Below are 57,671 nucleotides of genomic sequence, written 5' to 3' on the forward strand. Positions count from 1 at the left end.
GACGCCGTTGCTAGCAGAGGGTTTGGGGACGAACCGCCAAATCGCAGGCATAAAAAAACCGCAGTGGGCGAAACCCATGCAGTTCGGCGTTGATTCGTTCGATGTTCGTTAAGGTGGTAACCCTACCAGCCACACCCCGGCACACAATGTTCCCGCTGTGGCTGCTGCCTTCCGGCTCTGACCAGGTTCACGGGTAATCGTTGCGGGGGGACCGATAGGGTCACCATAACGACACTCGCCTGTCGGCGAGCCGCGCCATTGTACCTATCTGAGACGAAGTTACAACCGCTGGTTGCAGATAAAAAATATGAAGGGCTTCAAGCACTTGCTATTGCGCCTGAAGCACCTCGTCCGCGCGGCCGCCCTCTTGCTGGATCACCAGATGAATGAAGTGCAGCTTGGCGATCGCCGCAGGCGGCAGCACGAACGGATAGAAATCCGGCTGGCCCATGCTGCGTGACAGTTCGTTGAGCATGCCGGCCAGTTCGATCCACGCGTTGACGAACGACAGGAACGCCGCGCCGCCGGGATGTTCGGGGTCGTACAGCGTGCTCGACGGAAACGGCTGGTAATCCAGATCCATCTCCCGGGCACTCATGCCGAAACCCAGCGCGGTGTCCACCGCGTCCATCATGTGCAGGTAATGGGCCCAGGTTTCCGCCCAGTCTTCCCAGGGGTGCATGGTGGCGTAGGCGCTGACGTAATGCTGCGACCAGTCCGCCGGCGCGCCCTGTTGATAATGCCGCTCCAGCGCCTCGGCATAACTGGCACGTTCGTCGCCGAACAGGTTGCGAAATGAACCCAGCCAAGGGCCGTTGGCGATCAACCGATCCCAGTAGTAATGCCCGACCTCATGGCGAAAATGCCCGAGCAATGTGCGATAGGGTTCGTGCATCTGCGCCCGGACCTGTTCACGGTGGGCGTCGTCGGCTTCTGCGATGTCGAGAGTGATCAAGCCGTTGGCATGACCGGTCATGGGAGCATTGCCCTCCAGATCGACGCCGATGAAATCGAACGCCAGGCCGGTGTCTTCGTCGACGGTTTTCGGGATGACCGGCAGACCGAGGCTGATCAGTTGCGCCACCAGTCGCCGCTTGGCGATTTCCACCTTGCGCCAGCGCTCGGGGTTCTCCGGGACGGACAGATCGGGGATGGTGCGATTCAGATCGCAGGCTGCGCACAGGGTGTCGTGATCGTTGGCAGGCAGCAGCCAGTTGCAGGCGGCCGGTGTGTCGAGGTTGGCGCAGCGCCGGAACAGCCTGGCCTCGGGATCGACATCCAGCGTCCAGGTGCCTTCCTGCGGCCCCGGTTGCAGCGAGGTCAGCCGACTGTGTTCCGGCTGATAACCCAGCGCAGCGTTGCAGGCCAGGCACTGGCTGTTGCGAAAGAACAGCGACTGGCCGCAGCGGCACGGCCAGACTTTGCTGTTGCGCGAGGATTCGCCCATGAACGGCGCGACGATGCGGGAACTGAGCTGCTCGAAAAAGCGGTACATGGCGATCTCTCCCTGGGGCTTGCCAAGACTAGATCATTCCCGCGAGTCGATCGTTCCCGCGCGCTGCGTCAGGCGGAAATACCGTGTCCTTTCAGGAACGCGATAAACGTCTCTTCATCCATGACCTTTACGCCCAGCTCGTTGGCCTTGGTCAGCTTCGACCCGGCGCCCGGCCCCGCGACCACGCAATGGGTCTTGGCCGACACGGAACCGGCAACCTTGGCGCCGAGGCTTTCCAGGTGTTCCTTGGCGACGTCGCGGCTCATCAGCTCGACCTTGCCGGTCAGTACCCAGGTCTCCCCGGCCAGCGGCAGGCCTTCGACGACTTTCTTTTCGCTCTGCCAGTGCATGCCGAAATCGCGCAGTTGTTTCTCGGCACTTTCCGCCAGTTTCCGATGCTCGGGCAGTTCGAAAAACTCACGCACCGAGTTGGCCTGCTTCTCCGGCAATGCCTGGCGCATGTCCAGCCAGTCAGCGTTCATCACGCCTTCCAGCGTTTCGAACTTGTCCGCCAGTTTCTGCGCCCCGCCCGGCCCCACCGAAGGGATGTGCAGCTTGTCGAGGAAACCGCCCAGCGTGGTGCTGGCGGCAAACTCGGCGCCCAGCTCGCCCTGATCCTGAATCTGCAAACCGTGGCCCAGCAATTCGGTAATCACCTGCTGGTTGTGCGCATCTTCAAAGAAGCTGTGAATCTCGTGGGCCACTTCCAGACCGATGTCCGGCAGGTACGTCAGCACTTGCGGCAAGGCTTGCTGGACGCGTTCCAGCGACCCCAGCGAGCGCGCCAATACCTTGGCCGTCTCCTCGCCCACATCCGGGATACCCAGCGCATAGATAAAGCGCGCCAGGCCCGGCTTCTTGCTGTCTTCGATGGCGGCCAGCAACTTGTTGCTCGACACCTCGGCAAAGCCTTCGAGGTCGACGATGTCATCGAACTTCAGCGCGTAGAGATCGGCCGGCGAACTGACCAGACCTTCGTCGACCAGTTGCTCGACACTCTTGTCACCGAGGCCTTCGATGTCCATCGCGCGACGGGAAACGAAGTGAATGATCGCCTGCTTGAGCTGCGCACCGCAGGCCAGACGACCGACGCAGCGATACACCGCGCCTTCGCTGATGGTTTCCTTGCCTTTGCTGCGTTTGACCAGTTGCGTGCGTTCGACGTGGGAGCCGCAGACCGGGCAGCTCTCGGGAATCTGCACCGGCCGCGCATCTTCCGGGCGGCGCTCGATGACCACCTGCACTACTTGCGGAATCACATCGCCGGCGCGGCGAATGATCACCGTGTCGCCGATCATCAGGCCCAGCCGCGCGACTTCGTCCATGTTGTGCAACGTGGCATTGGCCACGGTGACGCCGGCAACCTTCACCGGTTTCAAGCGCGCCACCGGAGTGACGGCGCCAGTGCGGCCAACCTGGAACTCCACGTCGAGCAGCTCGGTGAGCTCTTCCATGGCCGGGAATTTGTGGGCGATGGCCCAGCGCGGTTCGCGGGCGCGGAAGCCCAGTTCGCGCTGGTCGGCAATGCTGTTGACCTTGAACACCACGCCGTCGATTTCATAGGCCAGCGAGTTACGGCGCTCACCGATATCGCGGTAGTAATCCAGGCATTCGCCGATGCCTTTGGCCAGTTTCAGCTCATGGCTGATCGGCATGCCCCAGGCTTGCAGTTGCTTGAGGTTGCCGATGTGGGTGTCGGAAATATCGTGAGAGACCTGACCAATGCCGTAGCAGCAGAATTCCAGCGGACGGTTGGCGGTGATCTTCGAATCCAGCTGGCGCAGACTCCCGGCCGCCGCGTTGCGCGGGTTGGCGAACGTCTTGCCACCGATCTCCAGTTGCGAGGCGTTGAGACGCTCGAAACCGGCCTTGGACATGAACACTTCACCACGCACTTCCAGCGTCGCCGGCCAGCCTTCGCCGTGCAGCTTCAGCGGGATGTTGCGCACCGTGCGCACGTTGACGCTGATGTCTTCGCCAGTAGTGCCATCGCCGCGGGTGGCGCCGCGCACCAGCACGCCGTCCTGATACAACAGGCTGACCGCCAGGCCATCGAGTTTCGGCTCGCAGCTGTATTCCACCGCCGCGCCACCACCGAACAGATCACCGGCCGGCAGGTCCAGACCTTCGGTGACCCGACGGTCGAACTCGCGCATGTCGGTTTCTTCGAAGGCGTTGCCAAGGCTGAGCATCGGTACTTCGTGACGCACCTGGGTGAACGCGGTCAGCGCCACGCTGCCGACGCGCTGGGTCGGCGAGTCGCTGGTGATCAGTTCCGGGTTGGCCGCTTCCAGCGCCTTGAGCTCGTGGAACAACCGGTCGTACTCGGCATCCGGAATGCTCGGCTCATCGAGGACGTGGTAACGGTAGTTGTGCTGATCGAGTTCAGCGCGCAGCTCTAGAATGCGGTCTTTGGCGGCAGTCATGGGTGTTCTCTCATAAAGCAAAAGAGCAGCCGAGGCTGCTCAATCTATTTTGCCGATTGCCCCTTTATTGCGAGGCAACCTTTTCAATCAACGCTTCTGGGTCAGGGCGCGGCGTTCGAATTCGACGATGCGCTGGCGGTAGTGCTCGATGGTCTGCGCGGTCAGGACGCTGCGCTGGTCATCTTTCAATTCGCCGTTCAGTTCCTGGGACAGCTTGCGGGCTGCTGCGACCATCACGTCGAAGGCCTGCTTCGGATGACGCGGGCCTGGCAGGCCGAGGAAGAAGCTCACCGCCGGGGTGCTGAAATGGTCGATGTCGTCCAGATCGAAGATGCCCGGCTTGACCGCGTTGGCCATGGAGAACAGCACTTCGCCGTTGCCGGCCATGCTTTCGTGACGGTGGAAAATGTCCATCTCGCCGAAACGCAGACCGCTTTCCAGAATGTTCTGCAACAGTGCCGGGCCCTTGAAGCCGGCCGGGTCGCGACAGATCACGCTGATCACCAATACTTCTTCAGCTTGCGGCTGATCCTTGTCGGCAACGGCCGGCGACGACTTGGCGACAGGCTCGATGAAGTCATCGTCACGGCTGCTGAAGCTCGGGCCGCCGTCCAGGTCCAGATCGAGGTTCAGGTCGCCCTGGGCCGGACCGTTGTTGGCACGTTTGCCGCGCTTGGAACCGGATTCGCGAGGCTCGCGTGGTTCGCGGGCCGGCATGCTCACCGATGGCAGGTCGTGTTCGTCCAGTTGTGGCTCTTTATGAGTATCCAGCACGCGGGCCGGGCCCAACAGCTCTGCGCTGGTGTCCTCGTCCGGCAGGTTGGACAGACTTCGGTCAAGACGGAATTTCAGTTTTCCCTTGCCGCCGCGCATACGGCGCCAGCCATCGAAAAGAATACCGGCTATCACAATGATGCCGATGACGATCAGCCACTCGCGCAGACCGATTTCCATGTAATCCCGTGCCTCTATAAAAAATGCTGAAAAATAAGGGGTTTACATTGTGCAAACCGCTTTAAAACGTGGCGCCAACTCTATGTTCTGACAGGCGTTTTGCCCACGTATACGAAAAATTGACATTAAACTAGCACGACCAAAGACAACTTTACACCGTCTGTCTCATTGGCTTGCGCGATTATGTCGATTGGCCAGCAAGTCGAAGCGGGTAAATATGTCCTACAGACTGCAAATACCTTTTCCGACAGCGCCGGCTCAGGCATCCACCATCGCCATCGCCTCCTCGACATCCACGGCTACCAGTCGCGAACATCCCGGCTCGTGCATCGTCACGCCCATCAACTGGTCGGCCATTTCCATGGCGATCTTGTTGTGGGTGATATAGATGAACTGCACGGTCTGCGACATCTCTTTGACCAAGCGTGCGTAGCGTCCAACGTTAGCGTCATCCAGTGGCGCGTCAACCTCATCGAGCATGCAGAACGGCGCCGGATTCAACTTGAAGATCGCAAAAACCAGTGCCAGTGCGGTCAGGGCTTTTTCGCCGCCGGACAGCAAATGGATGGTGCTGTTCTTCTTTCCGGGCGGCTGCGCCATGATCGTCACCCCTGTATCGAGTAGATCTTCGCCCGTCAGTTCCAAATACGCGCGTCCTCCACCGAAAACTTTCGGGAAAAGCGCCTGTAAACCGCCATTGATCTGATCAAAGGTATCTTTGAAACGGTTACGGGTTTCCTTGTCGATCTTGCGGATGACGTTTTCCAGGGTCTCCAGGGCTTCCACCAGATCGGCGTCCTGGGCATCCAGATAACGTTTACGCTCGGATTGTTGCGTGTATTCGTCGATCGCCGCGAGGTTGATCGCGCCCAGGCGCTGAATGCGTGCGGCGATGCGTTCCAGTTCTTCTTCGGCCTCCTTCTCACTGGCCTCGGCGCTCAAGGTATCGAGCACGCCGTGCAAATCGTAGCCGTCTTCCAGCAGTTGATCCTGCAGCGCCTTGCGGCGCACGGTCAGGGCCTGCCATTCCATGCGTTGCTGTTCGAGCTGGCCTCGGATCAATTGCGATTGCTGCTCGGCCTGTGTCCGGCGTTTTTCCGCGTCGCGCAGTTCGCGGTCGGCGTCTTCCAGGGCGATTTGAGCAGTCTTGAGTTCGTCGTCAACGCTCATGCGCTTGTCGAGCAACTCTTCGAGTTTGAGGCGCAGCTCTTCCAGCGGCGCCTCGCCCTCCTCCAGATTCAGACTGAGCTGTTCACGTTTTTCAGTGAGGCGCTCGGCCTGCATCTCCAGACGCTCCAGCGCCTGACGGGTCGAGTCGTGTTGTGCGCGCAGCGAGCCCAGGCGTACGGCCAATTGATGGGCGTGGTCCTTGTGCTGGCGAGCTTCCTGACGCACGCGGTCGAGGCGTTCGCGCAGGCTGTCGCGATGGGCCAGCAGCAACTCGCGCTGCTCGGTGTCGAGGGCCATGGCGTCGAGGGCGTCCTGCAACTGGATCCGCGCCTCGCCGATGTTTTCGTATTCCAGTTCGCGCTGCTCGGCGAGCTCGACCAGTTCCTCGTCGAGACGAGTACGACGCAGCGTCAACTGTTCAGCCTTGGCTTTGCCGGCTGAAAGTTGAGCTTTCAATTCGCCTTGCTGACGGGCTTCGTCCTGCAGCAAACGACGCAGATGTTCGCGGCCGTTTTCCTGCTGACGCTGTTGCGCACGCAGAGTTTGCAGACGGGTTTCCATGGCTTCGACCGTGGCTTCGCGTTCTTCGCGTTCCGCATGCAGCGATTCGATTTCCTGGCCGCGCGCAAGCATGCCGCTTTCGGCCTCGCTGGCGCGGCGTACCCGCAGGAAGTGCCGGCCGACCCAGTAACCATCACGGCTGATCAGGCTCTGCCCGGCAGCCAGCTGGCCGCGCAAAGCCAGTGCCTGCTCAAGGCTGTCGACCGGTTTGACCTGACCCAGCCATGGCGACAGATCTACCTGCGCCTCGACCTTGTCCAGCAGGCTGCCGGCCACGCGCACGCCGTCATTGCCGGGGCTGAGCAAACGCAGATCGCCCTGGGCAAAACCGGACAGATCGAAGCCTGCAAAGTCATCCACCAACACCGCTTGCAGGTCGGCGCCGAGCACGGTTTCCACCGCCAGCTCCCAACCGGCCTCGACCTTCAGGCCTTCGGCCAGACGCGGGCGTTCGGCGAGGTTATGTTCCTTCAACCATTCGGCGGTGCCGGTGCCAGGATCGAGCGCGGCCTGCTGCAAGGCTTCAAGCGATGCGAGGCGACCGTTGAGCCGCTGCAAATCACCCTGCGCCTGTTGCTGCGCAGTTAGCGCCTGCTGTAATTCCTGGCGCAGTTGCTCGAGTTTTTCGACCTGGGCTTCTTCACTGGTCTGCAGATCTTCAAGGGTCGCTTCGGACTCGGCGAGCTGCTCGCTGAGTTCCATGATCGCCGCGTCTTCCGGATCGGCCGACAACAGCGCCCGCTCTTCGCCCAGACGTTTTTGCCGATCGGCCAGACGCTCCATGCTGGTTTCCAGCTGCTGGATACGCGACTGCTGCACTTCAGCCTGACGGCGCGGTTCGGCGGAGGTCAGGTTGAAGGCGTCCCACTGCTCCTGCCAGCCGTGCATGACGGTTTCGGAATCTTCCAGCGCCGCGGCGGCTTCTTCGGCGGCGGCGTTGGTGATTTCCTGCTCGGGGGTCAGTTGATCGAGTTCTTCGCCGAGGGTCAGCAGCAAGGTGCGGTCGTGGCCCAGATGCGATTCGGTTTCGAGGCGCGCGCGCTCGGCTTCCTTCAAGTCGTCCTGCAACTGGCGCAAGCGTTGCTGGCCGTGCTGGATGCTCTGCTCGACCCGGGCGATATCGCCGCCGACCGAATAGAAGCGCCCCTGCACCAGATTGAAGCGCTCGGACAGGTCATGGTGACCGTCGCGCAGGCGCTCAATGGCGGCGTCGGCGTTGCGCTGCTCGGCGACCAGCGCTTCGAAGCTGATTTCCTGGTTGCCGATGATCGACTCGCGCTGACCGACCTGATCGTTCAGATCCTGCCAGCGCAGGGCCGACAGTTGCGCCTTGAGCTGGCGCTCTTCGGCTTTGAATTCCTGATACTTCCTCGCGGCTTCGGCCTGACGGTGCAAGCGTTCGAGCTGGCGTTCGAGTTCTTCGCGCAGGTCGGTCAGACGGGCAAGGTTTTCGTGGGTGCGGCGGATGCGGTTTTCGGTCTCGCGCCGGCGCTCCTTGTATTTGGAAATACCGGCGGCTTCTTCGATGAAGTTGCGCAGGTCTTCCGGCTTGGATTCGATCAGCTTGGAGATCATCCCCTGTTCGATGATCGAGTAACTGCGCGGGCCGAGGCCGGTGCCAAGGAAAATGTCAGTGATGTCGCGGCGACGGCATTTGGCGCCGTTGAGGTAATAAGTCGTCTGGCTGTCGCGGGTCACTTTGCGGCGGATCGAAATTTCCGCGTACGCCGCCCACTCGCCCAGCAGCGTGCCGTCGGAGTTGTCGAACACCAGTTCGATGCTCGCCTGACTCACCGGTTTGCGACTGGTCGAGCCGTTGAAGATGACGTCGGTCATCGACTCGCCGCGCAGGTTCTTCGCCGAGCTTTCGCCCATCACCCAGCGTACGGCGTCGATGATGTTCGACTTGCCGCAACCGTTCGGCCCGACGACCGCCGCCATGTTGCTGGGGAAGTTCACCGTGGTCGGGTCGACGAAGGATTTGAACCCCGCCAGTTTGATGCACTTGAGGCGCAAGGTCAGGCAACCGTCAGGGCGGACACCACCAGATCGCAGCTGCGCTGGGCGTAAGCCGTCAGCACAATGCGGATCTGCGGCAGGTCACGGGCGAGGACGGCGGCCAGCAAGCGCTCGAACAGTTCGAGGAACTCGCTCATCTCGGCCTTGCGCTGCTCCAGCGCGAGGAAGTACGCACGGCTCATGGCCGGTTGCAGGTTTTCGACAGTTTCCTGCAGGTACGGGTTGTTGGCGAACGGGTACGCGGCGCGCATCACGTTGAAGCTGTCGTCGACGAAGGTGCGGATGTCCTGACGCTCGTAGCTGGCGGTCAGGCGCTGCTGGATCTGCACGAACGGCGCCATGTCGGACTGGACTTGCCAGCCATTGGCCACTGCGTTGCCGAGCAGGATGTACAGCTCGCTCATCAACGTGCACAGGCTCTGCACCTTGTGCGCCGTCAGCTCGGTGACGTGGGCGCCGCGACGCGGCAGGATCGCGATCAGATGACGGCGCTCGAGGATCAGCAGGGCTTCGCGGACCGAGCCGCGGCTGACGTTCAGCGCCAGCGTGACCTTCTGTTCCTGGATACGCTCTCCCGGCTTCATTTCGCCGCGAATGATCCGTTCGGCGAGGTGGTGAGCGATTTGCTCGGCGAGGCTGTCCGGCGCCTTGAACGTCATGGTTGTCCTTCAAACTCTTCGATCTGCACAAGCGGCGCAGTGTAGCGCAATGCGCGTTCATGGCGGAGTGCCCGCACAGCGGTTTTTGGCACGAATCCCGCAAAAAAGCGCTTGATCCAATGAGGGTCAATACTGAAGAGACGCGTTGCAAAGTGACAAAACGGTTTTTCCTGACCTTTAAGTCAGAAAACCATTGACCGAAAAGTCAGACCTGCTAAATTCGGCTCAAGTCGCTTAACAACAATAATGAGTCTGCGAGGCCTTCCGTGATCCAGTTTTTACTCAACCAGGAACTCCGTAGCGAGCACGCCCTGGACCCGAACCTGACTGTGCTCAACTACCTGCGTGAACACGTGGGCAAATCCGGCACCAAAGAAGGCTGCGCCAGCGGTGACTGCGGCGCGTGCACGGTGGTGGTCGGCGAGTTGCAGACGGATGACGACGGCCGCGAGCACATTCGCTATCGCAGCCTCAACTCGTGCCTGACGTTCGTTTCGTCACTGCACGGCAAGCAATTGATCAGTGTCGAAGACCTCAAGCACCAGGGCGAACTGCACAGCGTGCAGAAAGCCATGGTCGAGTGCCATGGTTCGCAGTGCGGTTTCTGCACCCCCGGTTTCGTGATGTCACTGTTCGCCCTGCAAAAGAACAGCGATGCACCGGATCATGCCAAGGCCCACGAAGCGCTGGCCGGCAACCTTTGCCGCTGCACCGGCTACCGGCCGATCCTGGCCGCCGCCGAACAATCCTGCTGCGGCAAGCAACCGGATCAGTTCGACGCCCGTGAAGCGGAAACCATCGCCCGCCTCAAAGCCATTGCCCCGACGTCGATCGGCGAACTCAACAGCGGCGACAAACGCTGCCTGGTGCCGCTGACCGTGGCCGATCTGGCCGACCTCTACGACGCGTACCCACAGGCCCGACTGCTGGCCGGCGGCACCGATCTGGCGCTGGAAGTCACCCAGTTCCACCGCGCCCTGCCGGTGATGATCTACGTCGGCAACGTCGCCGAGATGAAGCGCATCGAGCACTTCGATGACCGCATCGAAATCGGCGCCGCCACCGCCCTCTCCGACTGCTACGAAGCGCTGAATGCCGAGTACCCGGACTTCGGCGAACTGCTGCACCGCTTCGCCTCCCTGCAGATCCGCAACCAGGGCACCTTGGGCGGCAACATCGGCAACGCCTCGCCGATCGGTGACTCGCCACCGCTGCTGATCGCCCTCGGCGCGCAGATCGTGCTGTGCAAGGGCGAGACCCGCCGTACGCTGAACCTGGAAGATTACTTCATCGATTACCGGGTCACCGCGCGTCAGGAAAGCGAGTTCATCGAGAAAATCATCGTCCCTCGCGCCACCGCCGAGCAGCGCTTCCGCGCCTACAAAGTCTCCAAGCGTCTGGACGATGACATCTCCGCCGTCTGCGCCGCGTTCAACTTGCGCGTCGAAAACGGTGTGATCACTGACGCCCGCGTCGCCTTCGGCGGCATGGCCGCGATCCCGAAACGCGCCGCCCATTGCGAAGCCGTGCTGCTAGGCCAGCCGTTCAACAACGCTGTCGTCGAACGTGCCTGCATCGCGCTGGGCGAGGATTTCACCCCGCTCTCGGACTTCCGCGCCAGCAAGGAATACCGCCTGCTCAGCGCGCAGAACCTGCTGCGCAAATACTTCATCGAACTGCAAACACCGCACATCGAGACTCGGGTGACCGCTTATGTCTAACCATCACGGCGTAGAGAAAACACAAGCTGAACTGGCTGAACTGTTCGCCAGAGACCTGACCACCGGTGTCGGCCGCAGCGTCAAGCACGACAGCGCCGCCAAGCATGTGTCCGGCGAAGCGCAGTACATCGATGACCGGCTCGAATTCCCCAACCAGTTGCACGTTTACGCACGATTGTCGGATCGCGCCCACGCGAAAATCATCAGTATCGACACCAAGCCCTGCTACGCCTTCGAAGGCGTGCGCATCGCCATCACCCACGAAGACGTGCCGGGCCTGAAAGACATCGGCCCGCTGCTGCCGGGCGATCCGCTGCTGGCCATCGATGACGTGCAGTTCGTCGGCCAACCGGTATTGGCCGTGGCCGCGAAAGATCTGGAAACCGCACGCAAGGCCGCCATGGCCGCGATCATCGAATACGAAGATCTGGAACCGGTGCTCGACGTGGTCGAAGCCCTGCGCAAGCGCCACTTCGTGCTCGACAGCCACACCCACCAGCGCGGCGACTCGGCCAATGCCCTGGCCACCGCTGAACATCGCATTCAAGGCACGCTACACATCGGTGGTCAGGAACACTTTTATCTGGAGACGCAAATCTCTTCGGTGATGCCGACCGAAGACGGCGGCATGATCGTCTACTGCTCGACCCAGAACCCCACCGAAGTGCAGAAACTGGTGGCCGAAGTCCTCGACGTCTCCATGAACAAAATCGTCGTCGACATGCGCCGCATGGGCGGTGGTTTCGGTGGCAAGGAAACCCAGGCCGCGAGCCCGGCGTGCCTGTGCGCCGTGATCGCGCACCTCACCGGCCAGCCGACCAAGATGCGCCTGCCACGGGTCGAAGACATGCTGATGACCGGCAAGCGTCACCCGTTCTACGTCGAGTACGACGTCGGCTTCGACAGCACCGGGCGCCTGCACGGGATTGCGATGGATCTGGCCGGCAACTGCGGCTGCTCGCCTGACCTTTCGGCCTCGATCGTTGACCGGGCGATGTTCCACTCGGACAACTCGTACTACCTCGGCGATGCGACCATCAATGGTCACCGCTGCAAGACCAACACCGCATCGAACACCGCCTACCGTGGTTTCGGCGGCCCCCAAGGGATGGTCGCGATCGAAGAAGTGATGGACGCCATCGCCCGTCACCTCAACCTCGATCCGCTGGCCGTGCGCAAGGCCAACTACTACGGCAAGACCGAGCGCAACGTCACCCATTACTACCAGACCGTCGAGCACAACATGCTCGAGGAAATGACCGCCGAACTGGAAGAAAGCAGCCAGTACGCCGAGCGCCGCGAAGCGATTCGTCGCTACAACGCCAACAGCCCGATCCTGAAAAAAGGCCTGGCGCTGACCCCGGTGAAATTCGGCATTTCCTTCACCGCCAGCTTCCTCAACCAGGCCGGTGCGCTGGTGCACGTCTACACCGACGGCAGCATCCACCTGAACCACGGTGGCACGGAAATGGGCCAGGGCCTGAACACCAAAGTCGCGCAGGTCGTGGCCGAAGTGTTCCAGGTGGAAATGGACCGAGTGCAAATCACCGCGACCAACACCGACAAGGTGCCGAACACCTCGCCAACGGCGGCGTCCAGCGGTGCCGACCTTAACGGTAAAGCTGCGCAGAACGCGGCGGAAATCATCAAGCAGCGCCTCGTCGAGTTCGCTGCGCGGCATTACAAGGTCAGCGAAGAAGACGTGGAATTCCACAACGGCCACGTCCGTGTGCGCGACCACATCATGACCTTCGAAGCACTGATCCAGCTGGCGTATTTCAATCAGGTCTCGCTGTCGAGCACCGGGTTCTACAAGACCCCGAAAATCTACTACGACCGCAGCCAGGCCCGTGGCCGGCCGTTCTACTACTTCGCCTTCGGCGCGGCGTGCTGCGAAGTGATCGTCGACACCCTGACCGGCGAGTACAAGATGCTGCGTACCGACATCCTCCACGACGTCGGCGCCTCGCTGAACCCGGCCATCGACATCGGCCAGGTCGAGGGCGGCTTCGTCCAGGGCATGGGCTGGCTGACCATGGAAGAACTGGTCTGGAACAACAAGGGCAAGCTGATGACCAACGGCCCGGCCAGCTACAAGATCCCGGCCGTGGCGGACATGCCGCTGGACCTGCGGGTGAAGCTGGTGGAAAACCGCAAGAACCCGGAAGACACGGTGTTCCACTCCAAGGCTGTGGGTGAGCCACCGTTCATGCTCGGCATCGCCGCGTGGTGCGCGATCAAGGATGCGGTGGCCAGCCTTGGCGACTACAGGCATCAGCCGAAGATCGACGCGCCGGCGACTCCGGAGCGGGTGTTGTGGGGTTGCGAGCAGATGCGTCAGCTCAAGGCGGTGAAGGCCGTAGAAGCTGAAACCGAGTTGGCTCCGCTCTAGGACCGAGGCGCGGCCTTCGCGAGCAAGCCCGCTCCCACATTGGATTTGCACAAGTCCAACAGTCAGCACATATCCCTGTGGGAGCGGGCTTGCTCGCGAAGAGGCCCGAACAGACAACGAAGATGTCGAGGTGAACATGTACAACTGGATCGACGCCCTCGCCGACCTGCAGAACCAGGGCGAACCCTGCGTTCTGGTGACGATCATCGAAGAGCTCGGCTCGACGCCGCGCAATGCCGGCTCGAAAATGGTCGTCAGCGCCCGCCAGACGTTCGACACCATCGGTGGCGGGCACCTGGAATACAAAGCCATGCAGATCGCCCGCGAAATGCTCGCCAGCGGCAGGCAGGACACTCATCTCGAGCGCTTCAGCCTTGGCGCCAGCCTCGGCCAGTGCTGCGGCGGTGCCACGGTATTGCTGTTCGAACCGATGGGCCAGGTACAGGCGCAGATCGCCGTGTTCGGCGCCGGTCATGTGGGCCGCGCCTTGGTGCCGCTGCTCGCCAGCCTGCCCTGCCGGGTGCGCTGGATCGATTCCCGGGAAGAGGAATTTCCCGAACAGATTCCTCACGGCGTGCGTAAAATCGTCGCCGATGAGCCTGTGGATGAAATCGACGACCTGCCCGCCGGCAGCTACTGCATCGTCATGACCCACAACCATCAGCTGGATCTGGAACTCACCGCCGCGATCCTCAAGCGCAACGACTTCACCTGGTTCGGCCTGATCGGTTCGAAGACCAAACGCGCCAAGTTCGAACATCGCCTGCGTGACCGTGGTTTCGACGCCAGTGTCGTGCAACGCATGCGCTGCCCGATGGGCATCAGCGAAGTCAAAGGCAAGTTGCCTGTGGAAATCGCCATCTCCATCGCCGGCGAAATCATCGCCACCTATAACGCCAATTTCGGCCAGCACACCGCCAGCGCCGAACCGATTGCCAAACTGCTGCCGATTTCGCGCCGCAGTCAGGCCGCCACACTCAAAGCCTCAAACTGATTAGAGAACCCTCATGCCTCTGACTCGCAAAGCCTACCGCGCCGCCATCCTGCACAGCATCGCCGACCCTGCCGAGGTCGGCATCGAAGCCTCCTACGAGTATTTCGAGGACGGCCTGCTGGTGGTCGATGGCGGCAAGATCAGCGCCCTCGGCCACGCCAGCGAACTGCTGCCGACCCTGCCGGCGGACATCGAGATCACGCATCACAAGGATGCACTGATCACCCCGGGTTTCATCGACACCCACATCCACCTGCCGCAGACCGGCATGGTCGGCGCCTACGGCGAGCAATTGCTCGACTGGCTGAACACCTACACCTTCCCGTGCGAAAGCCAGTTCGGCGACAAGGCCCACGCCGATGAAGTGGCGGACATTTTCATCAAGGAGCTGCTGCGCAACGGCACCACCACCGCATTGGTGTTCGGCAGCGTGCACCCGCAGTCGGTGAACTCGTTCTTCGAAGCGGCCGAGAAGCTGGACCTGCGGATGATCGCCGGCAAGGTGATGATGGACCGCAACGCGCCGGACTACCTGACCGACACCGCCGAATCCAGCTATGTCGACAGCAAGGCGCTGATCGAGCGCTGGCACGGCAAGGGTCGCCTGCACTACGCCGTAACCCCGCGCTTCGCCCCGACCAGCACCCCGGAACAACTGACCCTCGCCGGCCAGTTGCTGACTGAATACCCGGATCTGTACATGCAGACCCACATCAGCGAAAACCTCAAGGAAATCGAGTGGGTCAAGGAGCTGTTCCCGGAGCGCAAGGGCTACCTCGACGTCTACGATCACTACCAGTTGCTCGGCGAGCGTTCGGTGTTCGCCCACGGCGTGCACCTGTGCGACGACGAATGCGCGCGTCTGGCGGAAACCGGTTCGGCGATTTCGTTCTGCCCGACCTCGAACTTCTTCCTCGGCAGCGGCCTGTTCAACCTGCCGATGGCCGAGAAGCACAAACTGAACGTTGGCCTCGGCACTGACGTCGGCGGCGGCACCAGTTTCTCGCTGCTGCAGACCCTGAACGAAGCCTACAAGGTGATGCAACTGCAAGGTGCGCGCCTGAGTCCGTTCAAGTCGCTGTACCTCGCCACTCTGGGCGGCGCGCGGGCACTGCGCCTGGAAGACAAGATCGGCAACCTGCAACCGGGTTCCGATGCCGACTTCCTGGTACTCGACTACAACGCCACACCGCTGCTGAGCTACCGCCTGAAGCAGTCCAACAACATTGCCGAAACATTGTTTGTGCTGATGACCCTGGGCGATGACCGCACCGTGGCCCAGACCTATGCGGCGGGTGCGCTGGTGCACCAGCGCTAGTTTTCTGCAGACAAAAAAATCCCCCGGCGGTGTTCACCCCGGGGGATTTTTATTGCCTGTCGATTCGCTTCAGAGCTTGGCCGCAGGCCGCCCCGGCTTCTTGGTCTGCAAAAGATGCGAGAACACCGCATGCAGATCGTCCGACGCGCTTTCCTCATCGAGGTTGAGCTTGCTGTCGATGTGGTCCATGTGATGCATCATCAGGTCCACCGCCAGCTCGCCGTTGCGCGCTTCGATGGCGTCGATCAACTGGGTGTGTTCGTCGTAAGAGCAGTGCGAACGGTTGCCGCTTTCATATTGGGCGATGATCAGCGACGTCTGCGAAACCAGGCTGCGCTGGAAGCTGATCAATGGTGCGTTCTTCGCCGCTTCGGCCAGTTTCAGGTGGAATTCGCCGGAGAGACGGATGCCGGCGCCGCGATCGCCACGGGAGAAGCTGTCGCGTTCGTCATTGACCATCTGCCGCAATTCAGCGATCTGCTCGGCCGTGGCGTGCTGCACCGCCAGCTCAGTGATTGCGCGCTCCACCAGACGCCGGGCGAGGAACACTTGACGCGCCTCTTCGACGCTCGGGCTCGCCACTACCGCGCCACGATTCGGCCGCAACAGCACCACGCCTTCATGGGCCAGGCGCGAGAGCGCGCGGCGAATGATGGTGCGGCTGACCCCGAAAATTTCCCCCAGCGCTTCTTCGCTCAACTTTGTACCGGGCGCCAGGCGCTGTTCGAGGATGGCCTCGAAGATATGCGCATAGACAATATCGTCCTGGGTTCCGCTGCGGCCGGCTTTGCCTGCTCGCGGTTGTTTCTTGAGGGGTTGCAACTGTTCGTTCATGGGCACTCGAGTCGGGAAGAACTGCGGCGAATTGACCGTGACTGTAATACGGCACAGTGGGTCGCTGGCAAGTATCGCGTAAAAAACAGCGCGATTGTACACAATGGAAGGTGGCAACACGACTGTACGGCTGTTTGTGACTTCGGCTGTATTGCAACGCATCGTTACGTTTGAGTTTAGGCTTAAACCCGAAATCCGTGGCTTGAACAAGGAACGCCGCTGTCATGAACGAAATCACCCACACCCGACTGCGCCCCTTCGCGGACACATCGCCCTCCGCCATCGTCGCCGGATTCATCGCGATGATGACCGGCTACACCAGTTCGCTGGTGCTGATGTTCCAGGCCGGGCAAGCCGCGGGCCTGACCAGCGGGCAGATTTCCTCGTGGATCTGGGCGATTTCCATCGGCATGGCGGTGTGTTCGATCGGCCTCTCGCTGCGCTATCGCACGCCGATCACCATCGCCTGGTCAACGCCCGGCGCAGCCCTGCTGATCACCAGTCTTGGCGGCGTTACCTACGGCGAAGCCATCGGCGCTTACATTACCTGCGCGTTGCTGGTGACGATCTGCGGTTTGACCGGCAGCTTCGAACGCCTGGTAAAAAAGATCCCGGCATCGCTGGCGGCCGCGTTGCTGGCGGGGATTCTGTTCAAGATCGGCAGCGAAATCTTTGTCGCCGCGCAGCACCGCACCGGCCTGGTGCTGGGGATGTTCTTCACGTATCTGCTGGTCAAGCGCCTGACGCCGCGTTATGCGGTGCTCGCCGCGCTGCTGATCGGCACCGCGCTTTCGGGCTTCATGGGGCTGCTGGATTTCAGCGGTTTTCACCTGGAAGTGGCAACACCGGTCTGGACCACGCCGCACTTCTCCCTCGCCGCGACCATCAGTATCGGCATTCCGTTGTTTGTCGTAGCGATGACCTCGCAGAACATGCCCGGCGTCGCCGTGCTGCGCGCCGACGGCTACAACGTCCCGGCCTCGCCGTTGATCACCACCACAGGCATTGCCTCGCTGCTTTTGGCGCCGTTCGGTTCCCATGGCATCAACCTCGCAGCGATCAGCGCGGCAATCTGCACCGGGCCCCATGCCCATGAGGATCGCAACAAACGCTACACCGCCGCGGTGTGGTGCGGGATTTTCTACGGGATTGCCGGGGTGTTCGGCGCCACGCTGGCGGCGCTGTTTGCCGCGCTGCCCAAGGAACTGGTGCTGTCGATTGCCGCGCTGGCGTTGTTCGGTTCGATCATCAACGGCTTGAGCATTGCCATGACCGAGGTGAAGGAACGGGAAGCGGCGCTGATCACCTTCATGGTCACGGCGTCGGGGCTGACGCTGTTCTCCATCGGTTCGGCGTTCTGGGGGATTGTTGCGGGGGTGCTGACCTTGCTGATCCTGAACTGGCGCAAGGCATGATTCGTTAAAAAGCAGGCATAAAAAAACGGCGACCCGAGGGTCGCCGTTTTTTTCAGTATCACTTGGCCGCGTTGATCGGCTTTTCAGGATACCAGACGTCCAGCAGCGGGCTGATTTCAGTGGTGGTCAGCTCGGAGCGGGTTTTCAGCCAGGCTTCGACAGCAGCGCGCTGCTCTTCGGAGACCGAGCCACGCTTCTGCAGGCAAACCAGACCGAAGTCTTCGCCGCCGACATAGCCCAGACCGTTGGCTTCCATGGCTTCTTTGATGAATGCTTCGAGGAAAGCGTCAATGGCTTCTTCGGACAGGTCTTCTTTGAAGCCCAGGTTCAGTTCGAAACCCAGCTCTTGAAATTCATCGACGCACAGTTTTTTGCGCAGACGCTGGGAACGGTTAGTCGCCATTGGAACAATCCTCTTAAGTAATAACGGCCGGCACTTTACCAGTTTAAGGCGGCGATTGCCCGCCTATCCGGGACGTGCGTACGACCGCCCGTAAAAAAATAACCGATTGGGCCCCTTGGGAAAGGCACAAGCTGTTACACCTTGGGGCATAATGCCGACACTTTCATGACCACTGAGGGCCTTTTCATCCATGTCCTCGTCTTTTTCCCCTCGGCTGTAGGGTTTTATTTCATATGATCAAATCGTTGCGTCCTCTGCTCCTGGCCGGCCTTCTTCTTCCCCTGGCCCTGCCCGTCTCCGCTGCCACCATCAACACGTCCCTGACCCCCAACGTCGAAAAAGCCCTCAAGGCCAGCAAGCTGCAGCCCACTGCCCTGTCGCTGGTGATGGTGCCGCTGGACGGCCCGGGCACGCCGACCGTGTACAACGCCGATGTGTCGGTCAACCCGGCCTCGACCATGAAACTGGTCACCACCTACGCGGCGCTGGAAATGCTCGGCCCCAACCATCAGTGGAAAACCGAGTTCTACACCGACGGCGACCTGAGCGGCGGTATCCTCAACGGCAACCTCTACCTCAAGGGCGGCGGCGATCCAAAGCTGAACATGGAAAAACTCTGGCTGCTGATGCGCGACCTGCGCGCCAACGGCGTGACCCAGATCACCGGCGACCTGGTGCTGGACCGCAGCTTCTTCATTCAGCCGCAACTGCCGGAATTCAACGATGACGGCAATGACGAGAACAAGCCGTTCCTGGTCAAGCCCGACTCGCTGCTGGTCAACCTCAAGGCCCTGCGTTTCGTGGCCCGCAATGACGGCGGCCGGGTACTGATTTCAGTAGAACCACCGATTGCCAGCATCAAGATCGAGAACACCGTCAAGGCGCTCAACTCCAAGCAATGCACCGGCGGCGTGCGCTACAACCCGGTAACGCAGGCCGATGGCAGCGTGACCGTGACCGTTGCCGGTCAGTTGGGCGAAGGCTGCAGCTCGCAGACTTACCTGTCGCTGCTCGACCACGCGACCTACACCGCCGGCGCCGTGCGGGCGATCTGGAAGGAACTGGGCGGCAGCATCCAGGGCAAGGACCGTCTGGCCCCGACGCCGAGCAACGCCAAGGTGCTGGCCCGTGCCTTCTCGCCGGATCTGGCGGAAATCATCCGCGACATCAACAAATACAGTAACAACACCATGGCCCAGCAGCTGTTCCTGAGCCTTGGCCAGAAATTCCGCAACGAAGCCGACGGCGATGACGCCAAGGCCGGGCAGCGCGTGGTCCGCCAGTGGCTGGCGAGAAAAGGCATCACCGCGCCGCATCTGGTGATGGAGAACGGTTCCGGCCTGTCCCGTGCCGAGCGCGTCAGCGCCCGGGAAATGGCCGCGATGCTGCAAGCCGCGTGGCACAGCCCTTACGCGGCCGAGTACATCAGCTCGCTGCCGATCGCCGGCATGGACGGCACCATGCGTAAACGCCTGAAGACCACTGCGATGCGGGGCGAAGCCCATGTCAAGACCGGCACTCTGAACACCGTGCGTGCTATCGCCGGCTTCAGCCGCGACGTCAACGGCAACACCTGGGCCGTGGTGGCGATCCTCAACGACAAGGCGCCGTTCGGCGCGTCGTCGGTTCTGGATCAGGTGCTGCTGGATCTCTACAAACAACCGCGAGCGCCGCAGACCGCTTCGGTTTTGTAACCCTGTAAATGATTGTTCCCACGCTCTGCGTGGGAATACAGCCCGTGACGCTCCGCGTCACTGGACGCGGAGCGTCCCTAGAGGCGTTCCCACGCAGAGCATGGGAACGATCATTCGAATGGATCAGTGCATCTGCCGCTCGACCCTATCCCGCCCGCCCTGCTTCGCCGCATAAACTCCCGAATCCGCCCGCAACAACAGCGAGTCGGCGCCCTCTCCCGGCCGCCAGCTGGCAATCCCGAAACTCGCGGTCACCACACCGACCACATCCACCGGCGCCCCGCGCAGGCCTTGCCACAACTCCACGGCCAGCATGTACGCGTGATCACCGTCGATGTCCGGGCACAGCACCATGAACTCTTCGCCACCCAGACGACAGAACACATCAGTCCGCCGCAGTCGATGGCCGATGCGCTCGCACACCGCCTGCAACACTTGGTCGCCGACCGCATGGCCGTACTGATCGTTGATCCGTTTGAAGTGGTCGATATCGAGCATGATCACCGACAATTCGCCGCCCCCGCGCTCGACCCGGGCCATTTCAGTGGTCAGGCGTTCCTGGAAATAGCGCCGGTTGTGAATGCCGGTCAGCGCATCGGTCACCGACAGTGCGCGCAATTCTTCCTCCACGCGCTTCAGGTCGGAGATGTCCGAAATGTAGCCATGCCAGAGCACGCCACCGCCCGGCAGCTCCTCGGGCGTCGCTTCGCCGCGTACCCAGCGCAGCCCGCGCTCGGGCAGTTGCACGCGGTACTCTTCACGCCACGGACTGAGGTTGTCCGCCGAGGCGCGGATCGACTTGCGCACACGGCTGACGTCCTGCGGATGAATCCGGGTGAAGATTGATTCGGCATTGAGCAGCAGCACGTCGGGTTCCAGCTCGTAGATCTCGCGAATGCCGTCGCTGGCGTAGATCACGCTGAAGCGCCCGTCGAATTCCATCTTGAACTGATAGATGCCGCCGGGAACGTGGGCGCTGAGCTTCTTCAGCAGCACGTCCCGCGCCGCCAAGGCCTCGTGTACACGCTTGCGTTCGGTGATGTCGATGCAGATCGCCAGGTGCCCGACCCACAGCCCCTGCTCGTCCAGCACCGGGGTGGCGAGCATGTTCACCGGCAGATGGCTGCCGTCCTTGCGCACCAGCGTCCACTCCCGCGCCTCATGCCCGCCGACTTCGCCGCCCTCCACCAGCATCGCCTGGCAGGTCGGGATGGCCTTGCCATAGCGGGCGCTCAGCTCCGCCGCACGGGTAATCAACTCACGGGGGAAATGCAGGTTTTCCAGGGTCATGTGGCCGACCACCTCGGCGCTGCGATAGCCGAGCATCTGCTCCGCGCCGGGGTTGAAGGTGTTGATCACCCCGCGCAGGTCGGTAGCGATGATCGCCACTTGAGTCGCCGCGTTGAGCACTCCGCGCAACTGGCCATGGGTGCCCCGCAGTTCCTGCTCGCGCTCATGCAGCTCCTGGGTGCGCAACTCGACCATGCGCAAGGCCCGCTGACGCTGACTGACCAGCACATACAGCAGCGCACTGAGCAGCAGGCTGAGCAGACCGCCGAGAATCACCACGCTGCCAACCGACGAATGGTTAGCCTGCAGGAAGGACTCGCTGGGCGAGATATCGACCTGATAGTCATGATCGGCCATGCGCACCAGCCGCGTGGTCGACAGATCGCTGGGCGCCGGGTCATTGGTCGACTCGAACAGCACCTCGTGCTGATCATTGGTCGACAGGTCGAGGATGCGCACCGAGAGGTAATCATGCAGGGCGTCCGGCAGCCCGTCGGCAAGCAACTGGCGCATGCTGATCACCGCCATCACATAACCGAAGGACTTGGGCTCACCCTCGCGCCGCACCGGCGCCACCAGCAGCACGCCCCGCGCATAGGCCGGTTCGATACTGACCAGATGCATCGGCTGCGACACCGCCAGGCCGCCGAGCTGGTCGGCGCGCTCGAGGGTCGAGCGACGCAACGGCTGAGCCAGCAAGTCATAACCCAGTGGGGAACCCAGGCGGCTCTGGGTCTGGCTGTACACCACGACGACGTACTCATCCCGGGCGGCGGCCAGTTGCAGTTCGCCGCGGGCATTGAGTTCGCGCACGCTGAAGGTGCTCAGGCCTTCGTCGCGCACCCTTTGCTCGAACGCGGCGCGCTCGGCACCGCTCACCCGCAAGGCAAACGAATAGGCCTGGGTGCGCAGTAATAAAGGTTGGGTGTAGCCATCGAATTCGGCGCGGGACACCGATTCGGAGTTGGCAAAGAACCGGCGCAGGCCGTCGAGGCGCTGCTCCTGATCCTGAAAGCGTTCTTCGATACGGCTGTAACGCTCATTGGCCAGCAGTTGGAAACGCTGGCGCAACTGGCTGTGAAACTGATTGAGGGTGGCCCAGGCCAGCAGCCCCGTGAGAATCCCGCCGGCGAGCAATACCAGCAGCGCGACCAGCCAGGCCGAGACTTCTTCGCTGATAAAACCCAGGATCTTGGGGCGCACGGGGTGCAACGACATATGGGCCACTCACTACGCCAGTACTTACGGGATAACCCCATTGGCCGTGAGTGAGTTATAGCTATTAGCCATTAATTTGGCTAGCTCTGATCGGATCCAAGAACCTTTAAAATCAAGGCTCTGTGGATCCAATTATGCAAAGCGTCAACGAGCCGTGATTTTCCAGGCGCGGTGGATCTTGCCGTTGCGGGCGAAATCCGGATCGATGGTGCTGGCGGTGATTTCCTCGACCGCATAACGCTCGGCCAGGTTGTCTTCGAGCTGGAACTTGCGGAAGTTGTTGGAGAAGTACAACACCCCGCCGGCTGCCAGACGAGCCATGGCCAGGTCGATCAACTGCACCTGGTCACGCTGCACGTCAAAGATCCCTTCCATGCGCTTGGAGTTGGAGAAGGTCGGCGGGTCGATGAAGATCAGGTCGTACTCGTCCCGGCTGCTTTCCAGCCATGCCATCACATCGCCCTGCTCCAGACGGTTTTTGTCAGAGAAGCCGTTGAGCGACAGGTTGCGGCGCGCCCAGTCGAGGTAGGTTTTCGACAGGTCGACGCTGGTGGTGCTGCGTGCACCGCCCTTGGCCGCGTGCACGCTGGCGGTCGCGGTGTAGCAGAACAGGTTGAGGAAGCGCTTGCCGGCGGCTTCTTTCTGAATCCGCATGCGCATCGGCCGGTGATCGAGGAACAGCCCCGTGTCGAGGTAGTCGGTGAGGTTCACCAGCAACTTCACGCCGCCTTCGGTGACTTCGTTGAACTTGCCCTGGGCCGCCTGACGTTCGTACTGCTTGGTGCCGCTCTGACGCTCGCGGCGCTTGACCACCACGCGACTCTTGTCGATGTTCAGCGCCTGCGGGATCGCCGCCAGAGCGTCGAACATGCGGATCGAGGCCTTTTCCGGGTCGATCGACTTCGGCGCGGCGTATTCCTGGACGTGCACCCAGTCGTGGTACAGGTCGATGGCCATGGCGTATTCCGGCATGTCCGCATCGTAGACGCGGTAGCAGTCGATGCCTTCGCGCTTGACCCACTTGCCCATGGCCTTGAGGTTCTTCTGCAGGCGGTTGGCAAACATCTGCCCGCCTTCGCTCAGGCGTGGCTGCTCGATCACCGGAGCCGGGGCCGGCGTTGGTTTGATCGGGTTACCGTTCTTGTTGTACTTGCGCTCTTGCGGCTCGTCCGGCGCCTGATCGTAGGCAGCCTGCTCGCGCTCGGCCTGACGTTGCTCCGGGGTACGACGTTCGCCAGTGACGAACTGGTCCGGCAGCACTTTGATCAACAGCAGCTTGCACGGCAGCGCGCCGTTCCAGAACGAATACTGTTTATGGCTGCGGATGCCCATGCGCTTGCCCAGGTCCGGCGCGCCGGTGAACACCGCGGCTTCCCAGTTCAGGCAGGCCTGACGCAGACGCTCGCCAAGGTTCTGGTAGAGGTACAACAGGCTGGCTTCGTCGCCCAGACGCTCGCCGTACGGCGGGTTGCAGATCACCAGACCTTTCTGGTTCTGGTCCGGACGCGGTTCGAACGTCGCGACTTCGCCCTGATAGATCTTGATCCATTCGCTCAGGCCGGCACGCTCGACGTTGTTGCGGCCCGGCTGGATCAGCCGTGGGTCGGCTTCATAACCACGGATCCACAGCGGTGGCTTGGCCAGGCCGGCAGCGGCGCGCTCGACGGCCTCTTCGTGCAGTTTCTTCCACAGCGCCGGGACGTGACCGAGCCAGGCGGTGAAGCCCCACTGCTCGCGACGCAGGTTCGGCGCCATATCGGCGGCGATCATGCCGGCTTCCACCAGGAACGTGCCGACACCGCACATCGGGTCAGCCAGCGCGCCACCTTCGGCGGCAATGCGCGGCCAGCCGGAACGGATCAGGATCGCGGCTGCCAGGTTTTCCTTCAGCGGTGCAGCGCCCTGCTGCAGACGGTAGCCGCGCTGGTGCAGGCTGTGGCCGGAGAGGTCGAGGGACAGGATCGCTTCCCCGCGATCCAGTCGCAGGTGAATGCGCAGGTCCGGGTTGAGCTTGTCGATGCTCGGGCGATCACCCTGCGGGGTGCGCAGTTTGTCGACGATGGCGTCCTTGACCTTCAAGGCACCGAAATGGGTGTTGTCGATGCCCGAGCCGTGGCCGCTGAATTCAACTGCCAGGGTGCCGTCGGCGAGCATGTGGTCCTGCCAGTCGACGTCGAGCACGCCGTGGTACAGGTCTTCGGCGTTTTTCATCGGGAAGCGCTTGAGCACCAGCAACACGCGGTTGGCCAGACGCGACCAGAGGCACAGGCGATAAGCGGTTTCCATGGTCGCCATGCCACGCACGGCGGAGGTGTGCTCGCGGGCTTCTTCAAGGCCAAGCCCGACGGCTTCCTCGATGAGCAGGCCTTCAAGGCCTTTGGGGCAAGTGAGGAAGAGTTCGAAACGGTCGGACATGGTTTTTCCAGAGCCTTTGGCTAATGAACCGGCAACGCATTGCCGATCCGGTTTTCAATCAGGCGCTTTTCTACAAGAGCGCCCGCGTGGCACGAAGGTGTGCCGTTCCATCCCCGCTGCTCGGGTCAAAGGAGCTTAGATGCCGGGACAGATAAAAAAGTTGATGCAACAAAATGACTCAAAGCAACCCTTCGTCGAAAAGTACCCGACGGTAAACGTGGGTCATTCTCACTAAGGCATTAAACCTGTCATACAGCGCAGGGCCGATCATACCGGGGTTTGGTGAATAAACATTCATGAAACCTGCCGTTACTTATCGCCATAGCACCCTTTTCGTTACGTCCTTATGACAAAACGGTCATTCCCTCGATGTGACTCATTGGTTAGAACTGGACACAGGTTGACGTCGCAACGGCGTCAACACCTTGGCTCGCCACGCCGGCAGCGAGCCGCCAACGGCAGAGTTTTTCTGCCAGACCTCAATTGAGGTCGACGCGACAAAAACAGTCAACAAGTGAGGGAAACACCCTATGAGAAGACTTAAGCGTGATCCGTTGGAAAGAGCATTTTTGCGCGGATATCAATATGGCGTTGGTGGCAAATCCCGTGAGCTTTGCCCATTTACTCTACCGTCGGTACGTCAAGCCTGGATCAACGGCTGGCGAGAAGGACGCGGCGACAACTGGGACGGTATGACCGGCACTGCGGGAATCCACAGACTCAACGAACTTCACGCCGTCGGCTGACACAGGGCACTTATTCCGACACGACAATCTGATTTCGCAACACCCTGATCACCATGCACGTCCTTCCCGGACGGCGGGCTACGGCCCAGGGGCTCCTTCGAGGAGCCCTTTTTTATGCCTGCCGTTTATGTCCGACGATCAGCGCTTGGCGGCGATGGCGTCCACGGATTCGCGGATCAGCGCCGGGCCCTTGTAGATGAAGCCGGAGTAGATCTGCACCAGGCTCGCGCCGGCAGCGATCTTCTCGGCCGCATGCTTGCCTTCGGTGATACCGCCCGCTGCGATGATCGGCAGTTTGCCGCCCAGCTCGGACGCCAGCACTTTCACGGTGTGGGTGCTCTTCTCACGCACCGGCGCACCGGACAGACCGCCCGCCTCGTCACCGTGTTCCATGCCTTCGACGCCCACGCGGCTGAGGGTGGTATTGGTGGCGATTACCGCGTCCATCCCGGTTTCGATCAGTGCTTGCGCGACTTGCGCGGTTTCTTCGTCGGTCATGTCCGGCGCGATCTTGATTGCCAGCGGTACGTGTTTGCCGTGGCGCAGGGCCAGTTCGGCGCGGCGTGTGGCCAGATCTGCCAGCAATTGCTTGAGCGAATCGCCGAATTGCAGGCTGCGCAGGCCCGGGGTGTTCGGCGAACTGACGTTGACCGTGACGTAACTGGCGTGGGCGTAGACCTTGTCCAGGCAGATCAGGTAGTCATCCACCGCACGCTCGACCGGGGTGTCGAAGTTCTTGCCAATGTTGATCCCCAGCACGCCCTTGTATTTGGCCGCCGCCACCCGCGCCAGCAGGTTATCCACACCGAGGTTGTTGAAACCCATGCGGTTGATGATCGCCTCGGCTTCCGGCAGGCGGAAAATCCGTGGTTTCGGGTTGCCCGGCTGCGGACGCGGGGTCACGGTGCCGATTTCGACAAAACCGAAACCCAGTTGCGCAAAGCCGTCGATAGCCGCGCCGTTCTTGTCCAGACCGGCCGCCAGACCGACAGGGTTCGGGAACTGCAGGCCCATCACGTTCACCGGCAACGACGCCGGCGCCTTGCACAGCAAGCCGTTGAGGCCCAAACGCCCGCCCGCGCCGATCAGATCCAGCGACAGATCGTGGGAGGTTTCCGGGGAAAGTTTGAACAACAGCTGACGGGCCAGGGTGTACATGGGCGGCTATGACTCGGGCGGCGAAAAGAGGCGGCGATTATAGCCGGGCATCGCCCTGCCGCGCGAGGCGCATGCGCAAATCCGCTGCGCTGGCATATGCCTTGCACCTGCTCCTGCATCAGCCCGCAGGCCAATGACGGCAGGCGGGCAAGGACAATGGCGTCGTCACCGGGATTTGCCTCGACAAAGTCCGGGACGGCGTTTTTTTTGAGGGTGGCTTTCATGACTCAAACCTCCGTCGGGCCACTGGCCTGGGTCAACGGCAGCGATGCCCCGGAAAAAAGCGCGATCAACCTCGGCTTCATGGCCCTGAGCGACTGCGCTTCGGTGGTGGTCGCCGCCACGCAGGGCTTTGCCCAGCCTTACGGCCTGACCCTGAACCTCAAGCGCCAGAGCTCATGGGCCAACCTGCGGGACAATCTGGTCAGCGGTGAACTCGATGCCGCCCACAGCCTTTACGGCCTGATCTACGCAGTGCACCTGGGCATCGGCGGCGTTGCTTCCACCGACATGGCAGTGCTGATGGGGCTGAACCAGAACGGTCAGAGCCTCAACCTGTCCCACGGCTTGCAGGGGCTGGGCGTGACCGGTCCTGAGGCACTGCACCGTCATGTGCACCAAACCCGCGCAAGGCTGACCTTCGCCCAGACCTTCCCCACCGGCACCCATGCCATGTGGCTGTATTACTGGCTGGCGAGTCAGGGGATTCATCCGTTGCAGGATGTCGACAGCGTGGTAGTGCCGCCGCCGCAAATGGTCGCGCACCTGCAGGCCGGTCGCATCGACGGCTTCTGCGTCGGCGAGCCGTGGGCCGCCAGTGCCGTGCAGCAGGATCTCGGTTTCACCCTGGCGACCAGCCAGACCATCTGGCCCGATCACCCGGAAAAAGTCCTCGGCTGCACCCGTGCCTTCGTCGAGCAATACCCCAACACCGCCCGGGCGCTGGTGATGGCGATCCTCGAAGCCAGCCGTTTCATCGAAGAAAGCCCGGAAAACCGCCGCAGTACCGCGCAACTGCTCAGCGCCGCCGAGTACCTCGACGCTCCGGTTCCCTGCATCGAACCGCGTTTTCTCGGCGACTACGACGACGGTCTGGGCAACCGCTGGCAGGATCCGCACGCCCTGCGCTTTCACGGCGATGGTGCGGTGAATCTGCCGTATCTGTCGGACGGCATGTGGTTCATGACCCAGTTCCGCCGCTGGGGTTTGCTGCGCGATGACCCGGACTACCTCGCCGTCGCCCGTCAGGTGCAGCAACTGGCGCTGTACCGCGATGCCGCCAGCGCGGTCGGTTTGCCGGTCGGCACCGAAGATCTGCGCAGCAGTCAGTTGATAGACGGCAAGGTCTGGGACGGCAGCGACCCGGTTGCCTACGCCCGAAGCTTCAAATTGCATGCATTGAGCGACCTCGCTCCTCTTCTCGCCCACCGCTGACAGGAGACCGCGAACATGCTGCGCATTCTGCTGATCAACGACACGGCGAAAAAAGTCGGCCGCCTGAAAGCCGCGCTGACCGAGGCCGGTTTCGAGGTCATCGACGAGTCCGGCCTGACCATCGACCTGCCCGCACGCGTCGAAACGGTGCGCCCGGACGTGATCCTGATCGATACCGAGTCACCGGGCCGCGATGTGATGGAACAAGTGGTGCTGGTCAGCCGCGACCAGCCCCGGCCGATCGTGATGTTCACCGACGAGCACGACCCCGGCGTGATGCGTCAGGCGATCAAGTCCGGAGTCAGTGCCTACATCGTCGAAGGCATTCACGCACAACGCCTGCAGCCGATTCTCGACGTGGCCATGGCCCGCTTCGAAAGCGACCAGGCACTGCGTGCGCAGCTTCAGGCCCGCGACCAGCAACTGGCCGAGCGCAAGCGCATCGAACTGGCCAAGGGGCTGCTGATGAAAATGAAGGACTGCAACGAAGAAGAGGCCTACACCCTCATGCGCCGCCAGGCCATGAGCCGCCAGCAGAAACTGATTCAGGTGGCGGAGCAGATCATTGCCATGAGCGAGTTGCTTGGCTGAGCTGGCACAGATCTCGCTAAGCAATCCCTACAGGTAACCAACGGCGGTTGCCCCACCCACGACAAAGACGTCGCTCACCTTCTTCGCCCCTTTCGGCGATCCGGGTAGCGGCGTTTTTGCGTTTTGGCCCCATTGACCGGGGCCGGTGGTGCGGCCGTGGCGGCGCCCCACTGTGCTGGTTCTGACTCCTTCTCGAGATTCTCTACCGCTGAGGTGCGCGATGAATAAAAGCTTCTGGAAAACCGGCCACACCCCGACCCTGTTCGCGGCCTTCCTGTATTTCGACCTGAGCTTCATGGTCTGGTATCTGCTCGGCCCGCTGGCGGTGCAGATTGCCGCCGACTTGCACCTGACCACCCAACAGCGCGGCCTGGTGGTGGCCACGCCGATTCTGGCCGGGGCCGTGCTGCGCTTTGCGATGGGCATGCTCGCCGATCGCCTGTCGCCGAAAACCGCCGGGCTGATCGGTCAGGTGATCGTGATTGGCGCGCTGTTCGGTGCCTGGAAACTCGGCATCCACAGCTATGAACAGGCGCTGCTGCTTGGCTTGTTCCTCGGCATGGCCGGCGCTTCGTTCGCCGTAGCGCTGCCGCTGGCCTCTCAGTGGTATCCGCCCGAGCATCAGGGCAAGGCGATGGGCATCGCCGGGGCCGGCAATTCCGGCACCGTGTTCGCGGCACTGATCGCCCCGGTACTGGCGGCGGCGTTCGGCTGGAGCAATGTGTTCGGTTTCGCCCTGATTCCGCTGATCCTGACCCTGGTGCTGTTTGCCTGGCTGGCGAAAAACGCGCCGGAGCGACCAAAAGCCAAATCCATGGCCGATTACTTCAAGGCCCTGGGCGACCGTGACAGTTGGTGGTTCATGTTTTTCTACAGCGTCACCTTCGGCGGCTTCATCGGCCTGGCCAGCGCCCTGCCCGGCTACTTCAACGACCAATACGGCTTGAGCCCGGTCACCGCCGGTTACTACACCGCCGCCTGCGTGTTCGGCGGCAGCCTGATGCGCCCGCTGGGCGGCGCGCTGGCCGACCGATTCGGCGGGATTCGCACATTGCTGGCGATGTACACGGTGGCGGCGGTCTGCATCGCGGCCGTCGGCTTCAACCTGCCCAGTTCCTACGCGGCGCTGGCACTGTTCGTCTGCACCATGCTCGGTCTCGGCGCGGGTAACGGCGCGGTGTTCCAACTGGTGCCGCAGCGCTTTCGCCGGGAGATCGGCGTGATGACCGGGCTGATCGGCATGGCCGGCGGCATCGGCGGTTTCGCGTTGGCAGCGGGCATGGGTGCGATCAAGCAAAGCACCGGCAGCTATCAACTGGCGCTGTGGTTGTTTGCCAGCCTTGGTGTGTTGGCATGGTTCGGCCTGCACGGGGTCAAGCGTCGCTGGAGAACCACCTGGGGTTCGGCGGCCGTGACCGCTGCCCGGGTCTGAGGCCCGAATGGCCCTGCAACTGAGCTTTGCCGAAGCCAGCGCCACCGGCCCGCGCACGGAGAATCAGGACGCCTTGCGCCTGGTCACGCCGGCCCCGGCGCTGGCTGCCAGCAAAGGGTTTCTGTTCGCCATCGCCGACGGCGTCAGCCAGTGCGCCGATGGTGGTCTGGCTGCGCGTTCGACCCTGCAGGCGCTGGCGCTGGACTACTACGCCACCCCGCAGACCTGGAGCGTGGCCCAGGCACTGGATCGCCTGTTGCTCGCGCAAAATCGCTGGCTGCAAGCCAATGGCGGCGGCCAGCCGTTGCTGACGACGATCAGTGCATTGGTCCTGCGCGGCAGACGCTTCACGCTGGCGCATGTGGGGGACTGTCGAATCTATCGATGGCACACCGACACCCTGCAGCGGATCACCGAGGATCATGTCTGGGAACAGCCGGGCATGCAGCACGTGCTCAAGCGTGCACTGGGCCTGGATCAGCATCTGGTACTGGATTTTCTCGACGGTGAACTGTGTGAGGGCGAAAGCTTCGTGCTGCTCAGCGACGGTGTCTGGGCCACGCTCGGCGACACGGCCATCGCCGGCATCCTGCGTGATCAACCGGATCTGCACAGTGCGGCACAAACGCTGGTCAACGCCGCGCATCTGGCCGGCAGCCAGGACAACGCCAGCGCCCTGCTGGTGCGTGTGGATGCCGTGGGGGAAGCGAGCATCGGCGATGCGCTGATCCAGTTGCAGCAATGGCCCCTGCCCCCGCCGCTCAAACCGGACCAGAGCTTCGAAGGCTGGCAAGTGCAAGGCAGCGTCGGCCAGAGCCAGCAATCGTTGCTGTATCGCGTCCTCGATGGCCAAGGCCAGGCGTGGCTGTTGAAGACCTTGCCCACACGGCTGGCGGACGATGCCCACGCAGGCCAGGCCTTGCTGGCGGAGGAATGGTTTCTCAAACGCGTGGCCGGGCGACATTTCCCTGAAGTCCATGGCGCCAGTCAGCGTCAGCATTTGTACTACGTGATGCGTGAATATTCGGGGATCACCCTGGCGCAGCTGTTCGAGCAACGCGGGCCGCTACCGCTGGCTCAGTGGCAGGATGTGGCCGAACGCCTGTTGCGGGCCATCGGCCTGCTGCATCGACGGCAGATACTGCACCGCGACATCAAACCGGAGAACCTGCTGCTGGGGGACGACGGCGAGTTGCGCTTGCTGGATTTCGGTCTGGCGTATTGCCCCGGCCTTTCGCAAGACACGCCGTCAACCTTGCCCGGCACTCCTAGCTACATCGCCCCGGAGTCCTTTCGGGGTGATGCACCCGAGGCTCGTCAGGATCTGTATGCGGTGGGCGTGACGTTGTATTTCCTGCTCACCGGACACTTCCCCTACGGAGAAATCGAAGCCTTCCAGCGTCCGCGTTTCGGGGTGCCGGTGAGTGCGGCGCGTTATCGGCCGGATCTGCCGGAATGGCTGGCGCAGTGTCTGGAACGTGGCGTCTCGGCCGATCCGTTGCAACGCTATGAAACCGCCGAGGAATGGTTGCTCACGCTGGAGCAGGGTGAACGCCGCAGCCTGAATGTACGCCCTCGTCCTTTGCTCGAACGGGAACCGCTGAAGGTCTGGCGGACATTGGCGTTACTGGCGCTGCTGGGCAATCTGGTGCTGCTGTTTCTGTTGTTTCATGGCTGACTCGTCGCTCCATTAACGGGCAAGCCGCATCCAATCGGTGCAGAAAACACAATGACTCTCCGGCCAATCTCGGCGCAATCTCAATGAACTCAAGGCTCAGCGCGACTTGGCACAACCACTGCATTATCGTTTTCAACTGACATAAAGCCCGACCTTCAACGACGAAGGCCAGGCTTCCCGAGAGAACGGGACAAGGACAAAGGCGTCCTCGCCAGGTAACTGGCGGGACGCCTTTTTTGTTTGCGCCATTTTTGTCGAGCAAGGCCTGACTGCCCACAAGAGGCAAGCCCGAAGCTCCCCGGAGAACCTGATGAAAAAACTCAAACTGGTGATGATCGGCAATGGCATGGCCGGGGTCCGTACCCTGGAAGAACTGCTCAAGCTGAGCAACGAGCTGTACGACATCACGGTCTTCGGCGCCGAACCGCACACCAACTACAACCGCATCCTGTTGTCGCCAGTGCTGGCCGGCGAGCAGACCTTCGAAGAGATCGTGCTCAACGACCTCGACTGGTACCTGCAAAACAACATCAAACTGCTGCTCAACCGCAAAGTGGTGGAGATCGACCGGGTCAAGCGACGGGTGATCGCCGAGGACGGCACCGAGGCCGAATACGACCGCCTGCTGATCGCCACCGGCTCGACCCCGTTCATCCTGCCGATCCCCGGCAATACCTTGCAGGGTGTGATCGGTTACCGCGACATCGCCGACACCCAGGCCATGATCGACACCGCCAAGACCCACAAGCACGCCGTGGTGATCGGCGGCGGACTGCTCGGCCTCGAAGCGGCCAACGGCCTGATGCTGCGCGGCATGCACGTCACAGTGGTGCACCTCGGTGAATGGCTACTGGAACGGCAACTGGACAAGACCAGCGGCCAGCTCCTGCAAACCGCCCTCGAATCCCGTGGCCTGCACTTTCGTCTGTGCGAACAGACCCAGGCCCTGCACGACGCCGGCAACGGCCGGGTCGGCTCGGTGCAGTTCAAGAACGGCGACATCATCCCTGCCGATCTCGTCGTCATGGCCGCCGGCATTCGCCCCAACACCGAACTCGCGGAAAAGGCCGGCATCCCGTGCAATCGCGGGATTCTGGTCAACGACACCCTGCAGACCTACGACCCGCGCATCTATGCCATCGGCGAATGCGCCAGCCATCGTGGAATCGCCTACGGTCTGGTGGCGCCACTGTTCGAACAGGCCAAAGTCTGCGCCAACCACCTGGCGCAACTGGGTTTTGCCCGCTATCAGGGTTCGGTGACGTCGACCAAATTGAAAGTCACCGGCATCGACCTGTTTTCCGCCGGCGACTTCATGGGCGGCGAAGGCACCGAGACCATCACCCTCTCGGACCCGATCGGCGGGGTGTACAAAAAACTGGTGATCAAGGATGACGTGCTGGTCGGCGCCTGTCTGTACGGCGATACGGCAGATGGCGGTTGGTATTTCCGGCAGATTCGTGAGAATCACGCCATCGGCGAGATCCGTGATCACCTCATGTTCGGAGAAAACGCACTGGGGGATGTAGGACATCAGGGCCAGGACAAAGCCATGAGCATGGCCGACAACGCCGAAGTCTGCGGCTGCAACGGCGTGTGCAAGGGCACCATCGTCAAGGCGATTCAGGAACACGGCCTGTTCAGCGTTGATGAAGTGAAGAAACACACCAAGGCGGCCAGCTCCTGCGGCTCCTGCGCCGGTCTGGTCGAGCAGATCCTGATCAACACCGTCGGCGGTGCGGCGGACGTCAAACCGAAAAGCGAAAAAGCCATCTGCGGTTGCAGCGACCTCAATCATGGCCAGATCCGCCAGGCCATTCGCGAGCAGCACCTGTTGACCATCGCCGGCACCATGAGCTACCTCAACTGGCGCACCCCGAACGGCTGCGCCACCTGCCGCCCGGCCCTCAACTACTACCTGATTTCCACCTGGCCCGGCGAAGCCAAGGACGATCCACAGTCGCGCCTGATCAACGAGCGGGCCCACGCCAACATCCAGAAGGACGGCACCTACTCGGTGGTGCCTCGGATGTGGGGCGGTGTGACCAACCCGTCGGAACTGCGGCGAATCGCCGACGTGGCGGACAAATACCAGGTGCCGATGGTCAAGGTCACCGGCGGCCAGCGCATCGACTTGCTGGGGATCAAGAAGCAGGACCTGCCCGGCGTGTGGAAAGATCTCGACATGCCGTCCGGCCACGCCTACGGCAAGTCGATCCGCACCGTGAAAACCTGCGTCGGCAGCGAGTTCTGCCGCTTCGGCACGCAGAATTCGACCCAGTTGGGCATCGACCTCGAACACGACCTGTTCAACATGTGGTCGCCGCACAAAGTGAAGCTGGCGGTCTCAGGATGTCCGCGCAACTGCTCGGAAGCGGGGATCAAGGACGTAGGAATCATCGGGGTCGATTCCGGTTGGGAGATGTACATCGGTGGCAACGGCGGGATCAAGACCGAAGTCGCCGAGTTCTTCGTCAAGCTCAAGACCGCCGAGGAAGTGCGCGAATACAACGGCGCGTTCCTGCAACTGTACCGCGAAGAAGCCTTCTACCTCGAACGCACCGTGCACTATCTGCAACGGGTCGGTATGGAGCACATCAAGAAAGCCGTGCTGGAAGATCCCGAGCGCCGCAAGGCCCTGAACGAACGCCTGCAATTTTCCCTGTCGTTCGAACAGGACCCGTGGAAAGAGCGCCTCGCCCAGCCGCAACTGAAAAAAGAGTTCGACGTGATTCCCGTGAAAAACCTGGAGGTGCCGGCATGAACTGGCTCGATATCTGTGCCCTGGAAGAGATCAATGCCCTCGGTTCGCGGATCATCGCCGGGCCCAAAGGTGACATCGCGATCTTTCGTACAAGCGACGACGAAGTTTTCGCACTCGATGACCGCTGCCCGCACAAAGGCGGCCCACTGTCCCAGGGCCTGATCTACGGCAAGCGCGTGGCCTGCCCGCTGCACAACTGGCAGATCGACCTGCAATCCGGCGAAGCCCAGGCGCCGGACGTCGGTTGTGCGCACCATCACCCGGCCCGGGTCGAAAACGGCCGCGTACAACTGGCCCTGCGGGACGCCGTCTGATGAACCGCCAGATGACCGCCTCGACCTGCTGTTATTGCGGGGTCGGCTGCGGCGTGCTGATCGAGCATGACGGCGAGCGCATCCTCGGCGTCAGCGGCGATCCGGCGCATCCGGCCAACTTCGGCAAACTGTGCAGCAAAGGCTCGACCCTGCACCTGACCGGTGATCTGGCGGCGCGGGCGTTGTATCCGGAATTGCGCCTGGGCAAAGGCCTTGCGCGCAGCCGCTGCGACTGGGACACCGCGCTGGAACACGCCGCCAATGTGTTCGCCGACACCATCGCCGAACACGGCCCCGACAGCGTGGCGTTCTACATCTCCGGGCAGTTGCTGACCGAGGACTACTACGCCTTCAACAAGCTGGCGCGGGCGCTGGTCGGCACCAACAACATCGACAGTAATTCGCGGCTGTGCATGTCTTCAGCGGTGGTCGGCTACAAACGCAGCCTCGGCGCCGACGCACCACCGTGCAGCTACGAGGACCTGGAACTGAGCGACTGCGTGATGATCGTCGGCAGTAACATGGCCTACGCCCACCCGGTACTGTTTCGTCGGCTCGAAGAGGCCAAATCCCGCCGTCCGCAGATGAAAGTCATCGTCATCGACCCACGGCGCACCGACACCTGTGATTTGGCCGACCTGCATCTGGCGATTCTGCCGGGCACCGATGTCGCTTTGTTTCATGGGATTTTGCATCTGTTGTTGTGGGAAGACTGGATCGACCGCGATTTCATCAAGGCGCACACCGAAGGACTTGCCGAGCTGAAGAGCCTGGTGCGTGATTACACGCCGGCGATGGTTTCGCAGCTGTGCGGGATTACTGTCGAGCAGTTGCAGCAATGCGCCGAATGGGTCGGCACCGCGCCGAGTTTCCTGTCGCTGTGGTGCATGGGCCTGAATCAGTCCACCGCCGGCAGCGCGAAGAACAGCGCCCTGATCAACCTGCATCTGGCCACCGGGCAAATCGGCCGGCCCGGTGCAGGACCTTTCTCCCTGACCGGTCAGCCAAATGCCATGGGCGGGCGGGAAACCGGCAGCCTCTCCAACCTGTTGCCCGGTCATCGTGAGACTGCCAACCCGGAGCACCGCGCAGAAGTGGCGGCGTATTGGGGTGTGGATTCGCTGCCGGAAAACACTGGTCTAAGCGCCATCGAACTGTTTGAACAGGTGCGCAACGGCAAGATCAAGGCGTTGTGGATTGCCTGCACCAACCCGGCGCAATCGATGCCGGACCAGAACGCCGTACGCGCAGCGCTGGACGCCTGCCCCTTCGTGGTGTTGCAGGAAGCGTTTCGCACCACCGAAACCGCAGCGTTTGCCGACCTGCTGTTGCCGGCGGCCAGCTGGGGCGAGAAGGAAGGCTCGGTGACCAACTCCGAGCGGCGCATTTCCCACGTCCGCAAAGCCATTGTCGCTCCGGGTGAAGCGCGACCGGACTGGGCGATCACGGTGGATTTCGCACAACGACTGGAGAAACGTCTGCGCCCGCAACAGCCGGGTCTGTTTGCGTTCGAGCAACCGGGTCAGTTGTTTGACGAGTACAAACAACTGACCCGGGGGCGGGATCTGGATTTGTCCGGGATCAGCCATGGATTGATTGATGAGCTTGGGCCACAGCAATGGCCCTTCCCCGCTGGCGCCCGCAAAGGCACTGCCCGGTTGTATGGCGACGGAATCTTTCCTACGGCCAACGGGCGCGCGCAGTTCGTTACCGATCCCTATCGCGCCGCCAAGGAGCAACGGGACGCACGCTTTCCACTGACCCTGATCACCGGTCGCCTGCGTGATCAATGGCACGGTATGAGCCGCACCGGCACGGCGGCGCAGCTGTTTGGTCATGTCAGCGAAGCCGTGTTGAGCCTGCACCCGGACGAATTGCGCCGGCACCGTTTGCAACCGGGGAATCTGGTGAATTTGAAGAGTCGCCGGGGAGCGATGATCGTGGCGGTCGCCAGCGATGACAGTGTACGTCCGGGCCAGGCCTTTCTGCCGATGCACTGGGGTGACCGCTTTCTCAAGGGCGGCGTGAATTGCCTGACCCTGCCCGCATTCGATCCCTTGTCGAAACAACCGGAACTCAAACACAGCGGTGTACGCCTGGAGCCGGTGAATCTGCCCTGGCAGCTTTTCGCACTGATCGAGGGCGATGTTCAACGGCACTTCGAGGCGCTTCGACCGCTGTGTGAGGCGTTTTCCTACGTCAGCCTCAGCCTTGTCGGTCGCGAGCGTCCGGCGTTGCTGATACGCGCTGCCAGCGTCGCTGCGCCCGATCCGCAATTGCTGCGCGAAATCGACCAGTGCCTGGCTCTGATCGAGGGCCCGGTGCTGGCCTATGACGATCCGCGCCGGGCCATCGGCAAACGGGTACGCATCGAGAGCGGGCGAATCACGGCAATCCGCCTCGCCGGCGAGACCCTCGCCCAGCATTGGCTGCAAGGCCTGTGGCTGGAGGGCCGCGCAGATGAACAACTGCGGCGCTGGCTGCTGGCGCCGATGAGCGCGCCGCCAGGCAATGCCGGCGTGCAAAGCGTTGCCGACAAGACCTTGTGCAATTGCAGGAACGTCAGCCAGAGCGCGGTCTGCGCCGGGATTCGTGAAGGTCTGGATTTGCAGGGTTTGAAAAACACACTGGGCTGCGGCACGCAATGCGGTTCCTGCGTCCCGGAAATCAAGCGTTTGCTGGCCGCCGAAGCACGGCCGGTCGCCGTTATCTGAAGAGGAAAACACCATGAACGCAAAAGTCTGGCTGGTGGGCGCAGGTCCTGGCGACCCTGAATTGCTGACGCTCAAAGCCGTGCGTGCCCTGCACGAAGCGGATGTGGTGCTGATCGACGATCTGGTCAATGACGCAGTGCTGGAGCACTGCCCTGGCGCGCGGATCATTCCGGTCGGCAAGCGCGGCGGCTGCCGCTCGACGCCTCAGGCATTCATTCATCGGCTGATGCTGCGTTATGCGCGCCAGGGCAAATGCGTGGTTCGCCTCAAGGGTGGCGATCCCTGCATCTTCGGCCGTGGCGGCGAGGAAGCGCAGTGGTTGCGTGAGCGCGGAGTTGAAGTGGAACTGGTCAATGGCATCACTGCCGGGCTGGCCGGGGCAACGCAGTGTGATGTTCCGCTGACTTTGCGCGGCGTGGCGCGGGGTGTGACGCTGGTCACCGCGCACACGCAGGACGACAGCCAATTGAACTGGCAGGCCCTGGCACAAAGCGGCACGACGCTGGTGATCTACATGGGAGTAGCCAAACTCAGCGAGATTCGTGAGCAATTGCTGGCAGGCGGGATGGCGATGGAGACGCCGGTGGCGATGATCGAGAACGCATCCCTGCCGCAGCAGCGGGAATGCCGGAGCGATCTGACGGGGATGGAGGAAGCTGCCAGCAGGTTCCAGCTCAAGAGCCCGGCCATTCTGGTGATTGGTGCGGTGGCAGCCTCTGCGGCCCGACCCGGTTTGCTCGCCAGGTCAGCCAATCAGTCAGCCTGATCCTTACGGCTTTCACCAAATCGCAGACAAAGAAAAGCCCGGCATAAGCCGGGCTTTTCTCAAAGCAACGAGCTAATTACTTAGCTTGAGCTTCAACCTGAGCTTCTACGCGACGGTTAACGGCGCGGCCAGCTTCGGTTTTGTTGTCAGCAACTGGACGGGTTTCGCCGTAGCCAATCGACTGAACGCGGGACGATTCAACACCGTACTGGTTAACCAGAACTTGCTTAACGGCGTTTGCACGACGCTCGGACAGTTTCTGGTTGTAAGCGTCAGGACCGACGGAGTCAGTGTGACCTTCAACAGTGGTGTGAGTCGATGGGTACTGCTTCATGAAGTCAGCCAGGTTCTTGATGTCAGCGTAGCTGTTTGGCTTGACGACCGACTTGTCGAAGTCGAACTTCACGTCCAGCTCTACACGAACAACTTCAGCAACTGCCGGGCAGCCATCAGCGTCAACAGTTACGTTGGCCGGGGTGTTCGGGCACTTGTCAACGTTGTCGCAAACGCCATCGTTGTCGCTGTCGGAGCAGACTTCAGCTGGTGCTGGAACTGGAGCAGCAGCAGGCTTGTTGCCGCCACCGAAGTTCACGCCCAGACCGATTACTGGAGCGTAGTTCCAGCGACCGTTGTCCAGTTTGTAGTCAGCGTCTACACCAGCACGGGCGTAGAAGTTTTCAGCGAAGTAGTACTTAACGCCAGCGCCAGCGTTCAGGTAGGTCGACTGGTCGCGACCGGTGTGGCCGTCAGCGGCTACGTTGGTCAGGCTGCCGTGCTTCACACCGCCAGCAACGTAAGGACGCAGAGCGTCACCAGCGTTGTTGAAGTGGTACTGAGCGATCAGGCCGAAGTTGTCGCCATCCAGCTTCTGGCTGCCAGTGCCGTCGTTCGAACGGGTGTGGTTGTTCTTGTCGTAGGTGAAGTTCAACGACACGTCGTCGGTCAAGAAGTAACCGATAGAGGCGCCTGGGTTGAAGCCGTCTTCGACATGGTTAACGCTGTCGTTGTACTGCTTCTTGTAGAACAGTTCGCCTTCAACTGCGCCTTGGCCTTGTGCCAGTGCGCCGAACGAAGTAGCGGCAATCAAAGAACCAATGGCCAAGCCCAAGGTGTTTTTCAGTTTCATCCGTTAAATCCCCATCTGGTGATTGTGAAGCAGTCCCGCAAACCGGGGGACAACTCGGCGGCAAGTCTATCAGAACTTGCCTACACGTAAGAGATATTTGCGCCGAACTAAGTTTCAGCAATGCCTGCAAATTTCTCACGCAATTTATCTAGAGCACGTTTGTACCGCATTTTTGTAGCACTCAAACCCATGTGCATGATGTCTGCGATCTCCTGAAATTCCAGCTCTGCGACAAAACGTAGCACCAGAATTTCACGGTCAATCGGGTTCACATACACCAGCCAGCGATCAAGTCCGCCCTTCTCCTCGGGTTTCGGCGCCTTTTCTTCGGACGCTTCCTCGAGGGGGTCAAGACTCAGTGCGTCCATCAAGCGACGCTTTCGCCGTTCCTTCCGATACTGCGTGATGCATTCGTTGTAAGTGATGCTATATAGCCATGTCTTGAACTTCGATTTCCCCTCGAAGTTCTTCAGGCCGTACAGCACCTTCAGCATCACTTCCTGACAGACATCGTCTGCGTCGCGATCGTTCCCAAGATACCGCGCACAAACGTTAAATAGTGTTCGCTGGTAACGCCGCATCAGTTCTTCATAGGCGCGCGTCACGTGAAACAGCTCGGTATGCGAGCGCGCGACCAACTCCTCGTCAGAGAGCTCGCGGGGGTCGTAGCGCGTGGATAGCGTTTGGGCTTTATTCAAAACAAGTCGTGCCGACAGTCAGGTCAATGTCCACCGCTGCCAGCATCAGCTGGCATTTTGCGGCGGCATACATTAGCAGGGTTTGCCGGATTAGCGGCTACTCACATGCTGTTCCAGCAGGATCCGATTGGAGAGAGAGACTAGCTCACCCTCATCGGTCAGCAATGTGGTCTTAACCGTGCCGATCTCCTCGATCTGGCCTTCGACCTCGCCAACACGCACTTGTTGCCCAACCTGATACAACTCACGCACATAGATTCCCGCAAGAATCTGACCGGCAATTTCCCGGCTTCCCAAACCCATGGCCAGCGCAACCGCCAGACCAACGGTAATCAATACAATGACGATCACATGGTTCAGCAGGTCGGTCTTGACCTCGAGCTGACTGATCGCGACCGAGATACTGATGATGATCACCAGGCCCTGAGCAATACGCCCAAGTCCTGAAGCGTAGTCCAGTCCGACGCCTTCTGCCGCACCGCGCACCAGACCGTTGGCCAGTTGCGCCAGCAATACACCCACCAGCAACACCAGCGCGGCGCCGAAAACTTTCGGCACATATAGCGCCAACATATCCAGCGTAGCTGAAACTCGCTCAAGCCCAAGAGATTCTGCCGCAGAAACCAGGAAAATCAGCAGAACGAACCAGTAGACGATTTTTCCGATCAGGGTTGAGATCGGCACTTGCAGTCCCGCACGGGACATCAATTTGGTCAGGCCGGTGCCGCCCATCAGGCGGTCGAGGCCGAGTTTGGCGAGCAACTTGGACAGCAAGGTGTCCAGCAGCTTGGCCACGACGAAGCCCAACAGCAGCACCACCAGTGCGCCGAACAGGTTCGGGATGAAATTAGCGACTTTGGTCCACAACGCAGTCATTGCCGTGACGAGGCTCTGAGTCCAGAGATCAAGTTCCATATTCAATCAGCCTTATCAGCAGTGCGAGCGTTAGTTTTACGGAGACGGGAAACCGGCGCGACATGAGCCGAGCCGTTGTTCAGGGCGATCATCAGCGCGGGCAGCCAGCGGCCCAGCAGGCTGAACAGATCACCGGCGCCGACCTGGCGGTTGGCGGTTTTGAGTACGCGACCCAGGCAGGCATCGTCGTCGCGACCGGACGGCGAGGCGTTGAGCATGTCGCGCAAAGACTGTTCAAACGGATCGTGCATACGCACCTCTCGTGATGTCTGTGAAAGACGCGGGCAGATTTGGTCGGGTCACATGGCGCATCGTCATACCCAGCGCAAACGGCGGAACAACCACCATTGTCCAAGGGCCACCAGAACCATCAGCAGGCACGCCACCAGGAAGCCGTAAGGGTTTCCGGAAAGCGGAATTCCGCCAACGTTGATCCCCAGCAGGCCGGTGAGAAAACTCATCGGCAGAAAGATCCCGGTGATGATCCCGAAGCGGTACATGGTGCGATTCATGCGCACGCTCAAACGCCGGTCTTCGGTGTCCAGCACAAGCCCCACGCGCTCTCGGGTCAATTCGAGCTCTTCGAGATAGCGGGTCAGGCTGTTGTTCAATTCGTTCCAGTAGTCCGCGTCGTCATCGACGAACCACGGCAGTTTGATCCGCGTCAGCTGTCCGAAAATATCCCGCTGCGGTGCGAGAAAACGCTTCAGTCCGGCCGCCCGGCGACGGATGTGCAAAACGGCTCCGTGCTCGGGGGTATACCGTTCGTCGGCATCCAGCTTTTCTTCCTCGTCATCGACCACTTCCGAGAGGCAAGTGACCAGATCCTGCACCTTGTTGGTGAGGTATTGGGCGAGATAGAGAATGAGTTCGGACGAGGTTTTCGGGCCCTTGCCCTCCCCCAGCATCGCCAGCAGTTCATCGGTGGCGCGCAAGGGGCGCAGACGCAGGGAAATCACACGCTGGGCCGACGCGAAAATCCGCACCGAGACCATGTCTTCCGGCTCGGCACCTGGATTGAGGTTGACCCCGCGCAAAAACAGCAGCAATTCGGAATCGGGCAACGGCAGCAGCCGCGGGCGCGTGTTCTCTTCCAGCAGCAGATCGCAGGTGAATTCGTTGAGTCCACTGGACTTGCGCAGCCAGGTCTGGGTCTGCGGATGACTGCGATCCCAGTGCAGCCACAGGCTTTCATGGGCCTGCAGCTGCAGATCGTCGAGTTCAGTCCGGGCTATCGAACGCGCACCGCCTTTACCGTCCAGCACCAGGGCATGCACCAGCCCCCATTGCGCGTTTTCTTCCTCGAACATCCTCACCCCGGTAGTTGCCGCGTTTTATTCAGGCATTTTCAGCGGGCTCGGCGAGATGATCACGCCGTTGTTGTCCGCATAAATGTATTGGCCCGGATGAAAGGTGACACCTGCAAAGGTCACCGGCACGTTGAGATCGCCGATACCGCGCTTGTCAGTCTTCATCGGGTGGCTGGCCAGTGCCTGCACGCCGAGATCGGTCTGGGCGATGACATCCACGTCACGGATGCAACCGTAGATCACCAACCCCTCCCAACCGTTCTTCGAGGCCTTGTCGGCCAGCATGTCGCCCAGCAGCGCTCGCCGCAGGGAACCGCCGCCATCGACCACCAGCACCTTGCCGTTGCCCTTGAGTTCGACCTGTTCCTTGACCAGCGAGTTGTCTTCGAAGCATTTGATGGTCACGATTTCGCCGCCGAAGGAATCACGGCCGCCGAAATTGCTGAACATCGGTTCCAGCACCTGCACCAGCTCCGGATAGGCGTCGCACAGGTCAGGCGTAAGGTAATGGTTCATCGAATAACTCCTGTAACAAGGAAGACGATCAAGGATGTCGCACTCTTTTGAAACGAGATCCGGCGGTCGCTGTTTACCTTAGTTCATGCAATGGTCGCTGAGCGAACCTGAACACAAGCTGAAACGTAATAGCGAAACAGTCACCAAATGTGACCGGAACCGTCCAATGCGTCATATCTTAGCCGCAAGCCGACTCGAACGAAATGCCCTTTTCAGAGCCCTCCGCTCATCCTGCCGCCGCCAGATCCTCCTTTTCGCCGACCAATGGCGTGTGCTGATCCGCCAGCCAGCGCGCCACCAGCGGCCAGACTTCAGCCTGGGCAGCCTTGCTCACCAGCATTTCGACATGGCCGAAATTTTCGCTGAAGCCCTGCTCGCGCCCCAGATTGATGAATTGCTTGTGCTCGGAGCCAATCTGCTCGAACAACTTGCGACAGGCCCAGGCCGGGTCCTGATGATCCCCAGCCGCCGTCACCGCCAACACCGGCACCTGGACGTCGGCAAGCCCTGCCCACCAATCCTTGTCCTTGTCACCGAAGCGCCCGAACAGGCCGTACCAGCGCATGCTTTCCAGCGCCAGACCGATCGGTTCGTCTTCCGGGCCACGCTTGAGCCGCGAGCCGGACAACTGGGCAAAACGCTTGAGAATGAAGCGCCCGCTCCACTCCACCGGTGGAATCTTCAGCGGCCAGTAAGTGCGACTGACCTGCGTGCCGAAAAACGCTGCCGACGCCACGGCCGGCTCACCGAGGTATTCGCCGCCCAGCGCTGCCGCAAGCGTAATGCCGCCCAGCGAATGACCGATCCAGTGCGGAATCTGCCCGCTCTGTTCACGCACGAACGCGGCGATGGCCGGCAGATCGTAACGGGCGTAGTCGGCGACGCGGTTGCGGCGATAGTCCTCGTTACGCTGGGACATGCCGTGGCCACGCATTTCCGGGATCCACACATCGAAACCCAGTCGGGTCAGATAGGCGCCCAATCCCAGGCCTTTCGGGGAAAACCAGAAGCGTCGGTTGGAGAAGCTGCCATGCAGCAGGATCACCGGCACACCGCGTGTCGCCGGCTCATCGGCCATGCCGAGACGGGTTACCGCGATTTCCACGGACCAGTCGGGGCTGTTGCCCGGTTTCAAACGGTAGATGTCTTCGCTCAGATCACCGCGGCGTTCGGCGCTGATCAGAGCGACAGGAAAAAGGTTGCTGCTGCTTTGCATAATGCTCTTGCACAAAAAAGGGCGGCATCCGGAGAGCTCGCCCTGTTTCAATCTTAAAGCCCCGGCCCGGTTCAGCAGGCCGAGGCTTCATTCACGGCTTATTCCGCCTGACCTTCGGCCAGGAAGAACCAGGTTTCCAGCACGGTGTCCGGGTTCAGGGAAACGCTTTCGATGCCCTGTTCCATCAGCCACTTGGCCAGGTCCGGGTGGTCCGAAGGACCCTGACCGCAGATACCGATGTACTTGCCGGCCTTGTTGCACGCGGCAATCGCGTTGGCCAACAGCTTCTTGACCGCCGGATTACGCTCGTCGAACAGGTGCGCGATGATCCCGGAGTCACGGTCCAGGCCCAATGTCAGTTGGGTCAGATCGTTGGAACCGATCGAGAAACCGTCGAAGAATTCGAGGAATTCTTCAGCCAGGATCGCGTTGGACGGCAGTTCGCACATCATGATCACGCGCAGGCCGTTATCGCCGCGCTTCAGGCCGTTTTCGGCCAGCAGATCGACCACCTGGCTGGCTTCGCCCAGGGTACGGACGAACGGCACCATGATTTCGACGTTGGTCAGGCCCATCTCGTTGCGCACGCGTTTCAGTGCGCGGCACTCGAGTTCGAAGCAGTCACGGAACGATTCGCTGATGTAACGCGAAGCGCCACGGAAGCCCAGCATCGGGTTTTCTTCTTCCGGCTCGTACAGCTTGCCGCCGATCAGGTTGGCGTATTCGTTGGACTTGAAGTCCGACAGACGCACGATGACCTTCTTCGGTGCGAACGCAGCGGCCAGAGTGCTGATGCCTTCGACCAGTTTCTCGACGTAGAAGCCGACCGGATCGTCGTAACCGGCGATGCGCTTGTCGACGCTTTCCTTGATGTCCTGCGGCAGGCCGTCGTAGTTCAACAGCGCTTTCGGGTGCACGCCGATCATGCGGTTGATGATGAATTCCAGACGGGCCAGGCCCACACCGGCGTTCGGCAGCTGCGCGAAGTCGAAGGCGCGGTCCGGGTTACCGACGTTCATCATGATCTTGAACGGCAGCTCCGGCATGGCGTCCACGGAGTTCTTCTTGATGTCGAAGCCCAGTTCGCCTTCGAAGATGTAACCGGTGTCGCCTTCGGCGCAGGACACGGTCACGCCCTGGCCATCCTTCAGCAGTTGGGTGGCGTTGCCGCAGCCGACGACTGCAGGAATGCCCAGCTCACGGGCGATGATCGCCGCGTGGCAGGTACGGCCGCCACGGTTGGTGACGATGGCGCTGGCGCGTTTCATGACCGGTTCCCAGTCCGGGTCGGTCATGTCGGAGACCAGCACGTCGCCCGGCTGCACTTTGTCCATTTCCGACACGTCGCGGATGATCCGCACCTTGCCCGCGCCGATGCGCTGACCGATGGCACGACCTTCCACCAGCACGGTGCCGGTTTCCTTCAGCAGGTAACGTTCCATGACGTTGGCCTGGGTGCGGCTCTTCACGGTTTCCGGACGGGCCTGCACGATGTACAGCTTGCCGTCGTCACCGTCCTTGGCCCATTCGATGTCCATCGGGCAGCCGTAGTGCTTCTCGATGATCATCGCCTGCTTGGCCAGTTCGCTGACTTCGGCGTCGGTCAGGCAGAAACGTGCGCGGTCGGCCTTGTCGACATCGACGGTCTTCACGGAACGACCGGCCTTGGCCTCGTCGCCGTAGATCATCTTGATGGCCTTGCTGCCCAGGTTGCGACGCAGGATCGCCGGACGACCGGCCTCCAGCGTGCCCTTGTGGACATAGAATTCGTCCGGGTTCACCGCGCCCTGTACGACAGTTTCACCCAGGCCGTAGGCGCCGGTGATGAACACCACGTCACGGAAGCCGGATTCGGTGTCGAGGGTGAACATCACGCCGGCGGTGCCGGTTTCCGAACGCACCATGCGCTGCACGCCAGCCGACAGGGCGACCAGTTTGTGGTCGAAGCCCTGGTGCACGCGGTAGGAGATGGCACGGTCGTTGAACAGGGAAGCGAACACTTCCTTGGCGGCGCGGATGACGTTTTCCACGCCGCGGATGTTCAGGAAGGTTTCCTGCTGACCGGCGAACGAAGCGTCCGGCAGGTCTTCGGCAGTGGCGGAGGAACGCACGGCCACGGCCACATCGGGATTGCCGGCGGACAACGCGGCGAACGCGGTGCGGATCTCGGTGTTCAGTTTTTCAGGGAATTCGGCTTCCATGATCCATTGGCGGATCTGGGCGCCGGTCTTGGCCAGCGCATTGACGTCATCGACGTCCAGGGCGTCGAGAGCCTTGTGGATCTGGTCGTTGAGGCCGCTCAGCTCGAGAAAGTCGCGATAGGCCTGCGCGGTGGTGGCGAAACCGCCGGGGACCGACACACCGGCACCGGCCAGGTTGCTGATCATCTCGCCCAGGGATGCGTTCTTGCCCCCCACATGCTCAACATCGTGTTTGCCGAGCTTATCGAGGGAAACTACGTACTCTACCAAGGTGATCTCTCCACTAACTGTGTTGGAAAAGCTCAGAAACCGGCGGCTCGGGGGAGCATCGGCCGGTTGTATGGCCTGGACCTGGAAAATAAGTGAGAATGCGGGCCATCGGCGGCCGACAAATCGCGCCTATCATATCCAGAAATACTCATTAGCTTAAGGCCCAAGGTGCAAATGAAACGATCTGCTTTCTTTATCTCCGATGGCACCGGCATTACTGCCGAAACCCTGGGTCAAAGCCTTCTGGCGCAGTTCGAAAACATTACCTTCACCAAACTCACGCGGCCCTACATCGACAACGCGGACAAAGCGCGGGCCATGGTACAACAAATCAACAAAGCCGCTGAAACCGATGGTTTCCGGCCGATCATCTTCGACACCATCGTCAATCAGGACATCCGTGAGATTCTCGCAACCTCCAATGGTTTCATGATCGACATTTTCTCGACGTTCCTCGCCCCGCTCGAACAGGAACTGACCGAGCATTCTTCCTACACCGTCGGCAAATCCCACTCGATCGGCCACAACTCCAACTACATGGAGCGGATCGAGGCGGTGAACTTCGCCCTCGACAACGACGACGGCGCGCGCACCCACTATTACGACAAGGCCGACCTGATACTAGTGGGGGTGTCGCGTTGTGGTAAGACGCCGACGTGTCTGTACATGGCGATGCAGTTCGGCATCCGCGCGGCCAACTACCCGCTGACCGAAGACGACATGGAACGCCTGCAATTGCCAGCCGCCCTGCGCGCCCACCAGCACAAGCTGTTCGGCCTGACCATCGATCCGGACCGCCTCACCGCGATCCGCAACGAACGCAAGCCGAACAGCCGCTATTCGAGCTACGCCCAGTGCGAATTCGAAGTGCGTGAAGTGGAAAACCTGTTCCGCCGCGAAAACATCCCGCACATCAACTCCACGCATTTTTCCGTGGAAGAGATTTCGGCGAAGATCCTCGTGGAAAAAGGCGTGGAACGGCGGTTCAAGTAACCCCGACGCACCCAACCTGTCCGCAGGCTGAATGAAGTCTCACAAGCCCGGCCCCGGGCCGTGTTTTTTACGCCTCTGTAACATTCCGAAATATACAATCCGCGCAAGTTGCGTATCCGGCCACAAACCGGATGCGCCAACCCTCTCGGCCCGTTGAATTCAGCGGGCCCGCAGCATCCAGCCTCCCCATTGAAGTCAAGGAGTGAGCGTCCGTTCATTCCCGGGTGCGCCGTGCAGTCTGAAGCTACGCTCAGACTGCCGCGACTCCATTCAGAGCACTGCAGGAATCACTGCTTATGAATAAAGTGTTCCGTCACTACATACCGGCCTCGACCCGACGCCTGCTGCCCAATCGCTGGGACTTGATCGCCATGCCGCTGGTGATCGGCTTCCTGCTGTTTTTCTCGATCGGCGCCCGGGAAACCTGGGCCCCGATCGGCACGCTGCAAAGTGAGGTGGTCTCACTCGACCCGGCCAACCTGCCGGAATACGCCATGCGCACCACTTTGCGCATGCTTGCGGCGATGGTCGCGGCACTGGTGTTCACGCTGCTCTACGGCACGCTGGCCGCGAAAAGCCGCCGGGCCGAAAAACTCTTGGTGCCGGTGCTGGACATCCTGCAATCGGTGCCGGTGCTGGGTTACATCTCCTTCACCGTGACCTTTTTTCTGTTGCTGTTTCCCGGCCGGGTTCTGGGCGCGGAATTCGCCGCGATTTTTGCCATTTTCACCAGCCAGGCGTGGAACATGACGTTCAGCTTCTATCAGTCGCTGCGCATGCTGCCGGGGGATCTGGTGGAGGTGTCGACCAACCTGCAACTGTCCGGCTGGCAGAAATTCTGGAAGCTCGACGTGCCCTTCGCGATGCCCGGACTGGTCTGGAACATGATGATGAGCATGTCCGGCGGCTGGTTCTTCGTGGTGGCCTCGGAAGCGATCACCGTGGGTGACCAGACCATCACCCTGCCGGGGATCGGCTCGTTCCTGGCATTGGCCATCGCGCAAAAAGACATGCACGCGGTGGGCTACGTCATCCTGACGATGATTGTGGTCATCCTGATCTATGACCAGTTTCTGTTCCGCCCGCTGGTGGCCTGGGCCGACAAGTTCCGCATGGAAAACACCGCCTCGCAGACCGCTGCGCCGGAGTCCTGGGTACTTAATCTGATCCAGCGCACCCGGATGATCCAGCGCATTCTGCGTCCGATCAGCCGCGCCATCAGCCGCCTCGGCAACATGCGCCTGAACCTGCCGCGCACGGCGCGCAAGGTCATGACCTCGGAAAGCCCTGCCACCACCAAGGCCATCGACTGGATCTGGGGCTCGTTTATCGCACTGCTGACCGCTTATGCGCTCTATCACATCGTGCTGTATGTCGGCACGGAAGTGACGTTCGCCGAAGTCGGGCATGTATTGCTGCTAGGGCTGTACACCCTGTTGCGGGTCGCCGGGCTGATCTTTATCGCCTCGCTGATCTGGGTGCCGCTGGGCGTGATGATCGGTCTGCGTCCGGCCCTGGCGGAAAAGATCCAGCCGCTGGCGCAGTTTCTCGCGGCATTTCCGGCGAACCTGTTGTTCCCGGTATTCGTCATCGTAATCCTGCGCTACCAGTTGAACCCGGACATCTGGCTGAGCCCGCTGATCGTGCTCGGGACGCAGTGGTACATCCTGTTCAACGTGATCGCCGGGGCCAGCGCCTTCCCCAATGACTTCAAGGAAGCCGCCGCCAACTTCCGTATTCGCGGCTGGCTGTGGTGGCGCAAGGTGATGCTGCCGGGGATCTTCCCGTACTACGTGACCGGCGCCATCACCGCTTCGGGCGGCGCGTGGAACGCCAGCATCGTCTCCGAATTCGTTTCCTGGGGACAGGACAAGGTGGTCGCCCATGGCCTCGGTGCCTATATCGCGCAAACCACAGCCGCTGGTGACTTCCCGAAAATCACCCTCGGCGTGGTGGTCATGGCGTTCTTCGTCGTGGCCTTCAATCGCCTGGTCTGGCGGCCGATGTACGCCATGGCCGAAAACAAACTTCGCCTGAACTGACGGGATTCGATGTGATGAATACCTATACCGAACACACTGGCGCCACACCCGAAATCTACTCGCTCACCGACGTGAACCGGGTGTTCGGCAAGGGCAAGGACGAGCTGCAAGTGCTCAGCGGGGTCAACCTGGCCCTGCACGAAGGCGAAATCGTCGGCATGCTTGGCCGCTCCGGCTCGGGCAAGTCCACCCTGCTGCGGATCATCGCCGGCCTGATCGAGCCCTCATCCGGGGAAGTCCTGTACAACGGCAAACCGCTGGACGGCCCGGCCGAAGGCGTGGCCATGGTGTTCCAGACCTTTGCCCTGTTCCCGTGGCTGACGGTGCTGGAAAACGTCGAGGCCGGCCTGCAAGCCTTGCAGGTCGAGCGCAAGGAAGCGCGCAAGCGTGCGCTGGCGGCCATCGACCTGATCGGCCTGGACGGTTTCGAAAACGCCTACCCTCGCGAGCTGTCCGGCGGCATGCGCCAGCGCGTGGGGTTCGCTCGCGGGCTGGTGGTCAACCCGACGCTGCTGTTGATGGACGAACCTTTCTCGGCGCTGGACGTGTTGACCGCCGAAACCCTGAGAAACGATCTGCTGGACCTGTGGAGCGGCAAGCAACTGCCGATCAAATCGATCCTGATCGTGACCCACAACATCGAAGAAGCGGTGCTGATGTGCGACCGCATTATGGTCCTGTCGTCCAACCCCGGACGGCTGGTGGCGGAAATCAAGGTGCCCTTCGCCCACCCACGCAATCGTCTGGACCCGGCGTTCCGGCAGATGGTCGATGACATTTACGCGCAGATGACCGACCGCCGCAGCGCCGACGCCAGCACCGGCAAACCCGAACTGAAAATCAGCAGCCCGCTGCAGGAAGTGTCCACTAACCTGATGGCGGGCCTGATCGAAACCCTGGCGGCCGAGCCCTACAACGGCCACGCCGGCCTGCCCACCGTGGCCGAGCGGCGTTTGCTGGAAGTGGACGACCTGTTCCCGGTGGCCGAGATGCTCGAATACCTGGGCTTCGCCGAACTCAAGGGCGCGGACATCACCCTGACCGACGCCGGCAAACTGTTCGCCGACTATGGCACCCAGGAACGCAAGACTCTGTTTGCCGAACATCTGATCCGCTACATACCGCTGGCCGCGCGGATCCGCCAGGTGTTGCTGGAACGCAATGGCCACCGGGCGCCACGGGTGCGTTTCGAGCAGGAACTGGAAGACTCGCTGACCGAAGCCTTCGTCGAGAAAAACCTGGAAATCGTGATTGCCTGGGGTCGTTATGCGGAGATTTTCTCCTACGACGACCACACCGAAACGTTCAGCCTGGAGGATGTCGAGGGCAGCCTGTAGCCCTCGACAATCCCGGTGTTTCAGATCACGAACAGATCGACAAAACGGTTCACCGGCGTCGCCGCAAGCCGAGCCTGATCCTTGCACAGCGCAAGGATCTCGGCGCTGCGCTGGCCGGTGAAACGCGTGGCCAGGTTCGCCCTGAACTTGTCCTCCAGCAACGGAATGCCCTCGGCCCGGCGCCGGCGGTGGCCGATCGGGTATTCCACCACCACGTTTTCGGTGCTGGAACCGTCCTTGAAAAACACCTGCACCGCATTGGCAATCGAGCGCTTGTCGGCTTCGAGGTATTCGCGGGTGAAGCGCGGATCCTCGACGATGACCATTTTCTCGCGCAGCACATCAATGATCGGATGGGCCGCGTGGAAATCATCTTCGTACTGCTCGGCCACCAGATTGCCGAACGCCAGCGGCACGGCGGTCATGTACTGGATGCAGTGATCGCGGTCGGCGGCGTTGGCCAACGGGCCGACCTTGGAAATGATACGGATCGCCGATTCGTGGGTGGTGATGACGATCCGGTCGATCTCATGCAGACGATTGCGCACCTGCGGGTGCAGGGTCACGGCGGCTTCGCAGGCGGTTTGCGCATGGAATTCGGCGGGGAAGCTGATCTTGAACAGCACGCTTTCCATCACATAACTGCCGAACGGACGCGAGAAGCTGAAGGTGCGTTTGTCTTCTGCCTTGAGCGCCAGATCGTTGTTGGTGTGGCTGAACAGCACGTCGTAGAAACCCCACTGTTTTGCCGTCAGCACACCGGGAATGCCCATTTCGCCGCGCATCGCGATATCCGCCAGACGCACCCCGCGACTCGACGCATCCCCTGCTGCCCAGGATTTGCGCGAACCGGCGTTCGGCGCATGGCGATACGTGCGCAGCGCCTGACCATCGGCAAACGCATGGGACAACGCCGACAGCAGTTGCTCGCGATTGGCACCCATCAGCCTGGCGACAACGGCGGTCGAGGCCACTTTCACCAGAATCACATGGTCGAGGCCTACACGGTTGAAGGAGTTTTCCAGTGCAATCACACCCTGAATCTCGTGGGCCATGATCATCGCTTCAAGCACATCGCGCACCGTCAGCGGCGCCTCGCCATTGGCCAGACGCTTTTGCGAAAGGTGATCGGCCACCGCGAGAATCCCGCCGAGGTTGTCCGACGGATGCCCCCATTCGGCGGCGAGCCAGGTGTCGTTGTAATCGAGCCAACGCACGATGCAGCCGATGTCCCACGCGGCTTTTACCGGGTCGAGTCGAAAGGAGGTGCCCGGCACCCGGGCACCGAACGGCACGACGGTGCCTTCGACGATGGGCCCGAGGTGTTTGGTGCATTCGGGGAAACGCAGGGCCAGCAGGCCGCAGCCCAAAGTGTCCATCAGGCAGTTGCGGGCGGTGTCGAGGGCTTCGGTGGATTCGATTTTGTAAGTGAGGACGTAATCGGCGATGTCTTGCAGGACATGGTCGTAGTCGGGGCGGTTGTTCAGGTCGACGTTGGCGCTCATGTTCGATTCACTCTTGGAAGTGGTTCGTTGATGGGACCTCGGTTCAGGGCTAATTTTTCTTGTTATTGAACTGCATAAAGCGCTGAGAGCGATCAGGTTCGCTCTCAGCGACTGTGCGTTAGAACGAATCTCCAGGCACGCGGACGAAACCTTCCATCAGTACCCGCGCACTACGGCTCATGATCGCTTTCTTCACAACCCATTCGCCATTTTCAAGGCTGGCCTCAGCCCCCACACGCAACGTCCCGGACGGATGCCCGAACCGCACGGCATTGCGTTCAACGCCGCCGGCCGCCAGATTCACCAAGGTGCCGGAAATGGCTGCGGCGGTGCCAATCGCCACCGCCGCCGTACCCATCATCGCGTGGTGCAACTTGCCCATCGACAACGCCCGTACCAGCAGATCCACATCCCCGGCGGCAATCGCCTTGCCACTGGACGCCACGTAATCCGCAGGTTTGGCCACGAAAGCCACCTTCGGCGTGTGCTGACGCTTGGCGGCTTCATCGAGGTTGGAAATCAGGCCCATGCGCAACGCACCGTAGGCGCGAATGGTCTCGAACATCTGCAACGCTTTCGGATCGCTGTTGATCGCGCTCTGCAATTCGGTGCCGGTGTAACCGATGTCTTCGGCGTTGACGAAGATCGTCGGGATACCCGCGTTGATCATGGTCGCCTTGAACGTGCCGACACCCGGCACTTCCAGTTCGTCGACCAGATTGCCGGTGGGGAACATCGAACCACCGCCGCCCTCTTCTTCCGCCGCCGGGTCCATGAATTCGACCTGCACTTCGGCGGCCGGGAAGGTCACGCCGTCGAGCTCAAAATCGCCGGTTTCCTGAACTTCGCCGTTGGTGATCGGCACGTGGGCGATGATGGTCTTGCCGATGTTGGCCTGCCACACGCGAACCACTGCCACGCCGTTGTGCGGAATGCGGCTGGCGTCTACCAGACCGTTGCTGATGGCGAACGAGCCGACCGCCGCCGACAGGTTGCCGCAGTTGCCGCTCCAGTCCACGAACGGCTTGTCGATGGACACCTGACCGAACAGGTAATCGACGTCGTGATCGGCCTTGATGCTTTTCGACAGGATCACGGTTTTGCTGGTGCTGGAGGTGGCGCCGCCCATGCCGTCGATCTGTTTGTCGTAGGGGTCGGGGCTGCCGATTACCCGCAGCAATAAAGCATCGCGTGTCGGGCCGGGAATCTGCGCGGCTTCGGGCAGATCTTTCAGGCTGAAGAACACGCCTTTGCTGGTGCCGCCACGCATGTAGGTGGCGGGGATTTTTATTTGCGGTGCGTGAGCCATGGTGCTCCTTAACGAAGACATGGGACTTGAAGTCCCATGCCCACATCAGTTGATTTAAACGGCAACCGCCGACTCTTCGAGGAAGTCCTGAGCGAAGCGCTGCAACACGCCGCCGGCCTCGTAGATCGACACTTCTTCGGCGGTGTCGAGGCGGCAAGTCACCGGCACTTCGACGCGTTCGCCGTTCTTGCGATGGATCACCAGCGTCAGGTCGGCGCGCGGCGTGCGCTCGCCGATCACGTCGTAGGTTTCGCTGCCGTCGATGCCCAGGGTCTTGCGGTCGGTGCCCGGTTTGAACTCCAGCGGCAACACGCCCATGCCCACCAGGTTGGTGCGGTGAATGCGCTCGAAACCTTCGGCGGCAATCGCTTCCACACCCGCCAGACGCACGCCTTTGGCCGCCCAGTCCCGGGACGAACCCTGGCCGTAGTCGGCGCCGGCGATGATGATCAGCGGCTGCTTGCGTTCCATGTAGGTTTCGATGGCTTCCCACATGCGCATCACTTGGCCTTCCGGCTCCACACGGGCCAGCGAGCCCTGCTTGACCTTGCCGTTTTCCACGACCATTTCGTTGAACAGTTTCGGGTTGGCAAACGTTGCGCGCTGTGCGGTCAGGTGGTCGCCCCGATGGGTCGCGTAAGAGTTGAAGTCCTCTTCCGGCAGCCCCATTTTCGCCAGGTATTCGCCGGCGGCGCTGTCGAGCATGATCGCGTTCGACGGCGACAGGTGATCGGTGGTGATGTTGTCCGGCAGCACCGCCAGCGGGCGCATGCCCTTGAGCGGACGCGCCCCGGCCAGCGCGCCTTCCCAGTACGGCGGACGGCGGATGTAGGTGCTCATTTCGCGCCAGTCGTAAAGCGGCGTGACTTTCGGGCCGGTGTCTTCATGGATGGCGAACATCGGAATGTAGACCTGACGGAACTGCTCCGGCTTCACCGACGACTTCACCACCGCGTCGATTTCTTCGTCGCTCGGCCAGATGTCCTTCAGGCGGATTTCCTTGCCGTCGACCACGCCGAGCACGTCTTTTTCGATGTCGAAACGGATGGTGCCGGCAATCGCGTAGGCCACCACCAGCGGCGGCGAAGCGAGGAATGCCTGCTTGGCGTACGGGTGAATCCGGCCGTCGAAGTTGCGGTTGCCGGACAGCACGGCGGTGGCGTACAGGTCGCGGTCGATGATCTCTTGCTGGATCACCGGATCCAGCGCGCCGGACATGCCGTTGCAGGTGGTGCAGGCGAAAGCGACGACGCCGAAACCGAGTTGCTCCAGCTCCGTGGTCAGCCCCGCTTCATCGAGGTACAGCGCCACGGTTTTCGAGCCCGGCGCCAGCGACGACTTGACCCAAGGCTTGCGGGTCAGGCCGAGCTTGTTGGCGTTGCGCGCCAGCAGGCCGGCAGCGATCACGTTGCGCGGGTTGCTGGTGTTGGTGCAACTGGTGATGGCGGCGATGATCACGGCGCCGTCGGGCATCTGGCCGGGCACATCTTCCCATTTCCCGGAGATGCCTTTGGCCGCCAGATCCGACACCGCCACGCGGGCGTGCGGGTTGCTCGGGCCGGCCATGTTGCGCACCACCGAAGACAGGTCGAAGGTCAGCCCGCGCTCGTATTGCGCGCCTTTCAGGCTGTCGGCCCACAGGCCGATCTGCTTGGCGTATTGCTCGACCAGTTGCACTTGCTGGTCTTCACGACCGGTCAGTTTCAGGTAGTCGATGGTCTGCTGGTCGATGTAGAACATCGCTGCAGTAGCGCCGTATTCCGGGGCCATGTTGGAGATGGTCGCGCGGTCGCCGAGGGTTAGCGCGGAAGCACCTTCGCCGAAGAATTCCAGCCACGCGCCGACCACTTTCTGTTTGCGCAGGTACTCGGTCAGCGCCAGCACCATGTCGGTGGCGGTGATGCCCGGTTGCAGCTTGCCGGTCAGTTCGACGCCGACGCTTTCCGGCAGGCGCATCCACGACGCGCGGCCGAGCATCACGCTCTCGGCTTCAAGACCACCGACGCCGATGGCGATCACGCCCAGCGCATCGACGTGCGGGGTGTGGCTGTCGGTGCCGACGCAGGTATCCGGGAATGCCACGCCGTCGCGCACCTGGATCACCGGAGACATTTTCTCCAGGTTGATCTGGTGCATGATGCCGTTGCCCGGCGGGATCACGTCGACGTTCTTGAACGCCTTCTTGGTCCAGTTGATGAAGTGGAAACGGTCTTCGTTGCGACGGTCTTCGATGGCGCGGTTCTTCTCGAACGCCTGCTTGTCAAAACCGCCTGCCTCGACTGCCAACGAGTGGTCGACGATCAGTTGCGTCGGCACCACCGGGTTGACCTGCGCCGGGTCGCCGCCCTGTTGGGCAATGGCGTCACGCAGGCCGGCCAGATCCACCAGCGCGGTCTGGCCGAGAATGTCGTGGCACACCACGCGGGCCGGGAACCACGGGAAGTCGAGGTCGCGTTTGCGCTCGATCAGTTGTTTCAGGGAATCGGTGAGCGTGGCCGGGTCGCAGCGACGCACGAGGTTTTCCGCCAGCACGCGAGAGGTGTACGGCAGGGTGTCGTAGCTGCCCGGCTGGATCGCATCGACAGCCGCGCGGACGTCGAAAAAGTCCAGCGGCGTGCCGGGCAGGTTCTTGCGAAATTCTGTGTTCATCGGTCAGGACTCGGTCACGGTAGTTTCAAAGAGGGGGCGCCTGTACCGGCGCCCTCCCCGGTCAGCGCTGTTCGATCGGCACGAACTTGCGCTGTTCGACGCCGACGTACTCGGCGCTTGGACGGATGATGCGGTTGTTGGCGCGCTGCTCGAACACGTGTGCCGCCCAGCCGGTCAGGCGCGAGCAGACGAAGATCGGGGTGAACAGCTTGGTCGGGATGCCCATGAAGTGGTACGCCGAGGCATGGTAGAAGTCGGCGTTGGGGAACAGTTTCTTCTGCTCCCACATGGTCTTGTCGATGGCTTCCGAAACCGGAAACAACACCTTGTCGCCCACTTCGTCGGCGAGTTTTTTCGACCAGCCCTTGATTACCTCGTTGCGCGGATCGCTGTCCTTATAGATCGCGTGGCCGAAGCCCATGATCTTGTCCTTGCGCTCCAGCATGCCGAGGGTGCCCTTGATCGCCTCTTCCGGCGACGAGAAGCGCTCGATCATTTCCATCGCCGCTTCGTTGGCGCCGCCGTGCAGCGGGCCGCGCAGCGAGCCGATGGCTGCGGTGACGCAGGAATACAGGTCGGACAGGGTCGAAGCACAGACGCGAGCGGTGAAAGTCGAGGCGTTGAATTCGTGCTCGGCGTAGAGAATCAGCGAGACGTTCATCACCTTGACGTGCAGTTCGCTCGGCTTCTTGTCGTGCAGCAGGTGCAGGAAGTGGCCACCGATGGACGGCTCGTCGCTCACGCAGTTGATGCGTTTGCCGTCGTGGCTGAAGCGATACCAGTAGCACATGATCGCCGGGAATGCGGCCAGCAGGCGGTCGGTCTTGTCGCGTTGTTCGGAGAAGTCTTTCTCCGGCTCGATGTTGCCCAGGAACGAGCAACCGGTGCGCATCACGTCCATCGGGTGGGCGTCGGCGGGGATGCGTTCCAGCACTTCTTTCAGCGCTTGCGGCAAATCGCGCAGCTTGCTCAGTTTGCCTTGATACTCGGCGAGCTGCGCCTTGGTCGG

The 57,671-nt window shown here is 61.5% G+C and carries 40 protein-coding genes and 1 other RNA gene (1 of these 41 only partly in view); 18 read left to right on the plus strand and 23 right to left on the minus strand.

The annotated features are described in order from the left end of the window. Positions 1-120 precede the first annotated feature (120 nt). The 6 genes from ffs to M5B98_RS24510 all read right to left on the minus strand — a co-directional run bounded on the left by ffs (position 121) and on the right by M5B98_RS24510 (position 9,284). Positions 121-217, minus strand: an RNA gene (gene ffs / locus M5B98_RS24485) — signal recognition particle sRNA small type. Positions 218-328: 111 nt separating this feature from the next. Then, entirely contained in the window at positions 329-1,495 is a 1,167-nt protein-coding gene (locus tag M5B98_RS24490; RefSeq protein WP_248744252.1) for a putative zinc-binding metallopeptidase, read from the minus strand. Positions 1,496-1,563: 68 nt separating this feature from the next. Then, positions 1,564-3,921: an NAD-dependent DNA ligase LigA gene (gene ligA, locus M5B98_RS24495; protein WP_248744253.1), complete on the minus strand. Its 2,358-nt coding sequence runs from the start codon at positions 3,919-3,921 to the stop codon at positions 1,564-1,566. 87 nt (positions 3,922-4,008) lie between these two features. Further along, positions 4,009-4,875 carry a cell division protein ZipA gene (zipA, locus tag M5B98_RS24500; RefSeq protein ID WP_119426424.1) on the minus strand — a complete coding sequence of 289 codons (867 nt, stop codon included), beginning with the start codon at positions 4,873-4,875 and terminating at the stop codon, positions 4,009-4,011. 258 nt (positions 4,876-5,133) lie between these two features. Next, complete coding sequence (gene smc, locus M5B98_RS24505) at positions 5,134-8,622, minus strand: chromosome segregation protein SMC (protein ID WP_248744254.1); 3,489 nt, start codon at positions 8,620-8,622, stop codon at positions 5,134-5,136. A gap of 2 nt (positions 8,623-8,624) precedes the next feature. Continuing rightward, on the minus strand, positions 8,625-9,284 hold the full coding sequence (locus M5B98_RS24510) for a GntR family transcriptional regulator (protein ID WP_007952019.1): 660 nt from the start codon (positions 9,282-9,284) through the stop codon (positions 8,625-8,627). A gap of 266 nt (positions 9,285-9,550) precedes the next feature. Between M5B98_RS24510 and xdhA the strand changes: the two genes are divergently transcribed. From xdhA to guaD, 4 genes are all read left to right on the plus strand, one after another. After that, positions 9,551-11,005: a xanthine dehydrogenase small subunit gene (xdhA, locus tag M5B98_RS24515; RefSeq protein WP_248744255.1), complete on the plus strand. Its 1,455-nt coding sequence runs from the start codon at positions 9,551-9,553 to the stop codon at positions 11,003-11,005. Continuing rightward, positions 10,998-13,397 carry a xanthine dehydrogenase molybdopterin binding subunit gene (gene xdhB, locus M5B98_RS24520; RefSeq protein WP_248744256.1) on the plus strand — a complete coding sequence of 800 codons (2,400 nt, stop codon included), beginning with the start codon at positions 10,998-11,000 and terminating at the stop codon, positions 13,395-13,397. The genes xdhA and xdhB overlap by 8 nt, the downstream gene beginning before the upstream one ends. Positions 13,398-13,533: 136 nt before the next feature. Continuing rightward, positions 13,534-14,391 carry a xanthine dehydrogenase accessory protein XdhC gene (gene xdhC, locus M5B98_RS24525; RefSeq protein WP_248744257.1) on the plus strand — a complete coding sequence of 286 codons (858 nt, stop codon included), beginning with the start codon at positions 13,534-13,536 and terminating at the stop codon, positions 14,389-14,391. 13 nt (positions 14,392-14,404) lie between these two features. Then, complete coding sequence (gene guaD, locus M5B98_RS24530) at positions 14,405-15,709, plus strand: guanine deaminase (RefSeq protein WP_085711918.1); 1,305 nt, start codon at positions 14,405-14,407, stop codon at positions 15,707-15,709. Positions 15,710-15,778: 69 nt separating this feature from the next. Here guaD and M5B98_RS24535 read toward each other — a convergent pair whose 3' ends face one another. After that, positions 15,779-16,543 carry a GntR family transcriptional regulator gene (locus M5B98_RS24535; protein ID WP_064378756.1) on the minus strand — a complete coding sequence of 255 codons (765 nt, stop codon included), beginning with the start codon at positions 16,541-16,543 and terminating at the stop codon, positions 15,779-15,781. Between the two features lie 224 nt (positions 16,544-16,767). Here M5B98_RS24535 and M5B98_RS24540 point away from each other — a divergent pair, with 224 nt between their 5' ends. Then, positions 16,768-17,958, plus strand: coding sequence for a benzoate/H(+) symporter BenE family transporter (locus M5B98_RS24540; protein ID WP_114882039.1), 1,191 nt, complete (start codon positions 16,768-16,770; stop codon positions 17,956-17,958). Positions 17,959-18,016: 58 nt separating this feature from the next. On the opposite strand, the gene M5B98_RS24545 is transcribed toward M5B98_RS24540, so the two are convergent. Then, positions 18,017-18,361: a YggL family protein gene (locus M5B98_RS24545; protein WP_085711916.1), complete on the minus strand. Its 345-nt coding sequence runs from the start codon at positions 18,359-18,361 to the stop codon at positions 18,017-18,019. Positions 18,362-18,594: 233 nt separating this feature from the next. On the opposite strand from M5B98_RS24545, the gene dacB reads away from it, so the two are divergent. Then, positions 18,595-20,055, plus strand: a complete 1,461-nt coding sequence (dacB, locus tag M5B98_RS24550) for a D-alanyl-D-alanine carboxypeptidase/D-alanyl-D-alanine-endopeptidase (RefSeq protein ID WP_114882038.1) — start codon at positions 18,595-18,597, stop codon at positions 20,053-20,055. 123 nt (positions 20,056-20,178) lie between these two features. Here dacB and M5B98_RS24555 read toward each other — a convergent pair whose 3' ends face one another. Together M5B98_RS24555 and rlmKL are read right to left on the minus strand one after the other, a co-directional pair. Further along, positions 20,179-22,563, minus strand: coding sequence for a diguanylate cyclase (locus M5B98_RS24555; RefSeq protein WP_248744258.1), 2,385 nt, complete (start codon positions 22,561-22,563; stop codon positions 20,179-20,181). Positions 22,564-22,707: 144 nt separating this feature from the next. Beyond that, positions 22,708-24,978, minus strand: a complete 2,271-nt coding sequence (rlmKL, locus tag M5B98_RS24560; RefSeq protein ID WP_085711913.1) for a bifunctional 23S rRNA (guanine(2069)-N(7))-methyltransferase RlmK/23S rRNA (guanine(2445)-N(2))-methyltransferase RlmL — start codon at positions 24,976-24,978, stop codon at positions 22,708-22,710. A gap of 530 nt (positions 24,979-25,508) precedes the next feature. Here rlmKL and rmf point away from each other — a divergent pair. Beyond that, on the plus strand, positions 25,509-25,724 hold the full coding sequence (gene rmf, locus M5B98_RS24565; protein ID WP_003223300.1) for a ribosome modulation factor: 216 nt from the start codon (positions 25,509-25,511) through the stop codon (positions 25,722-25,724). 138 nt (positions 25,725-25,862) lie between these two features. On the opposite strand, the gene M5B98_RS24570 is transcribed toward rmf, so the two are convergent. After that, positions 25,863-26,882, minus strand: coding sequence for a quinone-dependent dihydroorotate dehydrogenase (locus M5B98_RS24570; protein WP_011333259.1), 1,020 nt, complete (start codon positions 26,880-26,882; stop codon positions 25,863-25,865). A 222-nt stretch (positions 26,883-27,104) separates the two neighbouring features. Here M5B98_RS24570 and M5B98_RS24575 point away from each other — a divergent pair, with 222 nt between their 5' ends. The 8 genes from M5B98_RS24575 to cobA all read left to right on the plus strand — a co-directional run bounded on the left by M5B98_RS24575 (position 27,105) and on the right by cobA (position 38,575). Next, positions 27,105-28,316: a CmpA/NrtA family ABC transporter substrate-binding protein gene (locus M5B98_RS24575; RefSeq protein WP_248744259.1), complete on the plus strand. Its 1,212-nt coding sequence runs from the start codon at positions 27,105-27,107 to the stop codon at positions 28,314-28,316. A gap of 15 nt (positions 28,317-28,331) precedes the next feature. Beyond that, positions 28,332-28,907 (plus strand): ANTAR domain-containing response regulator, encoded by a 576-nt coding sequence (locus tag M5B98_RS24580; RefSeq protein WP_134826004.1) that lies wholly within the window; start codon positions 28,332-28,334, stop codon positions 28,905-28,907. A 220-nt stretch (positions 28,908-29,127) separates the two neighbouring features. After that, a complete protein-coding gene (locus M5B98_RS24585; RefSeq protein WP_248744260.1) occupies positions 29,128-30,339 on the plus strand; it encodes a nitrate/nitrite transporter in 1,212 nt (403 codons plus the stop codon). A gap of 7 nt (positions 30,340-30,346) precedes the next feature. Beyond that, entirely contained in the window at positions 30,347-32,017 is a 1,671-nt protein-coding gene (locus tag M5B98_RS24590) for a bifunctional protein-serine/threonine kinase/phosphatase (RefSeq protein WP_248744261.1), read from the plus strand. A 310-nt stretch (positions 32,018-32,327) separates the two neighbouring features. Then, positions 32,328-34,781, plus strand: coding sequence for a nitrite reductase large subunit NirB (nirB, locus tag M5B98_RS24595; RefSeq protein ID WP_085732400.1), 2,454 nt, complete (start codon positions 32,328-32,330; stop codon positions 34,779-34,781). Next, entirely contained in the window at positions 34,778-35,095 is a 318-nt protein-coding gene (gene nirD, locus M5B98_RS24600; RefSeq protein ID WP_007951992.1) for a nitrite reductase small subunit NirD, read from the plus strand. Before nirB ends, nirD begins: the two co-directional genes overlap by 4 nt. After that, the gene (locus tag M5B98_RS24605; RefSeq protein WP_248744262.1) at positions 35,095-37,809 is read left to right on the plus strand and encodes a nitrate reductase; all 2,715 of its coding nucleotides are present in this window, start codon (positions 35,095-35,097) and stop codon (positions 37,807-37,809) included. Before nirD ends, M5B98_RS24605 begins: the two co-directional genes overlap by 1 nt. 13 nt (positions 37,810-37,822) lie before the next feature. Then, positions 37,823-38,575, plus strand: coding sequence for a uroporphyrinogen-III C-methyltransferase (gene cobA / locus M5B98_RS24610; RefSeq protein WP_248744263.1), 753 nt, complete (start codon positions 37,823-37,825; stop codon positions 38,573-38,575). A 76-nt stretch (positions 38,576-38,651) separates the two neighbouring features. Here the strand turns inward: cobA and M5B98_RS24615 are convergent, their stop codons facing one another. The 8 genes from M5B98_RS24615 to ppsA form a co-directional block, all read right to left on the minus strand. Beyond that, on the minus strand, positions 38,652-39,701 hold the full coding sequence (locus M5B98_RS24615; RefSeq protein ID WP_085711904.1) for an OmpA family protein: 1,050 nt from the start codon (positions 39,699-39,701) through the stop codon (positions 38,652-38,654). A 107-nt stretch (positions 39,702-39,808) separates the two neighbouring features. Continuing rightward, positions 39,809-40,399, minus strand: a complete 591-nt coding sequence (gene sigX / locus M5B98_RS24620) for an RNA polymerase sigma factor SigX (RefSeq protein WP_011333251.1) — start codon at positions 40,397-40,399, stop codon at positions 39,809-39,811. Between the two features lie 90 nt (positions 40,400-40,489). Beyond that, positions 40,490-41,314, minus strand: a complete 825-nt coding sequence (locus M5B98_RS24625; RefSeq protein WP_065259736.1) for a mechanosensitive ion channel family protein — start codon at positions 41,312-41,314, stop codon at positions 40,490-40,492. A gap of 2 nt (positions 41,315-41,316) precedes the next feature. After that, a complete protein-coding gene (locus M5B98_RS24630; protein WP_248744264.1) occupies positions 41,317-41,565 on the minus strand; it encodes a CrfX protein in 249 nt (82 codons plus the stop codon). 63 nt (positions 41,566-41,628) lie between these two features. Next, positions 41,629-42,624 carry a zinc transporter ZntB gene (locus tag M5B98_RS24635; protein WP_085711903.1) on the minus strand — a complete coding sequence of 332 codons (996 nt, stop codon included), beginning with the start codon at positions 42,622-42,624 and terminating at the stop codon, positions 41,629-41,631. Positions 42,625-42,648: 24 nt separating this feature from the next. Next, on the minus strand, positions 42,649-43,140 hold the full coding sequence (gene rraA / locus M5B98_RS24640; protein WP_085711902.1) for a ribonuclease E activity regulator RraA: 492 nt from the start codon (positions 43,138-43,140) through the stop codon (positions 42,649-42,651). 226 nt (positions 43,141-43,366) lie between these two features. Beyond that, positions 43,367-44,356, minus strand: a complete 990-nt coding sequence (locus M5B98_RS24645) for an alpha/beta fold hydrolase (protein WP_248744265.1) — start codon at positions 44,354-44,356, stop codon at positions 43,367-43,369. A 98-nt stretch (positions 44,357-44,454) separates the two neighbouring features. Next, positions 44,455-46,827 carry a phosphoenolpyruvate synthase gene (ppsA, locus tag M5B98_RS24650; RefSeq protein WP_085711900.1) on the minus strand — a complete coding sequence of 791 codons (2,373 nt, stop codon included), beginning with the start codon at positions 46,825-46,827 and terminating at the stop codon, positions 44,455-44,457. 174 nt (positions 46,828-47,001) lie between these two features. Between ppsA and M5B98_RS24655 the strand changes: the two genes are divergently transcribed. The 3 genes from M5B98_RS24655 to M5B98_RS24665 all read left to right on the plus strand — a co-directional run bounded on the left by M5B98_RS24655 (position 47,002) and on the right by M5B98_RS24665 (position 51,199). Continuing rightward, positions 47,002-47,820 carry a pyruvate, water dikinase regulatory protein gene (locus M5B98_RS24655; RefSeq protein ID WP_085711899.1) on the plus strand — a complete coding sequence of 273 codons (819 nt, stop codon included), beginning with the start codon at positions 47,002-47,004 and terminating at the stop codon, positions 47,818-47,820. 296 nt (positions 47,821-48,116) lie between these two features. Then, the gene (locus tag M5B98_RS24660; RefSeq protein ID WP_119428409.1) at positions 48,117-49,862 is read left to right on the plus strand and encodes an ABC transporter permease; all 1,746 of its coding nucleotides are present in this window, start codon (positions 48,117-48,119) and stop codon (positions 49,860-49,862) included. A gap of 14 nt (positions 49,863-49,876) precedes the next feature. After that, on the plus strand, positions 49,877-51,199 hold the full coding sequence (locus M5B98_RS24665; RefSeq protein ID WP_085711897.1) for an AAA-associated domain-containing protein: 1,323 nt from the start codon (positions 49,877-49,879) through the stop codon (positions 51,197-51,199). Positions 51,200-51,219: 20 nt separating this feature from the next. Here M5B98_RS24665 and prpD read toward each other — a convergent pair whose 3' ends face one another. The 4 genes from prpD to prpC form a co-directional block, all read right to left on the minus strand. Next, positions 51,220-52,704: a 2-methylcitrate dehydratase gene (prpD, locus tag M5B98_RS24670; RefSeq protein WP_248744266.1), complete on the minus strand. Its 1,485-nt coding sequence runs from the start codon at positions 52,702-52,704 to the stop codon at positions 51,220-51,222. A gap of 118 nt (positions 52,705-52,822) precedes the next feature. Beyond that, entirely contained in the window at positions 52,823-54,013 is a 1,191-nt protein-coding gene (prpF, locus tag M5B98_RS24675; RefSeq protein ID WP_248744267.1) for a 2-methylaconitate cis-trans isomerase PrpF, read from the minus strand. Between the two features lie 54 nt (positions 54,014-54,067). After that, complete coding sequence (gene acnD, locus M5B98_RS24680) at positions 54,068-56,662, minus strand: Fe/S-dependent 2-methylisocitrate dehydratase AcnD (protein ID WP_248744268.1); 2,595 nt, start codon at positions 56,660-56,662, stop codon at positions 54,068-54,070. Between the two features lie 61 nt (positions 56,663-56,723). Then, positions 56,724-57,671, minus strand: partial view of a 2-methylcitrate synthase gene (gene prpC, locus M5B98_RS24685; RefSeq protein WP_134825990.1) — the 3' portion only. It continues 180 nt past the right edge of the window; only the last 948 of its 1,128 coding nucleotides appear in the window; its start codon lies off the right edge, out of view — the gene reads right to left on this strand; it ends in the stop codon at positions 56,724-56,726.

This window comes from Pseudomonas sp. MWU12-3088 (assembly GCF_023242405.1).
Classification (GTDB): domain Bacteria; phylum Pseudomonadota; class Gammaproteobacteria; order Pseudomonadales; family Pseudomonadaceae; genus Aquipseudomonas; species Aquipseudomonas kribbensis.

What these genes read in the sequence shown, in the direction of transcription:
- rraA (WP_085711902.1), bottom strand. Translation starts at nt 43,140, where the DNA reads ATGAACCATTACCTTACGCCTGACCTGTGCGACGCCTATCCGGAGCTG.
- M5B98_RS24575 (WP_248744259.1), top strand. Translation starts at nt 27,105, where the DNA reads ATGACTCAAACCTCCGTCGGGCCACTGGCCTGGGTCAACGGCAGCGAT.
- M5B98_RS24585 (WP_248744260.1), top strand. Translation starts at nt 29,128, where the DNA reads ATGAATAAAAGCTTCTGGAAAACCGGCCACACCCCGACCCTGTTCGCG.
- cobA (WP_248744263.1), top strand. Translation starts at nt 37,823, where the DNA reads ATGAACGCAAAAGTCTGGCTGGTGGGCGCAGGTCCTGGCGACCCTGAA.
- M5B98_RS24590 (WP_248744261.1), top strand. Translation starts at nt 30,347, where the DNA reads ATGGCCCTGCAACTGAGCTTTGCCGAAGCCAGCGCCACCGGCCCGCGC.
- zipA (WP_119426424.1), bottom strand. Translation starts at nt 4,875, where the DNA reads ATGGAAATCGGTCTGCGCGAGTGGCTGATCGTCATCGGCATCATTGTG.
- rlmKL (WP_085711913.1), bottom strand. Translation starts at nt 24,978, where the DNA reads ATGTCCGACCGTTTCGAACTCTTCCTCACTTGCCCCAAAGGCCTTGAA.
- M5B98_RS24545 (WP_085711916.1), bottom strand. Translation starts at nt 18,361, where the DNA reads ATGGCGACTAACCGTTCCCAGCGTCTGCGCAAAAAACTGTGCGTCGAT.
- M5B98_RS24570 (WP_011333259.1), bottom strand. Translation starts at nt 26,882, where the DNA reads ATGTACACCCTGGCCCGTCAGCTGTTGTTCAAACTTTCCCCGGAAACC.
- xdhC (WP_248744257.1), top strand. Translation starts at nt 13,534, where the DNA reads ATGTACAACTGGATCGACGCCCTCGCCGACCTGCAGAACCAGGGCGAA.
- M5B98_RS24655 (WP_085711899.1), top strand. Translation starts at nt 47,002, where the DNA reads ATGAAACGATCTGCTTTCTTTATCTCCGATGGCACCGGCATTACTGCC.
- rmf (WP_003223300.1), top strand. Translation starts at nt 25,509, where the DNA reads ATGAGAAGACTTAAGCGTGATCCGTTGGAAAGAGCATTTTTGCGCGGA.
- prpF (WP_248744267.1), bottom strand. Translation starts at nt 54,013, where the DNA reads ATGGCTCACGCACCGCAAATAAAAATCCCCGCCACCTACATGCGTGGC.
- M5B98_RS24580 (WP_134826004.1), top strand. Translation starts at nt 28,332, where the DNA reads ATGCTGCGCATTCTGCTGATCAACGACACGGCGAAAAAAGTCGGCCGC.
- acnD (WP_248744268.1), bottom strand. Translation starts at nt 56,662, where the DNA reads ATGAACACAGAATTTCGCAAGAACCTGCCCGGCACGCCGCTGGACTTT.
- dacB (WP_114882038.1), top strand. Translation starts at nt 18,595, where the DNA reads ATGATCAAATCGTTGCGTCCTCTGCTCCTGGCCGGCCTTCTTCTTCCC.
- prpD (WP_248744266.1), bottom strand. Translation starts at nt 52,704, where the DNA reads ATGAGCGCCAACGTCGACCTGAACAACCGCCCCGACTACGACCATGTC.
- M5B98_RS24535 (WP_064378756.1), bottom strand. Translation starts at nt 16,543, where the DNA reads ATGAACGAACAGTTGCAACCCCTCAAGAAACAACCGCGAGCAGGCAAA.
- M5B98_RS24605 (WP_248744262.1), top strand. Translation starts at nt 35,095, where the DNA reads ATGAACCGCCAGATGACCGCCTCGACCTGCTGTTATTGCGGGGTCGGC.
- M5B98_RS24630 (WP_248744264.1), bottom strand. Translation starts at nt 41,565, where the DNA reads ATGCACGATCCGTTTGAACAGTCTTTGCGCGACATGCTCAACGCCTCG.
- M5B98_RS24645 (WP_248744265.1), bottom strand. Translation starts at nt 44,356, where the DNA reads ATGCAAAGCAGCAGCAACCTTTTTCCTGTCGCTCTGATCAGCGCCGAA.
- guaD (WP_085711918.1), top strand. Translation starts at nt 14,405, where the DNA reads ATGCCTCTGACTCGCAAAGCCTACCGCGCCGCCATCCTGCACAGCATC.
- M5B98_RS24665 (WP_085711897.1), top strand. Translation starts at nt 49,877, where the DNA reads ATGAATACCTATACCGAACACACTGGCGCCACACCCGAAATCTACTCG.
- M5B98_RS24540 (WP_114882039.1), top strand. Translation starts at nt 16,768, where the DNA reads ATGAACGAAATCACCCACACCCGACTGCGCCCCTTCGCGGACACATCG.
- M5B98_RS24615 (WP_085711904.1), bottom strand. Translation starts at nt 39,701, where the DNA reads ATGAAACTGAAAAACACCTTGGGCTTGGCCATTGGTTCTTTGATTGCC.
- M5B98_RS24660 (WP_119428409.1), top strand. Translation starts at nt 48,117, where the DNA reads ATGAATAAAGTGTTCCGTCACTACATACCGGCCTCGACCCGACGCCTG.
- nirB (WP_085732400.1), top strand. Translation starts at nt 32,328, where the DNA reads ATGAAAAAACTCAAACTGGTGATGATCGGCAATGGCATGGCCGGGGTC.
- M5B98_RS24490 (WP_248744252.1), bottom strand. Translation starts at nt 1,495, where the DNA reads ATGTACCGCTTTTTCGAGCAGCTCAGTTCCCGCATCGTCGCGCCGTTC.
- M5B98_RS24625 (WP_065259736.1), bottom strand. Translation starts at nt 41,314, where the DNA reads ATGGAACTTGATCTCTGGACTCAGAGCCTCGTCACGGCAATGACTGCG.
- ligA (WP_248744253.1), bottom strand. Translation starts at nt 3,921, where the DNA reads ATGACTGCCGCCAAAGACCGCATTCTAGAGCTGCGCGCTGAACTCGAT.
- M5B98_RS24635 (WP_085711903.1), bottom strand. Translation starts at nt 42,624, where the DNA reads ATGTTCGAGGAAGAAAACGCGCAATGGGGGCTGGTGCATGCCCTGGTG.
- M5B98_RS24555 (WP_248744258.1), bottom strand. Translation starts at nt 22,563, where the DNA reads ATGTCGTTGCACCCCGTGCGCCCCAAGATCCTGGGTTTTATCAGCGAA.
- M5B98_RS24510 (WP_007952019.1), bottom strand. Translation starts at nt 9,284, where the DNA reads ATGACGTTCAAGGCGCCGGACAGCCTCGCCGAGCAAATCGCTCACCAC.
- nirD (WP_007951992.1), top strand. Translation starts at nt 34,778, where the DNA reads ATGAACTGGCTCGATATCTGTGCCCTGGAAGAGATCAATGCCCTCGGT.
- xdhB (WP_248744256.1), top strand. Translation starts at nt 10,998, where the DNA reads ATGTCTAACCATCACGGCGTAGAGAAAACACAAGCTGAACTGGCTGAA.